Source organism: Ochrobactrum sp. SFR4, from assembly GCF_019730395.1.
Taxonomy (GTDB): Bacteria; Pseudomonadota; Alphaproteobacteria; order Rhizobiales; family Rhizobiaceae; genus Pseudochrobactrum.
Genome location: NZ_JAAPBB010000015.1, coordinates 1 through 57671 on the forward strand (window position 1 = coordinate 1; position 57671 = coordinate 57671).

General features: G+C 51.1%; 55 protein-coding genes and 1 tRNA gene. 21 read left to right on the plus strand and 35 right to left on the minus strand.

Going from position 1 to position 57671, the window contains the following annotated elements:
• The first annotated feature begins 107 nt into the window (after positions 1–107).
• Positions 108–1418: a hypothetical protein gene (locus HBA93_RS14955; protein ID WP_221723782.1), complete on the plus strand. Its 1311-nt coding sequence runs from the start codon at positions 108–110 to the stop codon at positions 1416–1418.
• On the opposite strand, the gene HBA93_RS24230 is transcribed toward HBA93_RS14955, so the two are convergent.
• The 6 genes from HBA93_RS24230 to HBA93_RS14980 form a co-directional block, all read right to left on the minus strand.
• Positions 1412–1546 (minus strand): hypothetical protein, encoded by a 135-nt coding sequence (locus tag HBA93_RS24230; protein ID WP_256377855.1) that lies wholly within the window; start codon positions 1544–1546, stop codon positions 1412–1414. The two genes, HBA93_RS14955 and HBA93_RS24230, sit on opposite strands and share 7 nt — an antisense overlap.
• Before the next feature lie 97 nt (positions 1547–1643).
• Complete coding sequence (locus tag HBA93_RS14960) at positions 1644–2138, minus strand: hypothetical protein (protein ID WP_221723783.1); 495 nt, start codon at positions 2136–2138, stop codon at positions 1644–1646.
• Between the two features lie 142 nt (positions 2139–2280).
• A complete protein-coding gene (locus HBA93_RS14965; protein ID WP_221723784.1) occupies positions 2281–3180 on the minus strand; it encodes an Abi family protein in 900 nt (299 codons plus the stop codon).
• 188 nt (positions 3181–3368) lie between these two features.
• Positions 3369–3887, minus strand: a complete 519-nt coding sequence (locus HBA93_RS14970) for a YfbU family protein (protein ID WP_221723785.1) — start codon at positions 3885–3887, stop codon at positions 3369–3371.
• Between the two features lie 181 nt (positions 3888–4068).
• A complete protein-coding gene (locus tag HBA93_RS14975; RefSeq protein WP_221723786.1) occupies positions 4069–4527 on the minus strand; it encodes a hypothetical protein in 459 nt (152 codons plus the stop codon).
• Positions 4524–4763, minus strand: coding sequence for a helix-turn-helix domain-containing protein (locus HBA93_RS14980; protein WP_353619367.1), 240 nt, complete (start codon positions 4761–4763; stop codon positions 4524–4526). Before HBA93_RS14980 ends, HBA93_RS14975 begins: the two co-directional genes overlap by 4 nt.
• 324 nt (positions 4764–5087) lie before the next feature.
• On the opposite strand from HBA93_RS14980, the gene HBA93_RS14985 reads away from it, so the two are divergent.
• On the plus strand, positions 5088–5381 hold the full coding sequence (locus tag HBA93_RS14985; RefSeq protein ID WP_221723787.1) for a hypothetical protein: 294 nt from the start codon (positions 5088–5090) through the stop codon (positions 5379–5381).
• Between the two features lie 290 nt (positions 5382–5671).
• Positions 5672–5854 carry a hypothetical protein gene (locus HBA93_RS14990; RefSeq protein WP_022711084.1) on the plus strand — a complete coding sequence of 61 codons (183 nt, stop codon included), beginning with the start codon at positions 5672–5674 and terminating at the stop codon, positions 5852–5854.
• Between the two features lie 421 nt (positions 5855–6275).
• Here HBA93_RS14990 and HBA93_RS14995 read toward each other — a convergent pair.
• The 5 genes from HBA93_RS14995 to HBA93_RS15015 form a co-directional block, all read right to left on the minus strand.
• A tRNA-Leu gene (locus HBA93_RS14995) sits at positions 6276–6358 on the minus strand.
• A gap of 133 nt (positions 6359–6491) precedes the next feature.
• Positions 6492–7073 (minus strand): GDYXXLXY domain-containing protein, encoded by a 582-nt coding sequence (locus HBA93_RS15000; protein WP_122093942.1) that lies wholly within the window; start codon positions 7071–7073, stop codon positions 6492–6494.
• On the minus strand, positions 7070–8245 hold the full coding sequence (locus HBA93_RS15005; protein ID WP_221723788.1) for a DUF2157 domain-containing protein: 1176 nt from the start codon (positions 8243–8245) through the stop codon (positions 7070–7072). The genes HBA93_RS15000 and HBA93_RS15005 overlap by 4 nt, the downstream gene beginning before the upstream one ends.
• Before the next feature lie 93 nt (positions 8246–8338).
• A complete protein-coding gene (locus HBA93_RS15010) occupies positions 8339–9277 on the minus strand; it encodes a sterol desaturase family protein (RefSeq protein ID WP_121993406.1) in 939 nt (312 codons plus the stop codon).
• A gap of 16 nt (positions 9278–9293) precedes the next feature.
• The gene (locus tag HBA93_RS15015; RefSeq protein WP_221723789.1) at positions 9294–9710 is read right to left on the minus strand and encodes a hypothetical protein; all 417 of its coding nucleotides are present in this window, start codon (positions 9708–9710) and stop codon (positions 9294–9296) included.
• Between the two features lie 449 nt (positions 9711–10159).
• On the opposite strand from HBA93_RS15015, the gene HBA93_RS15020 reads away from it, so the two are divergent.
• A complete protein-coding gene (locus HBA93_RS15020; RefSeq protein WP_022711474.1) occupies positions 10160–10312 on the plus strand; it encodes a DUF1127 domain-containing protein in 153 nt (50 codons plus the stop codon).
• 395 nt (positions 10313–10707) lie between these two features.
• Positions 10708–12111, plus strand: coding sequence for a methylenetetrahydrofolate--tRNA-(uracil(54)-C(5))-methyltransferase (FADH(2)-oxidizing) TrmFO (trmFO, locus tag HBA93_RS15025; protein WP_122093980.1), 1404 nt, complete (start codon positions 10708–10710; stop codon positions 12109–12111).
• A gap of 136 nt (positions 12112–12247) precedes the next feature.
• Here the strand turns inward: trmFO and HBA93_RS15030 are convergent, their stop codons facing one another.
• The 4 genes from HBA93_RS15030 to yajC all read right to left on the minus strand — a co-directional run bounded on the left by HBA93_RS15030 (position 12248) and on the right by yajC (position 16587).
• A complete protein-coding gene (locus HBA93_RS15030) occupies positions 12248–13123 on the minus strand; it encodes a phytoene/squalene synthase family protein (RefSeq protein WP_353619365.1) in 876 nt (291 codons plus the stop codon).
• Between the two features lie 4 nt (positions 13124–13127).
• A complete protein-coding gene (locus HBA93_RS15035) occupies positions 13128–13517 on the minus strand; it encodes an Mth938-like domain-containing protein (RefSeq protein WP_022711477.1) in 390 nt (129 codons plus the stop codon).
• Between the two features lie 188 nt (positions 13518–13705).
• Positions 13706–15955 carry a protein translocase subunit SecD gene (gene secD, locus HBA93_RS15040; protein WP_121993452.1) on the minus strand — a complete coding sequence of 750 codons (2250 nt, stop codon included), beginning with the start codon at positions 15953–15955 and terminating at the stop codon, positions 13706–13708.
• A 290-nt stretch (positions 15956–16245) separates the two neighbouring features.
• Positions 16246–16587 (minus strand): preprotein translocase subunit YajC, encoded by a 342-nt coding sequence (gene yajC, locus HBA93_RS15045; protein WP_022711479.1) that lies wholly within the window; start codon positions 16585–16587, stop codon positions 16246–16248.
• Positions 16588–17055: 468 nt separating this feature from the next.
• Here yajC and HBA93_RS15050 point away from each other — a divergent pair, with 468 nt between their 5' ends.
• Positions 17056–17922 carry an ATP-binding protein gene (locus HBA93_RS15050; protein WP_121993403.1) on the plus strand — a complete coding sequence of 289 codons (867 nt, stop codon included), beginning with the start codon at positions 17056–17058 and terminating at the stop codon, positions 17920–17922.
• A gap of 33 nt (positions 17923–17955) precedes the next feature.
• On the opposite strand, the gene HBA93_RS15055 is transcribed toward HBA93_RS15050, so the two are convergent.
• The 13 genes from HBA93_RS15055 to HBA93_RS15115 form a co-directional block, all read right to left on the minus strand.
• The gene (locus HBA93_RS15055) at positions 17956–18750 is read right to left on the minus strand and encodes an aminoglycoside adenylyltransferase family protein (RefSeq protein WP_221723790.1); all 795 of its coding nucleotides are present in this window, start codon (positions 18748–18750) and stop codon (positions 17956–17958) included.
• A 139-nt stretch (positions 18751–18889) separates the two neighbouring features.
• Entirely contained in the window at positions 18890–20113 is a 1224-nt protein-coding gene (locus HBA93_RS15060) for a LysM peptidoglycan-binding domain-containing protein (RefSeq protein ID WP_502910124.1), read from the minus strand.
• A 421-nt stretch (positions 20114–20534) separates the two neighbouring features.
• Entirely contained in the window at positions 20535–21212 is a 678-nt protein-coding gene (locus tag HBA93_RS15065) for a protein-L-isoaspartate(D-aspartate) O-methyltransferase (protein ID WP_502910122.1), read from the minus strand.
• 137 nt (positions 21213–21349) lie between these two features.
• Positions 21350–22630, minus strand: coding sequence for a serine--tRNA ligase (gene serS / locus HBA93_RS15070; protein WP_221723792.1), 1281 nt, complete (start codon positions 22628–22630; stop codon positions 21350–21352).
• 155 nt (positions 22631–22785) lie between these two features.
• Entirely contained in the window at positions 22786–23622 is an 837-nt protein-coding gene (gene tatC, locus HBA93_RS15075) for a twin-arginine translocase subunit TatC (RefSeq protein WP_121993398.1), read from the minus strand.
• Entirely contained in the window at positions 23619–24284 is a 666-nt protein-coding gene (tatB, locus tag HBA93_RS15080; protein ID WP_221723793.1) for a Sec-independent protein translocase protein TatB, read from the minus strand. Before tatB ends, tatC begins: the two co-directional genes overlap by 4 nt.
• A gap of 97 nt (positions 24285–24381) precedes the next feature.
• Positions 24382–24603, minus strand: coding sequence for a twin-arginine translocase TatA/TatE family subunit (locus HBA93_RS15085; protein ID WP_121993396.1), 222 nt, complete (start codon positions 24601–24603; stop codon positions 24382–24384).
• A gap of 430 nt (positions 24604–25033) precedes the next feature.
• Complete coding sequence (gene scpB, locus HBA93_RS15090; protein WP_221723817.1) at positions 25034–25744, minus strand: SMC-Scp complex subunit ScpB; 711 nt, start codon at positions 25742–25744, stop codon at positions 25034–25036.
• 35 nt (positions 25745–25779) lie between these two features.
• Positions 25780–26682 carry a segregation and condensation protein A gene (locus HBA93_RS15095; RefSeq protein WP_502910123.1) on the minus strand — a complete coding sequence of 301 codons (903 nt, stop codon included), beginning with the start codon at positions 26680–26682 and terminating at the stop codon, positions 25780–25782.
• A 37-nt stretch (positions 26683–26719) separates the two neighbouring features.
• Positions 26720–27742 carry a beta-N-acetylhexosaminidase gene (gene nagZ, locus HBA93_RS15100; protein ID WP_281348905.1) on the minus strand — a complete coding sequence of 341 codons (1023 nt, stop codon included), beginning with the start codon at positions 27740–27742 and terminating at the stop codon, positions 26720–26722.
• 190 nt (positions 27743–27932) lie between these two features.
• Positions 27933–31529 (minus strand): SPOR domain-containing protein, encoded by a 3597-nt coding sequence (locus HBA93_RS15105; protein ID WP_221723794.1) that lies wholly within the window; start codon positions 31527–31529, stop codon positions 27933–27935.
• Between the two features lie 189 nt (positions 31530–31718).
• A complete protein-coding gene (gene argS / locus HBA93_RS15110) occupies positions 31719–33476 on the minus strand; it encodes an arginine--tRNA ligase (RefSeq protein ID WP_221723795.1) in 1758 nt (585 codons plus the stop codon).
• Positions 33477–33605: 129 nt separating this feature from the next.
• Positions 33606–34805, minus strand: a complete 1200-nt coding sequence (locus HBA93_RS15115; RefSeq protein ID WP_221723796.1) for a deoxyguanosinetriphosphate triphosphohydrolase — start codon at positions 34803–34805, stop codon at positions 33606–33608.
• Between the two features lie 266 nt (positions 34806–35071).
• On the opposite strand from HBA93_RS15115, the gene erpA reads away from it, so the two are divergent.
• Positions 35072–35398 carry an iron-sulfur cluster insertion protein ErpA gene (erpA, locus tag HBA93_RS15120; protein ID WP_075654866.1) on the plus strand — a complete coding sequence of 109 codons (327 nt, stop codon included), beginning with the start codon at positions 35072–35074 and terminating at the stop codon, positions 35396–35398.
• 80 nt (positions 35399–35478) lie between these two features.
• On the plus strand, positions 35479–36258 hold the full coding sequence (xth, locus tag HBA93_RS15125) for an exodeoxyribonuclease III (protein WP_221723797.1): 780 nt from the start codon (positions 35479–35481) through the stop codon (positions 36256–36258).
• 89 nt (positions 36259–36347) lie between these two features.
• Here the strand turns inward: xth and HBA93_RS15130 are convergent, their stop codons facing one another.
• Positions 36348–37106, minus strand: a complete 759-nt coding sequence (locus tag HBA93_RS15130) for a tetratricopeptide repeat protein (RefSeq protein WP_221723818.1) — start codon at positions 37104–37106, stop codon at positions 36348–36350.
• A gap of 878 nt (positions 37107–37984) precedes the next feature.
• Here HBA93_RS15130 and HBA93_RS15135 point away from each other — a divergent pair.
• The 3 genes from HBA93_RS15135 to HBA93_RS15145 all read left to right on the plus strand — a co-directional run bounded on the left by HBA93_RS15135 (position 37985) and on the right by HBA93_RS15145 (position 39816).
• Positions 37985–38554: a thermonuclease family protein gene (locus HBA93_RS15135; RefSeq protein ID WP_221723798.1), complete on the plus strand. Its 570-nt coding sequence runs from the start codon at positions 37985–37987 to the stop codon at positions 38552–38554.
• A 1-nt stretch (position 38555) separates the two neighbouring features.
• Positions 38556–39218, plus strand: a complete 663-nt coding sequence (locus HBA93_RS15140) for a uracil-DNA glycosylase family protein (protein WP_121993390.1) — start codon at positions 38556–38558, stop codon at positions 39216–39218.
• 118 nt (positions 39219–39336) lie between these two features.
• Positions 39337–39816 carry an Lrp/AsnC family transcriptional regulator gene (locus HBA93_RS15145; RefSeq protein WP_121993389.1) on the plus strand — a complete coding sequence of 160 codons (480 nt, stop codon included), beginning with the start codon at positions 39337–39339 and terminating at the stop codon, positions 39814–39816.
• A gap of 429 nt (positions 39817–40245) precedes the next feature.
• Here HBA93_RS15145 and cobT read toward each other — a convergent pair whose 3' ends face one another.
• Positions 40246–41271 carry a nicotinate-nucleotide--dimethylbenzimidazole phosphoribosyltransferase gene (cobT, locus tag HBA93_RS15150; protein WP_221723799.1) on the minus strand — a complete coding sequence of 342 codons (1026 nt, stop codon included), beginning with the start codon at positions 41269–41271 and terminating at the stop codon, positions 40246–40248.
• Positions 41272–41450: 179 nt separating this feature from the next.
• Here cobT and HBA93_RS15155 point away from each other — a divergent pair, with 179 nt between their 5' ends.
• On the plus strand, positions 41451–42155 hold the full coding sequence (locus HBA93_RS15155) for a retropepsin-like aspartic protease family protein (protein ID WP_122093957.1): 705 nt from the start codon (positions 41451–41453) through the stop codon (positions 42153–42155).
• Positions 42156–42242: 87 nt separating this feature from the next.
• Positions 42243–43283 carry a tRNA dihydrouridine(20/20a) synthase DusA gene (gene dusA / locus HBA93_RS15160; protein WP_353619366.1) on the plus strand — a complete coding sequence of 347 codons (1041 nt, stop codon included), beginning with the start codon at positions 42243–42245 and terminating at the stop codon, positions 43281–43283.
• A 194-nt stretch (positions 43284–43477) separates the two neighbouring features.
• Here dusA and HBA93_RS15165 read toward each other — a convergent pair whose 3' ends face one another.
• The 4 genes from HBA93_RS15165 to HBA93_RS15180 form a co-directional block, all read right to left on the minus strand.
• Positions 43478–44638 carry an alpha-D-ribose 1-methylphosphonate 5-triphosphate diphosphatase gene (locus HBA93_RS15165; protein ID WP_221723800.1) on the minus strand — a complete coding sequence of 387 codons (1161 nt, stop codon included), beginning with the start codon at positions 44636–44638 and terminating at the stop codon, positions 43478–43480.
• A gap of 24 nt (positions 44639–44662) precedes the next feature.
• Positions 44663–45412 (minus strand): DUF1045 domain-containing protein, encoded by a 750-nt coding sequence (locus HBA93_RS15170; RefSeq protein WP_221723801.1) that lies wholly within the window; start codon positions 45410–45412, stop codon positions 44663–44665.
• Between the two features lie 343 nt (positions 45413–45755).
• Positions 45756–47213 carry an NAD-dependent succinate-semialdehyde dehydrogenase gene (locus tag HBA93_RS15175; RefSeq protein WP_221723802.1) on the minus strand — a complete coding sequence of 486 codons (1458 nt, stop codon included), beginning with the start codon at positions 47211–47213 and terminating at the stop codon, positions 45756–45758.
• 115 nt (positions 47214–47328) lie between these two features.
• On the minus strand, positions 47329–48285 hold the full coding sequence (locus tag HBA93_RS15180) for an AEC family transporter (RefSeq protein ID WP_221723803.1): 957 nt from the start codon (positions 48283–48285) through the stop codon (positions 47329–47331).
• A gap of 370 nt (positions 48286–48655) precedes the next feature.
• Between HBA93_RS15180 and HBA93_RS15185 the strand changes: the two genes are divergently transcribed.
• From HBA93_RS15185 to purB, 7 genes are all read left to right on the plus strand, one after another.
• Complete coding sequence (locus HBA93_RS15185) at positions 48656–48937, plus strand: acyl carrier protein (protein ID WP_022711508.1); 282 nt, start codon at positions 48656–48658, stop codon at positions 48935–48937.
• Between the two features lie 227 nt (positions 48938–49164).
• Positions 49165–50328, plus strand: a complete 1164-nt coding sequence (locus HBA93_RS15190; RefSeq protein WP_221723804.1) for a beta-ketoacyl-ACP synthase — start codon at positions 49165–49167, stop codon at positions 50326–50328.
• Between the two features lie 12 nt (positions 50329–50340).
• Positions 50341–51615, plus strand: coding sequence for a beta-ketoacyl-ACP synthase (locus HBA93_RS15195; protein WP_221720254.1), 1275 nt, complete (start codon positions 50341–50343; stop codon positions 51613–51615).
• A gap of 56 nt (positions 51616–51671) precedes the next feature.
• On the plus strand, positions 51672–52700 hold the full coding sequence (locus tag HBA93_RS15200; RefSeq protein ID WP_121993381.1) for a zinc-binding dehydrogenase: 1029 nt from the start codon (positions 51672–51674) through the stop codon (positions 52698–52700).
• A gap of 85 nt (positions 52701–52785) precedes the next feature.
• A complete protein-coding gene (locus HBA93_RS15205; RefSeq protein ID WP_221723805.1) occupies positions 52786–53712 on the plus strand; it encodes a lipid A biosynthesis lauroyl acyltransferase in 927 nt (308 codons plus the stop codon).
• Between the two features lie 116 nt (positions 53713–53828).
• Positions 53829–54506: a ribulose-phosphate 3-epimerase gene (rpe, locus tag HBA93_RS15210; protein WP_221723806.1), complete on the plus strand. Its 678-nt coding sequence runs from the start codon at positions 53829–53831 to the stop codon at positions 54504–54506.
• Between the two features lie 95 nt (positions 54507–54601).
• Positions 54602–55912, plus strand: coding sequence for an adenylosuccinate lyase (gene purB, locus HBA93_RS15215; RefSeq protein WP_221723807.1), 1311 nt, complete (start codon positions 54602–54604; stop codon positions 55910–55912).
• A gap of 81 nt (positions 55913–55993) precedes the next feature.
• On the opposite strand, the gene HBA93_RS15220 is transcribed toward purB, so the two are convergent.
• Positions 55994–56848, minus strand: a complete 855-nt coding sequence (locus HBA93_RS15220) for a VOC family protein (RefSeq protein WP_502910125.1) — start codon at positions 56846–56848, stop codon at positions 55994–55996.
• Positions 56849–57120: 272 nt separating this feature from the next.
• Between HBA93_RS15220 and HBA93_RS15225 the strand changes: the two genes are divergently transcribed.
• Entirely contained in the window at positions 57121–57669 is a 549-nt protein-coding gene (locus tag HBA93_RS15225; protein ID WP_121993375.1) for an RBBP9/YdeN family alpha/beta hydrolase, read from the plus strand.
• Positions 57670–57671 lie beyond the last annotated feature (2 nt).

The following is a 57671-nucleotide window of genomic DNA, read 5'->3' on the forward strand; positions in this document are numbered from 1 at the left end:
GGGGGGGGGGGGGGGGGGGGGGGGGGGGGGGGGGGGGGGGGGGGGGGGGGGGGGGGGGGGGGGGGGGGGGGGGCGGGCGGGAGGCGCGGGGTGGCCCGGAGTCGATAATGAGCGCTGCGGACAGGCAGATTGCACAGGCGAATAATATCCCGATTGTGAATGCAGATATCGGCGGCGAAACAACACGCGCTCTTGCCCGCTCTGTTGCCAACCAGTCACCAGAGGCCAGAGCAGTAATCGAGCGGACAGCCAGTGACCGCTTTGCTGGACAAGGCCAAAGAGCGACCGAGTTCATTAAAAAGATTGTTGGCGGCAACGCTGATGATATTGGCTACAGACACGCATTGCAGGAGCAGGCCAGATACCACAATAAAGCCGCCTATGATGCAGCATACAGCGCCCCACATGCTCAGCAGGTCTATACCAAAGGTTTGCAAGACCTTATGCAGTCGCCTTCACTGCGAAAGGCTGTTGCTGATGTACCAACACGCAGCGCAGACAGAGGCGCGGTTCAGGGTTTCAAGGAAATCGGCAATCCGTTCACGATAAATAGCCAAGGGGCTTATGTGCTGTCTCAAAAAGCAGACGGAACGCTCGTTGCGCCCAATTTGCAGTTTTGGGATCATGTTAAGCGCAATCTTGATAGTCAGATTGGCACAGCGCAGAAAGGTGGCGATGCTACGTTTGCGGCTGATCTTACCGCCATTAAAAACAAGCTGACCTCTGAACTGGATACGGCAGTTCCAGCCTATAAACAGGCGCGTCAAGGTGCTTCCGGTTTCTTTGGTGCAGATGATGCGCTCGACGCTGGTCGCAAGTTTGTTAACTCCCCGCGCAGTGTGCCGGAAGTGCGGCAGGCATTTAATGCCTTCAATGGAACTGAAAAACAGGCTTTTGCAACCGGTTATGCTTCTGAACTGATAGACAGGATCAAAGCGACCAATGACCGCTCAAATGTGATTAATCAGGTATTCAAATCTCAGTCAGCACGGGAAAGTATGGGAATGGTGCTTGGCGCTCAGAAGATGAAGCAGATTGAGGCCTATGTCCGTGTTGAGGATTTGGCCGACCGGTTGCGCGGGGCAATGGGCAATTCCACTACAGCCCGCCAATTGGCCGAGCTTGGGATTGGTGCTGGCGCTGGTGCCTATGGTGCTTATACCGGCGATTGGGGTAGCGCGTTAACGGTCGGGGCATTGACCGCAGGTGTAACCCGTGGTGGCCGCTGGCTTAAGAATAGCGCGAATGACAAGGTGTTGCAGCAAATGGCAAACCTGCTGACAAATGAGCACCCACAGGCGCTTATTATCGCAGCACAACAAGCCGCAATTAAGCCGACCTATATGAGAGCCTTGGAGAAGCTATCTGAAATGTTGGCTATACCTGCCCGTAGTGGGGCAGTAATGGCTGGTCAGTAAAAGAAAGAGCGCATCCATGCGGCTAGATCCCCCGCATAATTCGCTTTCAACCACCATCCAAGCGGCAGCAACAGAGCTGCCGCGATGATGTAACCGATAAGGGCGAATGGCTGAGGATTGTTTTGCATGAGCGAACCATAGTACTGGTAGTGAAAATGTCGAGCAAATTCTATCTATAAGCAGCCAGGCAGTCTCTAAGGCGCCGCAAAAGCTTTAGAAGCACGATTAAAAGCCCGTGATATCTTCAGGGCTAAATGGCCCGACAGAGGCCCGAATACATGTAGTTAGCTCTTTGATGGTTTCTGTATGGTGTCTAATCGCCTCTGAGGTTAAGGATATATCTTGTTTCTTGCCGCTCCCAAAATGACGAGGAGTTAAAAACGGATCTCCATCAGCATTAAACCAGTACATGCCATGAGCCACGTAGTTTCTGAATTGTATAGCTTTTTGAGTATCAGCTTTTAGCGCGGATATATTATGCGCTAGTGCGTAATTGTTCTTTTTGGGCTCTGCAATTCCGCACAGGATTTCGAATTTTGGACTTAAGTTTGAAACAGTGGACATGATAACGCGTGCCGCATCTTTATTGCCATCTAGCAATAATGACATTGCAGGAAATATCCAGCAGTCAAGATTTGAGCACGACATAATTAGGTAACCAACTTCTGCGCCAACATCTGGAATTCTGCGAAAGTTATTGAGTTCTATTTCTTCGCTCATGATTCTGCCCCTTACTATTCAAGGACAAATAAATCAGCTTGGATTTGAGGTCGCAATATCCCCGCTTGGAACGGTGGCGCATCAGTGGGGCGCTGCTCTGAAATCCTCACTGCTAACAGTGAAGGAACAGTGAGGGTTGGGCTTACTGCCAGAAAGTTAAAGTGCGCCAGTTATCGGGGAATCCCATCTCCTGCGGGGCGGCTAAAGGGCAGCTATCCACTAAGGCAATTAAATTTTGCCGCCATTCTGAATCAGGAGCAGCGATTTTAATCAAATACCCAAGTGCAACGAGTGAATTGTATAGCCGCCTCTTTTCAGTGGCGTTCATGGCTAATTTAATTGCGGTTGGCGATGCTGGTACAGACATGGTTACGATGAACTGTTTATTCCAAAGTCTGCCATGATGAGCGCAAATGTTGCGGACGTAGGCGATATGATGAACAAGCGACACCATTACTTTTTCATCAAGGCCATAAGTTTTGGCAATGGCCTGTCTATCAGAACGATGTTTAAGGTTCCCATACCATTTAGAAAGCTGGCCGAGTGAAAGGATTTCCGCAATCATCCATATTGGTGGTTGTGGCGGGTCGTCGTATTTCGCTCTATAATGAACGATAAATGTATCTTTTGATTTTCCGATTTCATCAATCAAAGATGCGAAGGCCTTAGCGTAATAGTCTGCGCGCCCATAAATAGCTGCATCAAGATAACCGTGAGAGCCATACTTCATCGCTAGATGATGCGCCCAAGCTCCGCGGAAAGAGACTTCAATACGCTCTATTGCATCCATGATATGAAGACGTAACTGCCTGTCAAAGACGTAGAGCGACAACACATCATTAAATGATGTTCCAGCAATAAAGGCATGGTCGCCATCATTTTCAGCAGGAAACTCAAATGGTAGCCAATATGCCCTAAGACGATAATAACTGACATGTGAAAGATAATGTCGCGCTTTCGGAACATCATTAATTATCATGCCTCGATGCTGGAGGCGGTTTATCTGGTCGTCGATGGAAAGGGAGGGTTTGGAGAATTTCAAATCCAGATTCCTAGCGCAGATAAAAAGAAACCCGCCGGGGTGCGCAGTTCAAAGCCGAAGCTATGTCCGAGGCGTGGCGGGTCTTGTTAGTATCTATATGGCGTATTTGATACGTATTGACAACTAGTGATATGACTTTTGATATAAATTAATTTGGTCTGCTGAATTTCTTCAAGCTGCAAGAGCAGTCATAGTGCAAGTAGCTCATCAGCTTGCGCCTCTGTCATATCGGTTGGCTTGCCCCAACTCGTCCAGACTTCTAGCATTTTGTGATAATTCTTATGAGCCCCATGAGCATTCAGATAATGTTTGTGTTCGTTAAATTTGCCTTCCTCATGGATCAAAAAATTAGCATAGCTCAAATAGCTAGCTTCACTGTTACCATCAAAGCCAGGAAATTTGGGCTCAAAATTTTCAAAGCGCAAGCGACCAGATATATCACGGTCCCCTCCAGAGTTTTCCAGTGCCTCTTTATTCTTTGCCAGCTTCAACAGATAGTATAGCCACAAAATGTCCTGTACGAATTTGGATTCATCTTCGTGCATCGGCTCATGAAGCCCATCAATATAATCGTCGTATTCAAGCTCATAGCCATCGGACAAAACCCGTATGTGATTTTTGTACGCATTTTCATCGCCTTGGATTAGACCCATGATGCGATACTGGTTGATGAGAATAGCACGTTCAGCGGCAGATAGTTTTGACACGAATTTACCTTTACGAATCAATTTCATAGGCTAGTTTGAAACAATCGCATTTCTCCGCATTGGTAGAAAGACATTCGCTGATCTATTAAAAATTAATTCGAACGCGGGCAAGTGTTTTCATTATTCTATTTCTGGCTGTTTCTCATTTCTTCAACCTCACCCCCGCGCCGCTATACTTGCTTCAATGCAGATCTATCACGCTTCCATCCGACATTTCATTGTAAAGCAATGCATTAAGAGGTCTTCCGGCAATCACGCACTGGTCTGCAAAATCATTGATTGCTGCAATCGTCCATTCATCACCACCCCGAAATAACCGCTGCTCATTGTTTTTGGAAGTGGCAGGTTTCCCGTGTAATAGGCCATTGCGCTCTATTACCAATAACTCGAACTGTTCCGCAAAAGGAGCAATCTTGGTGCGAAGTGTTTGGTCTGCAACCCGCGAGAAAAGTATTTTCAGGTCTTTAGCAATTGTTCCAGCCGTCTTTTTCTTTGTTTCGATTGTGCCGATGTAATTGGGTTTAAGCCGCTCACAACACCAAGCTGCGTTCCACTCTAACCGTGCAAATGCGATTGCGGCTAGTCCTACGGCCTGAAAGTATTCAGGGTCTTGCGGTATTAACAAGCGTTCGTCGCTCATTTGTCAGCCCTTATTGCCACACCAGCGCCCGCTGACACTCCCCCATGTTCAAGGAACTGCACGCCTGCATCCTCTAACGCCCTTTTGATGGCGGTGAGGTTATTATGTGTGGGTACGCGGCGACCTTTCTCAAAATCGCGAATAGTAGAAAGCCCTAAGTGCGCGGCTTCTGCAAGCTGCTCTTGTGACCACTCGATTAAGCCTCTAGCGGCTCTTGATTGTGCTGGTGTCATCATGGCTACTTTATAGCGCAACGAATTAATTTCATCAAGAAATAACGAAAACTGTTGACGATTAACCTTAACGAGTGATAACTGTCATTTATTGATGATTTTCGTTGACTTGGAGCAACCAATGCCAAACGCACCCGTTCCGGCAAGCGCCGAAGGTATGCCTGCATATAAGACTGCATGTGAAATTCACGACAGCATATTTCTGGCTCTGGATATTGCTGAGAACCAGTTACCGCCTCGAGAAGAAACCTGCGAGTTGATGCATGAGGCTTGCGAACTAATGCGCGATGCCCTGAGCCAAACGAAACAACTATTGGAGAAGCTATCATGAGTGGATCGGTGCCAGACATAAAACTAACGCCAGCAGGCAAATTGGGCGAGACAGCCACCATGCGACCAGCGCTAAAGTTTACGAAGAAAGATGCGCAGCTACCATTTACAGCTATGGCTTTACTTGATGTTTGCGCTTTGGCGGTGAATGACCTTGATGCAGACGGGAGTGCGGAACACACCAGACGCTATGCTAGCAGTATCTCGACTGTGATTAATCATGCGCTTGATGTGTTCGTAGATTTTCACGAGAAGCTGGATCGGTTAGGCCGCTTGGAGGTATCAGAATGAACGCTTCACACAGTCTACTAGGCGCAAATGATCTGCTGAGCATATCCGGTCATTTGATTGAAGCTATATTCATGGCAGCATGTGACCTGTCCGACAAACGGCAGATAGAAGCTATCCAACAGGTATGCATAGTCGCACAAAAGCATATCAATGATGCCAGTGAGATTATTGAAGCCGTTCGTACGGAGGCAAAGTAATGACGCTCATTCGTGTTTGGATAGCGCTTGCAATTCTCAGAGTGAGCAGAAAGTTTTCATTCTGGTTGCTGCCGGAAGCTAAAGGGATACGCGATGAAGCAGATCAATAGCCCTGTCATTCATAGTTTCCGTAGACGGTTGCTCGAAAAGTGGATTGAGGATGCAATTGCTCTCTTAGATCAATTTGACGGTGATGCAGACTTTGAAGATTGCGATGATGATTATGTGGATGAACGAGAAGAACCGCGCCGTATCATGGGCGGGGCTGGCGCATAGTATTCATGCTGAAAACAGCGCCGTATCAGCGTGAGTTTTGTCACTCCATAAAAAGGTGGGTGAGAGCGTAAAATAGGCTGAAATAGGCAACTTCTTGCATTGTAACGAACATGACGGACGAACTAGGCAGACAAAGTCGGGGAGATTCACCGATTAATCCTACATCATTACGCATGTGGAGTAGGAGTTTTCGGGCGCTCAAAAAACCGCTCAAAATCAGTTTCGTCGGTTATGTCGGTTTTGTCAGGAGGGGGTATAGCAAACTCTGAGGAGAAAACAGAGCAGAAACCAGCGCTACCGTACATAATAGAGACGCTGAAAGCTATAATCCTACCAGCGATTAAAAGGTGGATGCAGGGGTGGATTGAGAAAAATCAATCCCTCACAAGACATTGAAATTGCTTGATATTTTATAAATAAATGGTGCGGATAGAGGGACTCGAACCCCCACGGTCTCCCGCCAGAACCTAAATCTGGTGCGTCTACCAATTTCGCCATATCCGCAACCGAAGCACGTATGCTTTGATGTGCGCCGCTCTATAGCATTCAATTTTCCGGCTTCAAAGGGGAAAAACAGATTATTTTTGATAAGAGACTGTCATACACAGATCTTATCATTTCCCCTTTGTAATCTCACTCAGAACAACGGTTCATCAAAAACCTGTTTGCCGTCAATTCTGAGCGCGCGGATCGCCGCGACACCTTTTTCATTCACTGACAGAACAATATCAACGCTGCTGTCGCGCTGGGCATTTTCAACTGCCAGCCCCTCGCCCTCCGGCACATAATAGCGCTCAATTCCATAAACAACAGGAAGGGTTGAACTATCATCATAGAACTGGAACGGCGCTTCGACTTCTCCGCGCAAAAAGATTTCGCCGTCCTTTAATGCATCCGGAACATCAAATTGCGCCCGCTGTGCCTCCCACAAACCATCGGCCTGTTTCTTCAGCACCACATAAATATAGTTCAGGCCGCTTTTGCGTTGCGGCTGACCGCTAATCATACGAGCAGGCAGGCGGGAAATTTCATAGCTCAGAATAACATAATCGCCGCGCATCAGATCACGCGGATCAACCGGCAAAGTCCGAAGCACCACTTCCGAACCGCTGCGCAAAATACTGATACGCTGCTGAACACCTGCCAGCATCACACCTGACTGCAACAATGCCGCGATAATGGCAGCGACATAAAGCCAGCGCTTTTTAAGAAAACTCATGGCTGCTGCTCCCCATCATGAACGGACACCGCTTTAACAGTTGAGCCATGCAGATATTTTTCCATACGGGTAACCAGATAAGCCAAGCCCATCACCAACAAACCACCGATAAGGAATACACCCGATGTGCCGATCATTGTCCCCACTGTCAGTGTGGCCAGATACAACACATGCAGCGAGAAACCGGCATAGGCAAACCAGCGTAATTGTCCGCTTTTTTCACCGGCAATAATCAGCGCAAAAACACAGATGGCAATCGCTGCCAGCGAATAGACCGCATCGGCACCGGCCTCATAACTATTGAACAGGTCTTTATGCTCAACCTGAAAGATAAACAGCGCGATCAGCAACGAGGCCAGACCATAACCGGCCAGCTGCGAGCCAAATCCGTAGCTGTAACGTTCAAACGCCGGCCAACGCCCCTGACAAATCACCAGCACAGCACCGAGGGCAATCATCAGGATCAAGATCGCCTGATTTTCAATATCAAAATACAAAGTGAGGAAATAAGCCAGTGTCAGCGCTGCCAGCAAATGCATGGCCTTATCCGCTTTTGTGTAGATAATGGCTCCGACACAGGCGAGAATATAAAGCGGCATAACCCAGCGATAAGATGCAACCAGATTGACCTGCCCACCAAGCTCATTCAGCACGGTTGACAGATAAAAGCCACCGATACCCAATGCCGCAGCGGTCAAAATCGGCGCGCGCAGCAGCACTGCAGCAATCAGCACACCAACGCCCCATGCCAGCGCCGCCGTCGTCATATCACCGGACATATGATACATCTGCCCGATCAGCGCGATACCGGCACCATAGGTAATTGCCGAGAGCAGATAGAGCGCCGGTGCAAAAACCGCCGCCAATGTGCTGCCCTGCCCGCTTTCGCTGCGCCTCTGCAACCATGCGCCGCCAAGATAACCGCTCCACATGACAAACAGGATAAGCGCCACGCGCCAGACACGCGGTATGACTTCCCAATTGGCTGCAACAAACAGGATCAGCGCTGCGCCAAGCAATAATGCGCCAAGCACGGCGAGAACACCGCCAATACCAAAGCCGTTCTTGCGGGTTTTAACATCAAGACGCAGCCTGTCTGCGGTTTCCTGATCCAGCAGCCCTTGTGACTGCCACTGGTCGATCTGACTTGCAAGGGAAACAAAAATGGACAAATGGCGATCCTGTTATAATGGTTGCTCCGGCTTGCATGAGAACAAACCTGCCCGATGCAATAGACGAGCGCATAGCTTTACTATCGTGTTAAATTAAGACGAACGCTCAGGCAATCCCGGCTTACCGGCTTCATCAGGGTTCAGGCGCACATAATCCGCTTTCAGATCTTCCGATGTTTTACGGCTGCCGTCATGGCTCCAGCCAGGCGGCGCTGCCATATACATCAGCCTTTGCCGCAGGCTCAGCCCCGGCGCAAACACATCTTTCATCATCCCCGCCCATTCATGAAATGCCACCCGCACCGGATTGAAAGTACCGATATTGCGCACGATCCCGTAGCGCGGCATATCTTCCGGCAGTTCTTCCACAAATGTGCCGAATAATCTGTCCCAGATAATCAAGGTGCCGGCAAAATTCGCATCCAGATATCGCGGATTGGTTGCATGATGCACTCGGTGATGCGACGGCGTATTGAATATGAACTCAATAGGCTTCCACATTTTGCCGATTGCCTCGGTATGAATCCAGAACTGGTAGATCAGATTAAATCCATAGACGAAAGCAATAACTGCCGGATGAAAGCCCAGCAATACCAGCGGCACCTGCAATATAAACATGCCGGTGATCTGCCCTGTCCATGACTGACGCAGCGCTGTGGTCAGATTATAATGCTGGCTGGAATGATGATTGACATGCTCCGCCCAGACCCAGCGCACCCGATGGGCAATGCGGTGATACCAGTAATAGCGCAAATCATCGAAAATAAAGGCAGCGATAAAGACCCACCAATGCAGTCCGAGATCAAAGAAACGGAACTGCCATACCCACAGCAAAGCTGTAACAGACACAAAACCGAGCAACAGCCCTGCCACAACATTACCGGTGCCCATTAGCAGACTGGTCAGCGCATCACGGGTCTCAAATTCGCCCTTGCGGTGCCAATAGCGCACAGCAACCAGCTCAATCATAATCGCAAGGAGATATAAAGGCACTGCCAGCAGTGTTACGTCGAAGAATGCCGGATCATTCATAAAGACAACTCCCCTTTTATTGTTGAGGCCGCGCCAGCCATTCACAGACCTGATCGCGTGTCTTTTTGTCATCGAAAGAAAAAACAGCCACAGGCCATGTAAAATCATGCATCTGCAGAAACAGTCTTGTTTCGTCCTGCTTACGGATTTCCGCAATATCTTGCGCTTTTAAAATGCGTGTCAAAAATTTAGCACCCACCGCATGAACAATGCCGGTTCCCTGCTGCGGCAAGTCAAAAAAAGCAGTGCGCCGGTCTTGAGTATAATAAATGCGGGTGATCAGGCTTTCCGGATAATCCTGCCGGAAACGCTCCAGCACATCCTTATCACTGTTTAAAAACGCCTGCCGGTTACCGCCAAGCAGATGGACAGCCACTGCGCCAGCGATAATACCGGCAACGATCATGCCAATCAGTACAGGCAAACTCAGCACGCGACCTGATCTCCCCCTGTAAACAAGCCGTTCCCCTTCATGAAAGCAAGGTTCCCACGAAAATTCCCCGCATTCAAGTATCCAAAAATCGCACAGGCACTCAACAACCAGCCCGCAATTTTACCAGTCACTAACCTTAATGCCGTGTCGCCTTGCATAGCTCTTGAAATGTCACAATTTCTACACAACCCACAGGCGATATTTTTGTGAGGCTTAATGCGTCATACCGCATTTAAATTGCCCGCAATCATAGTTTAACGAACGAAAATTGCGACCGGCACCAATTTTGTCCAAATAGCGACTAAATAGCGATTTAAATCGTTTAAATGAGGTCTGCAAGGCTCGCAGAGGAGCTATGCAATCTTGTCTCTCCTCATTTCTGATCACCCGGGCTATATACAGGACAACAGATTACACAACACAACTGAACACAATCGAGGGTTTTAAAAATGAACATCATTCGCTCTTTCAACAACTGGCGCCGTTACCGTGACACAGTTTCCGAACTGAACCGTTTGTCCAATCGTGAACTCGGTGACCTCGGTATCTCCCGCTCCGACATTCCTTACATCGCCCGCAAGTCCAACACTGCCGGTATGTAATTTAAGCAAGTCATTGCTAAAACTGTCAGGATCGGGAATTCGCCTGAACTGATAGTATGTATGCCACGAAATATCTGTGCCGGAGTTTTTCAACCACCGGCACAGACGGATAAACATCCTCCCCTTACATGACCGGTATTCCTCCTCCCGTACCGGTCATGTTTTATTGCCTGCTGTTGTCCCTCCCGTTTTTCAGCAGGCATAGCGCTGTCAGGACTATGTCCTCCATTCTGCGCTGACTGATATCCCCCCATATCAGTCCTCCTTAAGATAGCTCTGTCGCCCTCCCTCCTGCGACAGGGCTATTTTTTTATCCATTATTCCTATCCGCAAAAGCTTGTGATCTGGCACAGAGGTGATTGATGCTGCGTTGTAAAAGCGGTATTGGACAAAGCATGTCCAATTTATCATCCTATTCACCTGTTCACATTATCGGCGGCGGCCTCGCAGGCAGCGAAGCGGCATGGCAGATTGCTGAAGCAGGCATTCCCGTCATCATTCATGAAATGCGTCCGGTGCGCGGTACAGATGCGCATAAGACCCACGGACTGGCTGAGCTTGTCTGCTCCAACTCCTTCCGCTCGGATGATGCTGAAACCAATGCCGTTGGCGTACTCCATGCTGAAATGCGTCTGGCCAATTCGCTGATTATGGCCTGCGCCGATGCCAATCAGGTTCCGGCCGGTGGTGCGCTGGCGGTTGACCGTGACGGCTTCTCTGATGCAGTCACTGCAAAGCTTGAAGCGCATCCGCTCATCACTATTCAGCGTGAAGTGGTTGAAGGCCTGCCACCGGAAGACTGGGGCAATACCATCATCGCCACCGGTCCGCTGACCGCCGCAGAACTGGCGGAGGCAATCGCACAGGAAACCGAAGCCGATTCCCTCGCCTTCTTTGATGCGATTGCGCCGATCATCCATTTTGACAGCATCAATATGGATATCTGCTGGTTCCAGTCGCGCTATGACAAAGTTGGTCCGGGCGGCACAGGCAAAGACTATATCAACTGCCCGATGGATAAAGAGCAATATCAGGCTTTCATTCAGGCTTTGATTGATGGTGAAAAGACCGAGTTCAAAGAATGGGAAGGCACACCTTATTTCGACGGCTGTCTGCCGATTGAAGTGATGGCAGAGCGCGGCCCTGAAACATTGCGTCACGGCCCGATGAAACCGATGGGACTGACTAATGCCCATAATCGCGATGTGAAGCCCTATGCAGTTGTGCAGCTTCGTCAGGATAATGCACTCGGCACGCTCTATAATATGGTCGGTTTCCAGACCAAACTGAAATATGGCGAACAGACCCGGATTTTGCGCATGATTCCAGGTCTGGAGAATGCGGAATTTGCCCGTCTCGGCGGTTTACACCGCAATACCTATCTCAATTCGCCGATCCTGCTTGATACCAGTCTGCGCCTAAAATCCCGCCCGCAGATCCGTTTTGCAGGCCAGATTACCGGTTGTGAAGGCTATGTGGAATCTTCAGCAATGGGTTTGCTCGCCGGTCGTTTTGCAGCTGCACAGCAGCGCGGTGAGACTTTGCCGCCACCGCCCGTCACAACAGCTTTTGGCGCTTTGCTCAATCACATTACCGGCGGTCACCTGGTCAGTGATGATGAACCGGGCAAACGTTCTTTCCAGCCAATGAATGTGAATTTCGGACTGTTTCCTGAAGTTACAGTTCCGAAACAGGAAGGCGTACGCCTGCGCGGCAAGGAAAAGACACAGGCCAAAAAACGTGCTCTCAGCGCACGGGCTCTCAATGACTTCAAAGTCTGGTTGCAAGAACAGCAGTAACATTTAAAAAGCCGCCTCAAAGGGCGGCTTTTTTTTGAGCATTTCCAGCAAAAGTGGAAACCGGTTTTGCGTAAGGATAATGCGTAAAACAAAAGGACAGAGCGGTTCTATTGTTTCAATATGAACGGAAACCGCTCTATGATTTGAGTGAGGATTTCAGATATATCCACTGGCGCCGTAATTGTGACAGGTCAATGCCCTGCCCGGCCACCAGATCAGCCTTGCGCTCCGCGCGCTTCAGCACCAACGGAACCAAACGCACCGGCAGATAGGCTGCTTTCAGGCTTGCCGGCATAGGCTGTTTTTCAAAAGCCGCATAATGCTCCTTCGCCAAAGCTGTCACCACAGCCACGACACGCTGCATCGCCGCTTTGTCATCCCCCTTGATAAATTGCTCTGTCGAAACACCCACAGCCTGCAACATATCTTCCGGCACATAGACCTGCCCGCGGCGGCGATGCAAAGGCATAAGTCGCAGTAAACCGCTGACTGCCTGCGCAACACCCGCATGGCCGGAGAGTTCAGCCGAGGATTTCGCCGCACCGGCATCCAATATCATTGCCGCCATCTGCAAAATGGCGCAGGCGGTTTCGCCGCAATAGCCTTCCAGATCATTGCGGCTCGGCATCGGATCATTATAGAGATCAAAAATCCGCGCCTCACAATAGGCATCAAATACGGAACGCGGCAGCTGATATTCACCAATCGCCTTGAGCAGCAAAGCCGCCACCGGATTACCGGTCACTGCACCATGTTCGGTGCCATTGATAAGATCACGCCACCATTGAAGACGCACTTCTCCCGGCAATGCATCATGTACCACATCACGGATACGGGCGATTTCTGCATTGAATGCATAGAGTGCAGCAAGCGCAGGCCGCTTATCTTCCGGCGCATAAAGCACAGCCAGATAGCGGTCAAAATCACTCTGGCGCAGAAATTGCAGGCAATGCTGATAATGTCCGGTCTCGGCCGCTGAAAGTGTCACGGCTTTATTGTCAGTTTCAGCCACGCTCTCACTCCACGGCAATCAGAGCGGCGGCAACGGCACGGTCTTCCGCAAGCAGCACATTATAGGTGCGCACAGCAGCGCCGGTGCTCATCGGATCGGATGAAATGCGGTGCTCACGGAGCACAGCCTTAACATCTTCCGGTATCCGGCGCAGATCCATACCCGTGCCAACCAGCAGAATTTCAATATCGCTTGCCTGTTGCAGGATCATATCCAGATCAGCCACGGTCAGAATTGGTGACTGTTTTGGCTCCCAGCCATGAATGCCGGATGGCAGACACATTAATGAACCGCGATGCGACATTTCCGCAAAACGAAACCCGCCATTTCCATAGGCATCAATCGGTGCCCGTCCCGGAAAATGCGCCTCACGGATTTCAATGCCAGTGTTCATTTCGTCTCTCTTTATCTTGAGCACTATAATCTGCTCAGCCCCGCATGGATGGCAAGCACTGATATGCGCCCCTTCTACAACAATATGGGAGTTTTACCAGTTTATTACAGTGCATTTCAGTCTGATAAAACAGCATTGCCCGCAGGAGCTTCTGCGGGCAATGCTTATTCTTATATTTTGCTGATTGGTCAGCTTGCGGTTTGTGGTTCCGCGTTTTCGCTGACATCTGACGGTCTGATGCCGAGCAGCCAAAGCAACGGCCCCGCAATATAAATCGACGAATAGGTCGCGATAATAATCCCCAGCGACATCATCACTGCAAAGGAACCAATATCCGCGCCGCCAAAGATGTAGAGCGGGATCAGCGCCAGCAGCGTGACCAGTGAGGTCAGAATTGTGCGGGACAACGTCTGATTGATCGCAGCATCCACCAGCATACTGACCCGTGTTTGCGGATAGCGGCGCAAATTATCACGCACGCGGTCATACACGACCACCGTATCGTTAAGCGAATAACCGATAACCGTCAGCAGCGCCGCAAGGCTCCACAAATTATATTCAAAGCGGAACAGCGCAAAAACACCGATCATGATGATAATATCATGCGTCGTTGCCAGTACCGCACCGACAGCAAACTGCCAGCGGAAACGCAGCCACAAATAGGCAAAAACGCCGATCAGTGCCAGTCCGAGTGCTGCATTACCAATACGCGACAAATGATCGGAAACTGTAGGTCCCACCACTTCAACACGCTGGAAATCATAATCCTGCTCGAACTCGTCACGCAATTTCACGACTACGGTCTGCTCGGCATCATCACCGGCATCCTGCGAGCCGATCAGCAGTTCAGCAAGATTTTCATTCTTACCCTGCACCACCCGCGCACCGTCAATATTCAGCTCAGACAGACGCAAACGAATATCATCCAGATCCGCAGGCCCTTCACGCGACTGCAGCTCGACTGAAGAACCGCCGTCGAAATCGATGCCGTAATTCAAACCCAAAGTGAAATAAAACACGAGGGCAGTCACACAGACTGCGGCAGAGATAATCGCCGTAATGCCGCTCAGTTTCATAAAGCCGATTTTGGTATTGGTTGGCACCAGCTTGAGGAAACGTGCCGGAATCACCGTTGGTTTCGACTGGCGAACCCAGAGAGAAATCAAGAGACGGGAGAAGGTGTAGGTCGTGAAAAGTGACGTCGCAACACCGATGGTCACGATGATCGCAAACTCATGCAACGGCCCGCTGCCGAACATCAGCAGGACCAATGCGGCGATCAGCGTTGTCAGATTGGCATCCACAACACAGGCACGCGCGCGGGAAAAACCGGATTCAATCGCCTGTACAACAGAATAACCGTTACGGCGATCTTCACGCATTTTCTCAAACAGCAGAATATTGCTGTCCACCGCCATACCGATTGTCAGCACCAGACCGGCAATGGTTGCCAGCCCGACTGCAACGCCGAAGAATGACACGACGGCAATCATCAGCATAACATTGACGCCAAGCGCAATCACAGAGATCAGGCCAAGCAAACCATAGGACAGCACCATAAACAGGGCGACAACCACAAGCGCACTCAGCGCAGTAATCAGTCCGTAGCTTGTATAATTCTGACCAAGTGCCGATGCGATGCTGCGCTCTTCCAGAACCTGAACCGGAGCAGCAAGCGGCCCCGAACGCAGAACAACTCCAAGATTGCTTAGTGTTTCCAGATCGAAATCACCGGTGATCTGCAGATTGCCGGTCGTAATTGCTTCCTGAATACGTGGAGCCGACACAATCTGATTATCAATCACAACAGCAAGAACAGAGCCGGTATTTTTGGTTGTAAAGTCGGCCAGTCCTTTTTTACCCTCTTCTGTCAGAGAGATGGTAATCACTGAATCCTGTGCGGTATTCACGCCGACTTCCGCATCTGCAATGTCTTTACCGGTAAGAACCGGTGCTTTTTTAACAATATAACCAACCGGCGGATCATCGAACGAATAGATGACTTCCGAATCCTGCGGAACCAGCCCCTCTGCCAGCGGATCCGGCGTAGTCACCGTTTTCGCCTGACGGAAGCTGATGTCCCCTTTAAGACTCAGGAGATCTTTGATGAGCTGTGCATCATAAACATCCGGCACTTCAGCGCGTATCTGGTTTTTGTTCTGCACATTGATACGGGCATTATCATAGCCCAGTTCAGACAGACGGTCGGCCATAACGGCTGCGGTTTTATCCAGATCTTCCGCAGTAATCTTAGGCGATGACAGAACAACACGCGTACCGCCTGTCAGATCAAGACCGGTAATAATCTGCCCTTTCGGGAAACCGCCAGGCAGACCCGACAATTGCTGTGCGGAAAAGAAATTAGGTAACGCGAAGATAAAACCGGCCAGAACGACCAGCCAGATCAGTACCGATTTCCAGCGCGGGAAATAGAGCATCGGCAATCCATCCGTAAAATTGATGCCGCTTTGCAGCAAACCCGCAAAACAGACAGGATCAGACGTAACAGTGATGTTTTGAGAATAACCGCCGAATAGAACACGGCAAATTCTGCTTACACCACCTCATTTTCTGATCTTATACGTGATTCGTACAAATCTCAGCAGGCACACAGGCGGATGGCGCAGATTTTAAGCTGATGATGCGCTATTGCAGCACATCAAATTATATATTCAGACCAATAAAAAAGCCCGCTCAAAGCGGGCTTTAATAACAATAAGCAATAAGCTTACTTGTTCTTGTTGTCGGCAACCGGTTCACCACGGGTGCGCACATCACCGATGGTGGAGCGCAGAACGCGGATCTTGATACCGTCAGCAATTTCAGCTTCCAGTTCATTGTCGTCGATCACTTTGGTAACTTTAGCAATAATGCCGCCACCGGTAATGATTGTGTCATTGCGGCGGATATTGGTCAGCATTTCACCGCGTTTTTTCATCTGATTACGCTGAGGGCGGATAATCAGGAAATACATAACAACGAAAATAAGAATAAACGGCAGAATGCTCATCAGCATATCCGCGCCACCGGCACCACCGGCGGCCTGAGCGTAAGCAGGGGTAACAAACATGAAAGTGACTCCTCGTCAAACTGAAAACTGTCCGATGCTTCTCGGCTGCAGAATTCCTTAAACCGATTGCGGGTTAGGGAATTATGTAACCAAAGCCGTCATATTTCACCGGCATGCATCAAATTCATTCACTGCGCATTACAACGGTTATACGCCGTTATGCAACCATAGATGCAAATTCTTAATCCACTTTACCAGTACGGCCATCATTTTTTTCACTCCGGCCTTGGTTACCGGCATAAATACAATATTTTCACACAACCGTACCCATGGGTACTATTCAAAGACAATAATCTTGCTAAAGTCAGCCTGTTCTTGAAGACAGTCTTTAAGAAGCAAACAGAAACAGTCCGGTAAAGCCGGTAGCTACAGCTCAAGTGCTTTACTTAAAATCCGGGCATTCTTGCATCCCGTCATAAGTCTGAGGACCGGATACAAGAGTGCCGCGGATAGAATACAGGCTTTAAAATGAACACGACTGAGCAATTATTAAGTGCCAAACTGGATCAGCTGCTGGCTGTTCTTGAACGTATGGCACCACCTGCCCCAAAACCGTTACAGGCAGAGAGTGCTGATACTTTTGTCTGGGAGCCTTCCCGCCTTGAACTGGCACCGGTTAAAAAGGTCAACCGCGTTGATCTCGGCCTCATTCATGGTGTTGACCATGTGCGCGATCAGCTGGTGAGCAATACCGAGCGTTTTGCCCGTGGTTTGTCTGCAAATAATGTGCTGCTCTGGGGCGCACGCGGCATGGGTAAATCCTCTTTGGTCAAAGCCGCGCAGGCTTCAGTCAATCAAACCGCTGAAAAACCACTGAAGCTCATTGAAATTCACCGCGAAGATATCAACAGCCTGCCGGTATTGATGAATCTCATCAAGGAGAGTGACTACCGTTTCATTCTGTTTTGTGACGACCTGTCCTTCGACCATGACGATACATCCTACAAGTCACTGAAAGCGGCGCTTGAAGGTGGTGTCGAAGGCCGTCCTGACAATGTGATTTTCTATGCCACATCCAACCGCCGCCATCTGATGCCGCGTGAAATGATTGATAATGAGCGTTCCAGCGCTATCAATCCGTCTGAAGCGACAGAAGAAAAAGTCTCTCTCTCCGATCGTTTCGGTCTGTGGCTTGGCTTCCATAAATGCAATCAGGATGATTATCTGGCGATGGTTGATGGCTATGCCGCGCATTACAATTTCAACTACCCTGTTGAAAAACTGCATGCGGAAGCTCTCGAATGGTCAACCACACGCGGCAACCGTTCAGGCCGTGTTGCCTGGCAATATGTACAAGATCTAGCCGGAAGGCTTGGTATCGCTTTAAGCGCCTGATTAGGTGATTTTCGCTTTATTTGCCGCAAAACCTCACAAGTTTTGCGGTAGATTATCCTCAATATGTTTTTTTAACAGCACAATTGTTCTCTGAACTGCCTGTTGCTGCTGTTGCCAGTCAAACCCGCTATTTGACAAGTAATCCTGTCTCGCATGCTCCAGCAAAGAAGCGGCTTCTTCCGGCAAACGCGGGATTGCCCAGTCAGCAGCGCTATTTTTCGGCAAAAAATCACCGTCAACGACAGTGCGCCACATCCGTGCCAATGTCAGCAACACATTGCGCTCATCGCCTTGCACATCAAGAATAAGCGCTGCTAATGCGTCAGCAATCGCCTGACGAATATTGTCCAGAGAAATATCTGTCATAAAATCCGCAAGCGGCGCACCATAAAGCACCACAGCTTGCTGACGTGCCTGTGCCAATAGCAACGTATATTCAGGATCACTCACCTTTTGCGCTACGCCACCGGCCTCAAACTCATCGCGCAACCACTCACCATAAACCAACTCGCACTTTGCAGGATAAGATAGCGGGGAGAGATCAGCCTGTTGCATTATAACCAGTTCAAGCGGACGTGGCGCTCCTTCCGGTGCAGGGTAACGCCCTGAAACCTCGAGCAATCCAGATGTTAAAACCTGTCGCTCCACTTCCCTTAACGGGCGATTAATTACAGCCAGCACATCCACATCACTATTCGGACGCAAACCACCGGCAACAGCCGAACCATGCAAATAAAAACCAAGCAAAGCACTACCGAGGCAATCACGCACAACAGCAAATGCCTTCTCCGCCTCTGCAGGAGTTTTTATTATTTCAGGTGACATCATTGCTCTGTTCTGCCGGACAAACTTTGTGAAAGCCAATATTAGAGCGCCGCGTGCCAGACTTGGTAAACAAAGGTCGCTCTAAAGCAAAAAACCGCTCCGGCCTGTGACCGAAGCGGTTTTTCTATCTCATTGGAAAATTTTAAGTTTCCAGATATTTCGACGGATTAACCGGCGTTGAATTCTTACGCACTTCAAAATGCAGTTTTGGTGATTTCGCATTGCCGCTCATACCGGAGCGGGCAATTTCCTCACCGCGACGCACTTTCTGACCACGCTGTACATTGATCTTGCTGTTATGACCATAGACAGTCACAAGACCATTTTCGTGGCGCACCAGAACAGTCTGACCAAATTCCTTCAGCCCGTCACCGGCATAGATGACCACACCGTTTTCAGCCGCTTTAACCGGCGTACCTTCCGGCACCATAATATCGATACCGTCATTCACAGTGCCGCCGTCACGCTGACCAAAACTGGTCAGCACCTTGCCACGCACCGGCCAGCGCATCTGCGAGATACCGGTTGCAGAAGGCGCCATGGCGACATCCTGCTCGGCCTCTTCAATCACCTTATTGCTCGCCTGCGGCGGTGTATAAGGTTTCACGCTGCCATCCGGCACCTGTTTTGCAGCAGCAGGCGGGGTTGAAGCTGTTTTAACTGTCGTATCTACCGCAGCCTGAACCGGCTTGGCAACAGCCGCAACCTGCGTTGCAGCAGCAGTTGCGGCAACCGGGATCACGAGAGACTGACCGACGCGGATTGTACCGTCGCTCATACCGTTAGCCTGCTTGAGAGCTGCAGCTGTCACACCATTGCGCTGAGCAATCGCATGCAGTGTATCGCCGCTCTGCACAGTGTAACCACCGGTCGCAGCAGCCACTTTTGCACCCGCATTGGCAACAGCATTATTCACTTTATTCGTTGCGGCCTGCTGGGCATTGGCAACAGCCTGTGTGCCGTTTGACTTCAACTGACCAAGGGTCTGCGTACCGCCATTGGCAGCAGCAACCAGTGCGCCGCCCGCAGCGGCTTTAACGCCCGGAATTGTCAGTGTCTGCCCTGCCCGCAACATATTCGGGTCAGTCATATTATTCGCAGCCATCAGATCACTCGGCGACACATTAAACCGGCGCGCAACGCCGTAAAGTGTTTCACCCGGCTGTACCATTGCACTGTTCACCGAAGCTGCCGCAGCATTGGTCATATTGCTGCCAGCCATTGCAACCTGCTGTGTCGCCTGATCGCGTACTGACTGAACATTATTCTGCACAACCTGCGCAGCCCCCATCGGTGCGGCAGTCCCTACCGGCGGCAACTCATTACGCTGCACATTACCGGAAGCTACGCGCTGCGCAGCCGGCATAGACGGATAATTATCCGCGCCGCTATTCTGCTGTGAGGACTGATTCTGTGACTGCATAATCGCGCGCTGATTATTCGTCGATCCAGTCGTAAGGCCATCCGTAAAGCGTGTCATATCCCCGCTACAGCCAGCAACCACACCTGCAAGCAGGATGACCGCGCTATGACGCAAAAGACGCTCGGACGCATGATGCAAAACATTTCTACGCATATTCAACCCGTCCATACCCGAAACTCTAAGTAGACTTATTAAAGCGCGTTAATGTTACCTGCTGGTTAAAATTGCTGCAAAAAAATTAAAAGATTCATCAAACGGATACCATAATCGCTAAATCAGGCAAATTTGATACACGACAAGCTACTCCGAAGCCTGTCAGACCACTGTACCAACCATAAAACAGGGAAATAAATCAGTCGCAGCCTCAGAGAAACGCAGCAGAGCCTTCGATAAACGGCTGATAGCGCACCATCATCAGGTCTTCGCGCTCAAAGCGGCTGCCGACTTTAGCCATGCGGCACATGACCTGCTGCCCGTCAGCCTGCCCGACCGGCGCAATCATCACGCCATGCGTTGCCAGTAAATCCAGATATTGCCTTGGTATTGCATCCGATGCCAGCCAGACAATAATACGATCGTAAGGACCGCCGGCTACACCATGGCGGCCATCTGCATGTTTGCAAACAACATTTTCGATCTGATGCGCCTGAAACTGATTACGCGCTGCTTCTGCCAAAGTTTTATAACGCTCAATCGTCGTCACACGCGCGGCAAGGCGCGCCATAACAGCGGCAGTGAAGCCCGACCCTGTGCCGATTTCCAGCACGCGATGTCCGGATTCAAGCGACAAAGCCGAGAGAAAACGCGCCTGATCGTCCAGCCCTTCAATTGATTCGCCGCAAGCCAGTGGCAAAACACGATTGCTATAGGCAAAATCCTGATAGGCAGAATTAATGAAATGCTGACGCGGCGTCGCTTCAATAGCTGCAAACAAACGCGGATCATGCAAACCCCGACTGCGCATACGCAATACAAAAGAGGCAAAACCTTCTTTGCCGCTCATGCGATATTTACCCGTACTTGCCCGCATATGAATATTCATGAACCCTGCCCGAAGTCAGATTTATAGCTAATCAGGCAGCATCATCCTTCAAAATTGTAAATTCAGAGATAATGCAGAAAAATAAAAATGCCGGAGACATTTCCGCCTCCGGCATTTCTTAAATGCACACCTAAATATCAGGCTTTTTCGATACGGGTCATGCCGCCCATATAAGGCACCAGAGCCTCAGGAATGGTGATGCTGCCATCTTCTTCCTGATAATTTTCCATCACAGCGATCAGCGCACGGCCAACAGCAACACCGGAACCGTTCAGCGTGTGAACGAAACGGGTCGCTTTTTCACCGGCGGCACGGTAGCGCGCATTCATGCGGCGTCCCTGAAAATCGCCGCAAACAGAACAGCTTGAGATTTCGCGGAATGTGTTCTGACCCGGCAACCATACTTCGATATCGTAGGTTTTCTGAGCGCCGAAGCCCATATCACCGGTGCAAAGTGTAACGGTACGGAATGGCAGACCAAGACGCTTCAGAACTTCTTCAGCGCAACTGGTCATACGTTCCAGTTCGGCTTCCGAGCTTTCCGCATCGGTGACCGATACCATTTCCACTTTCCAGAACTGGTGCTGGCGCAGCATGCCGCGTGTATCGCGACCGGCAGAGCCGGCTTCCGAGCGGAAGCAAGGTGTCAGCGCAGTCACACGCATCGGCAATTCAGCGCCATCCACAATCTCGCCATTGACCAGATTGGTCAGCGGCACTTCAGCAGTCGGGATCAGCCAGCGGCCGTCAGTGGTGCGGAACAGGTCTTCCGAGAATTTCGGCAGCTGGCCTGTGCCATAAACCGCATCATCACGCACCATCAGCGGCACCATGGTTTCAGAATAACCATGTTCCGTGGTGTGCAGATCAAGCATAAACTGACCAAGCGCACGTTCCAGACGCGCAAGTGCACCTTTCAGCACGGTAAAACGTGAGCCGGACATGCGTGTTGCACGCTCGAAATCCATCAGACCGAGGGCTTCGCCCAGTTCAAAATGCTCTTTAGGCTCAAAACCGTAATTACGGATATTGCCGACACGACGTGTCTCGACATTATCATTCTCATCCTTACCGACAGGAACACTGTCATAAGGCACATTCGGCAGGCTCGAGAGAACATCATTGAGCGCTTTGTCGAGACGGCGCTCTTCTTCTTCAGCCTCTGTGAGGAAGGTTTTCAGTTCGGCAACTTCCGCCTTCAGGCGGTCAGCGGTTGCCATATCTTTTTCGCCCATCGCTTTGCCGATCTCTTTCGAGGCGGCATTGCGGCGCTCCTGCGCTTCCTGCACCTTGGCGATATGCTGACGGCGGGCTTCATCCAGCGCCAACACATCGGAGGATACAGCAGAGGCTCCGCGCTTACTAAGGGCAGCATCAAGAGCTTCAGGGTTTTCGCGTATCCATTTAATGTCCAGCATTGGAAGTACCGTTATTTTTAGGTTCAGGTTCACCGTAATCACAACAAGCGGTTACGGCAGGCTCTTATATCGCAACACGATCATAACTGATCCGCTGCAATGCATGAAAAGGCAGCATAAATGCTGCCTTCAATTTTTATCACATAATACGAAAATCAGGACGATTTTTGCTCATTATCATCTGCAGGCGTAAGATTATTGAGAATCTCGGCCTGAGTACGCTTTTTCTCAATCATCTGTGCCAGCCAGATCGAGATTTCGTAGAGCAGGATTGCCGGTATAGCAAGACCGATCTGACTTGCCGGATCCGGCGGTGTCAGCACGGCAGCCACCACAAAAGCAATCACAATCGCATATTTGCGCTTATCCCGCAGCCCCTGTGCAGTCACCAGTCCGACCTTGGCCATCAGCGATGTGATAACCGGTAGCTGGAATACCAGACCGAAGGCGAAAATCAGCGTCATAATCAGGCTGAGATATTCCGACACTTTCGGCAGTAGCGAAATCTGCACTTCACCGCCCACACCGGATTGCTGCATAGCAAGGAAAAACCACATCACCATCGGTGTGAAGAAGAAATAAACCAGTGCACCGCCCAGCAGGAACAGCAAAGGCGAGGCAACCAGAAACGGCAGAAATGCCATGCGCTCATGCTTGTAAAGGCCGGGTGCAACAAACTTGTAGATCTGCGAAGCAATCATCGGAAAGGCAAGAACCAGACCGCCGAACATCGCTACTTTCACCTGCGTGAAAAAGAATTCCTGCGGTGCGGTATAGATCAATGCGGCTTTGCTGCGATCCATACCTGCCCAGTCCAGCGCCCATTGATAAGGCAGAACCAGCATATTGAAGAGATGCTTGGCAAAAGCAAAACAGAGTATAAAGGCCAGAAAAAAAGCTACAATCGACCAGATCAGGCGGCGGCGCAACTCGATGAGATGCTCAAGCAATGGCGCAGAGCTCTGGTCTATTTCATCCTGATCACTGCTCACTGCTCAGTTCCTGTCTTTTTCGTTGTTTTTACTGCAGCTTTTGCACGGGGTGCGGCAGCTTTTTTCGCTGCGGCTTGTTTTACCGGTGCAGTTTTCACAGCAGAATTGCTTTTTGCTGGTGCTTTCTTTGCAACAGGCCTACCCGCCGTGTCAGCCGCAGCTTTTGAAGCTCTTGGCTTCGTGATTTTTTTCACCGGCTCTGCGGCAACAGGTTCCGCACCAGCAGCTGAAGTTTTGGCAACCGAAGGCTTTGCAACAACGGGCTGTGCAGCAGGCGTTGTCGCTTTCGCCTCTTCCTCTTTGATTTCAGAGAGATCCAACGGCGAGTCCATAGGCACAGCCGGTGTTTCCTCCGGCTTCGGTGATGCATTATTCAGGCTGGCACGCAAATCATCACCGGCGCTGCGCACCGGTTCAAAAATATCCGTCACCGTTTTACGCGGGTCATATTGCTTCACGCCGTCAATCGTTTTCTTGACTTCGTCCAGCTCTGCCTCGCGCATAGCTTCATCAAAATGCGTCCGGAACTCGTTCGCCGTGGCGCGCAGCTTTCCTGTTGCCTTGCCAAAGGCGCGCAACATTTTCGGAAGATCCTTCGGGCCGACAACAACGATCATAACAACCGCAATTACCAGAAGCTCCGACCAGCCTATATCTAACATCGGCGTTCCATTTCATCATCTGCGTCTTTGGCCGGCAACCGGCCAAAGATAATTGGCAACACATTCGTATTACACGCGCAGCATGATCAGTAATGACTTATTTTGTCGTTTTCTTCGTCGGTTTGACCTGTTCACCGGTCTCATTGTCGATGGTCTTGGAAGAAGCAACATCGGTTTCTTCAGGCTCGTTCATGCCCTGCTTGAAGTTTTTGATGCCCTTGGCAACATCGCCCATCAGTTCAGGAATTTTGCCGCGGCCAAACAACAGCAGCACAACCGCCAGAACGATAAGCCAGTGCCAGATCGAAAAACTACCCATCTCATATCCCCTAAATGCTCTCGCGGCATATTCATACCGGAGCAGGATTATCCAAACTCAGTCTCTATTTAAGCGCAATCACAGCATTGTTCAAACAGAACCGGTGAAATTTCTCTTTGTTCTACAGCATAGTTACAAAAATAAAAAACATTTATCCGGCAGAACTCTGATGAAGCTCTTATCCGGTAATGTGCCGCTGTTTGAAATGGCTGCAACCCCGCCGCTGCTTAAAAGTTAACAAGCACAGAATTATGACAATTTTAACAGTAACAGCAGCGAAAAGGGGCTAGAGCATTTCTATTCCGCCATGAATCACATGAAATGCTCTATCTTTTGTTTTTACGCGCATCTTATCCGATCGAAGCGGGATCAGAAATCAGTCCAGTGAACTGATTTCCCCGCGTAGGCGTTTCACACTTTTCGGGACACGCTATTTATCTTGATCATCCTCGACCTTCGGCATGAAGAGGCCAAGTTCCTCAATATCACCGGCAGTTAGCGGATCCTCATCCGCCAGCAACTCATCCGGCCGCACACTTGGCACCGGCACAGAGAAATTCGACGGCAGTCGTGCGGAGAGCAACCCTGCCCCGCGTAACTCATCCATACCCGGCAGATCGCGAATCTCTGCCAGACCGAAATGATCCAGAAAACTGTCTGTCGTGCCATAGGTCACCGGACGCCCCGGCGTGCGTCTGCGACCACGAAGCTTCACCCAGCCGGTTTCCATCAGCACATCCAATGTACCTTTTGAGGTTTCCACGCCGCGAATATCTTCCATCTCCGCACGGGTTACCGGCTGATGATAAGCAATAATCGCCAGCACTTCGAGCGCCGCACGCGACAGCTTCTTCTGCTTGACCAGATCGCGGCTCATCAGAAAGCTTAAGTCCGATGCTGTGCGGAATGCCCAGCCGTCACCGGCTTTGACCAGATTGACACCACGCAGACGATATTCACTTTGCAGCACTTTCAGCACCGTCAACAGATCCACATCCAGCGGCAGTCGCTCCGACAGCATTTTCTCCGTCACCGGCTCGGAAGACGCAAAAATAATCGCCTCAACCATACGCACCACATCACCCAGCGCCTCGCGTGACGGCACGGACGGATTTGCATCATCTGAAGATATGATCGGCATTTCAGCCTCAGCAGCTGTCAAAATTTCAGTCTCGCTCACGCTTCATCCTTATCTTCGCGATCCGTCTTCAGATCATCAGGCACACTGCTTACCGGTTTGCGTTCGGCAGCGCGTACAAAAATCGGTTCGAAAGCTGCATTCTGGCGTAATTCCATCCGCCCTTCACGCACCAGCTCAAGACTGGCGGCAAAGGAACTGGCAATCGCACTCGCACGGTCTTCCGGCCGCGCAATATAATCCAGCAGAAATGCATCCAGCGCCACCCAGTCCTGCAATTCACCAACCATACGCACCAGCAAAACCCGTGCCTCTTTCAGCGACCAGACTGTGCGCTTGGCAATCTGCACATGGGAAACCGCCTGCCTCTGGCGCTGTGAAGCATAGGCCGTGAGCAGATCATAAAGCGAAGCGCTGTAAAGGCTGGTCTTTTCCACCAGCACCGTTTCCGGCATACCACGGGCAAATACATCGCGCCCCAGCCGGTCACGATTGACCAGCTTGCCTGCCGCATCACGCATAGCTTCAAGCCGTTTCAACCGGAATTGCAAAACAGAAGCCAGCTGTTCACCGGTCTCGCCATCCTCATCTTTGACCTTGGGGATCAGCAAACGCGATTTGAGATAGGCAAGCCATGCCGCCATCACCAGATAATCAGCAGCCAGTTCCAGCTTACGGTCGCGTGCCAGCTCAATGAATTTCAGATATTGCTCGGCAAGCGCCAGCACAGAAATCTGTGTCAGATCAACCTTCTGATTGCGTGCCAGATGCAGCAGCAAATCCATCGGCCCTTCAAAACCCTGCACATCCACATGCAGGGTCAGATCCTCGGCACTGTCCGGCGGAATGATAAGCGCCGTCTCCGACTGCCACAGATCATCCATCGGCACATCGGCCTTTGGTGTCTGGAGATTATCCGTCTTTGCGGTTTCGGTACTCATCATCCGGCCTGTTATTTATTGAAGTTCTGCCCGACTATCAGGCAACAGCGACCTCTGGGAATAAAGCGTTAAATTCCGCACGGATCGCTGCTTCATTGCTCAAATCCGCTTCACCTGCAAAGACTTCAGCCAGCTCCGCACGGCGCAGGCTCTCATCTTTCAGATCCGGAATAGCAGCGGCAACGGCAATGGTTTCTTCCAAAACACCGCTGCAATGCAACACCACATCACAACCGGCAGCGATAATCTCACGGGCAATATCATCCAGATTACCGGACAGCGCCTTCATGGAAATATCGTCGCTCATCAGCAAGCCGTCATAATCCAGCATATCACGGATCACGCAATTGATAACCACCGGTGACAGCGTTGCAGGGCGTTCTGGATCAAGCGCTTTGTAAACAATATGCGCAGTCATAGCGGCCGGCAGATCATCCAGCTGGCAGAATGGTACAAAATCACGGGCGCAGAGTTCGCTCAAAGGCGCATCAACGCTCGGCAGTTCCTTATGACTGTCGGCAAATGCACGGCCATGCCCCGGCATATGTTTCATTACCGGCAGCACACCACCGGCCATCAGCCCTTCAGCAACCGCATTACCCAGTACCGCAACAGTTTCCGGATCATAGGAATACGCGCGCGAACCGATCACCTCATGAGAGCCCTCAACCGGCACATCCAGCACCGGCAGACAATTGGCATTGATGCCAACGCCCATCAGATCAAAAGCATGAAGACGGCCAAGCAGCCAGGCGGCGCGCATACCTTTTTCTTCATCCTGTTCATAAAGCGCACCGATCTGCGAAGCTGACGGATAATTAGGCACCAGCGGCGGGCGCAGACGCTGCACACGTCCGCCTTCCTGATCGATAAAGATCAGTGTCTCATCCCGTCCGGTCACATCGCGGATTTGCGCGGTCAATGCGCGCAACTGCTCCAGACTTTCCACATTGCGGGCAAACAGAATAAAGCCCCACGGACGCACACGACGGAATAATTCCTGCTCAGCTTCGGTCAGCATTGTACCTTCGAAACCGGTAATCATGGCTTTAAATGTCATTGCGGCAATGCTCCTCGCCTATTGGAATATGACAAATCAGACAAGCATTTCGCAGATAAATGGCTTCATTTAACGTCCGCGATAATGCGACAAATCAGATAATGCTCTCTGCATAACCCATAAAGAGAAAATGCGCTGCGTATTTTAAAGATACACAGCGCATTTCATGTTTGTTTTACATATTTTCGGATCAGAGTGTCGGGAAGCAGCTGCCACCGGCAGATTTCAGGCGCTCGCAGAGCGCTGCGGCTTCAGCCTTGGTACCACCCGGAATACGGACACGGTAATAAGTACCCTTACCGGCAATATCCGCCCTTTTGATATCAACACCACGACCACCGATAACATTACCGTAACGCGAGCTCATATTGGCATAGCTCTTCTGTGCCAGTTCTGCACTCGGCTGCGAGGCAATCTGAATGAACCATGTACCCGCAGGAACATTGGCCGAAACATTGGCTGCAGGCGCAGTGGCGCTGGCAACCTGCTGCGGCGCGGTATTTTGCGCAGGACGCTCCACATTACCCACAACATTAACCGGCTGTTCGGCAGGACGAGACGGCACAACCGGAGCTGTTGTCACTTCACGCGGTTTGACCTGTTCACCGGAAGCGGTGAAAGTCTGCGTCTGTACAACGCGCGGTGCTGCTGCACTCTGTGCAGAAGGTGCCGGTGTATCAGTACCCAGACGTTCAGGAACAGCGCTCTGGCTGATCAGACGGGATGCCTCATCAAGACCATTATCGGTTGCTGCTGCATTATTATTTGCAGGCGCAGTGGCCGCCGGTGCTTCACTCGGTACGATTGTACCGTCAGCGCGCACGACCATGGTTTTCACTGTGCGTGGTGTTACCAGCTCACGCTCAGCCTCTTGTGCCGGATTATTGGCAGCAGGAGGCGTTGCAGGATTAGTGCTTTCCGGTTCATTCGACAACAAACGGTCTTCTTCCGCATCCGCCCCCTGCAACAGACCAACATCAACCGGTTCTTCTTCCGTATTGATAAGGGTTTTCTGTTCAGGCGCAGCAGGCTTAGTACCGGAAACCTGATCGTAAACAGCCTTGTCCTGATTTGGAACAACCATACCGCCCGGATTTTCCGGCTGGACTTTGACCGGCTGGCTGTCAGCCCGCAGAACTGCAGGTTCGCCGCCGACAACACCACCGGATTTGAGCATATAGTAACCGCCGCCCAGAACGATCAGAGCCGCAGCAGCGACGGATGCCCAGAGGATAGGTTTACGCAACGGGTTCTCTTCACGCGGACGGGCTTCCGTATAGTCATCCTCATCGCGGGCAAAATTCTCGGACAGATTATAGGTATCGAAATCATTATTCTGTGCACCCTGTGCCGCCCAGTGATTGTAATAATCATCCTGCGTGGCATTGCCTGTCTGGCCTGCACCGCTCTGCGCGGCAGAACCACGCAATGCTGCACCCGCAACGGCTGCACCGGCAAGACCAGCAGCAGCGCCGGCAATAGTGCCGAAACCTGCACCATTTGAACCGGTTTCTTCCGGCTCGGCTTTGACGCTCGTATGATAGTCTGCAAAATTATCCTGCAGAATATTTTCGAAAGCCTTGTCCGCTTCACTGGTTGTATCCGGTGCGGCAGCTTCATTCACACTGATCGTGCTGAAAATTTCTGCGAATTCTGATTCGAGGCTGTTCAGCCCCGTTTCTTTAACATCATCACCATAGCTGACCTCAGGCAGATCAAGCGCCTGTGTTTGCTCAACCTTGTTTTCCGACACAACAACGGATTCAATTTCCGGTGCCGGTACAAACGGCTTGGAGGCTGCACTCTGAGCAGGCTGATAGGCCAAAATCTCCGGTTCATCATTCAGATCAAGATCAAGCGGCAGTTCTTCCGATGCTTCTGCAACGGCGAAATCATCGGCAGGCTGCAGGTCTTCATCGAATGAAAAATCAAAATCATCATTGCTGAAGAAATTATCCCCCGCGACCGGTTCTTCATAAGCCGGTTCTTCGTAGGAAGCTGCAGCAGGAGCAGTGTCACGCACAGGCTGCGAAGCATAGGAAGACGGAACAGCTGCAATCGTATCCGCAAAGCTGCTGACAGTGCGTTCTGTTGTACCTGCAGCAGCTGCGGTTGCAGTTGCTGCAGCCGGAGTCGCCGCACCGAATGTGTAGGAAGAATAACCGCGCACTGCATTATGGGCCAACGGAGCTACCGGCTCATTATATGCCAACGGAGCTTCCGGCTCATTATAAGTCAATGGAGCCTCCGGCTCCGGTACATAAGGCTGCTCTATGGCCGGTTCTGCAACTGACGCATTTTCTTCCGCTTCGTAGAAATCATCTCCGAAATTGAAATTTTCAGTTTGCTGCTCTTCTTCAAAAGCGACAGCCTGTTCCGGCTCATAGGTTTCTGTTGTTTCTTCCGCGTAATCAGACTGTGATCTGGCTCCGAACAGATCCGCAAAGGAACTGGCTGCCGGAGCTTCAGCTGCATCAGCAGCGTTGTCTTCTTCCCAATTGGTCTGGGCGCTGACTGTGCGGTTAGGCAAACGGCTCAGATCAGGAGCAGCAAAGAACTCATCATCAATCTGGTCGTAATTCTGTACAGGCGCAGCCTGTGTATAATCATCCTCAGCCTGCAAATCTGCATGGGCATGATGATCCGCAACCGGCTCCTGACCGTCAAAATCGGCTACAGCAGGCGCAACCTCAAGGGATGGTGCATCAAACAGTGGTTCGATATCGGTTTGCGGAACAACTTCATCATCATAAGCCGCAACCGGATCAGCATAGGACAATGCTTCAGGTGTTGCTTCAAACGGCGCTTCATAAGCGTAATTATCTGTCTGAGCAGACGCCGCGACAGGTGCTTCATCCTGCAGCAGAAATGCAAGCTCATCTTCAAAGCTGGCATCAGGCTGCTGTGCTGCATTCACGGAGCGATACACCTCGTTTTCCGCAAATACATTATCATAGCTCTGAGCAACAAATTCCTGTTGCGGTTCACGGCCGATATCAGAAAGATCGAAATCATCTGTATTCAGTTCAGGCAGATCAAAATCCTGTGCGGCCTGCTCTTGTGAAACATTGGCGGCAACTTCCGAATATTCAGGCGCATGAGAACCATAACCCGCCTGATAAGGCTGAGCATACTGGTTCTCCGGCGCTTCATAATATGGCTCGGCAGCCGCATGAGAAGCGGCTTCCGGTTCAAAATTCTGGCTTAGCTCACTTTCCAGCGAAGAGAAATAATCTTCATTTACAGCCTGCACAGGCTCTGAAAATGCTGCATCCTGAGGCAGATCGGAATAGGCCTCATAATAAGCATTCTGCGGTGCAGCAGCTGTATAATCCTGCTCTTCTGCATAATATTGCGGAATGTCCTGCTGGAAGGTCGGCTGGGGCTGCTCCGGTGCTTTTTCTTCTGCATAAGCACGCTGTAACGGTGCATAGCCGGTAAAGCGCGGCTCAACAGCCTGCTGGTAAGAGCGGCTCTCGGCAGCAGTCTGCTGAACAGGGCTGAAAACTTCATCCTGTGCTGTCTGGAAATTGCTGACTGGCTGAGCCGGTTCTGCAGCGAAGTCCGCCGCGAATTCAGCATCGAAATCTGCCATCAGTTCCCGCTCAAGGCTCATCTCGGAAGACATTTCCGGTTCAGCCTGCGAATTCTGCATATTTTTTTGTTCTGCCGGTTCATCAAAGCCAAAAATGCGCGACAATTCAAACAGCGGATCATTATCCCGCGCCGATTCGTCGCGAATATCACTGTGATTCTGATTGCGGCCCGTCACGCTACTGTCAGTCATGGCGTTTTCCTAATTTCAACTGGAGCGCCCGCCGACGTCTCCCTAATCATTGCTAATATAGCAAGGCAATGTGGGCAAAACTTGACAGTAGTTTCCTGCAAAAACGGCACGAAAACGCAGCAAATGCGCCATTCGTGCCGGTCTTTACCTGAATATCAGGGGCGATAACTTAAACCGCCCTCATTCTATTCAGCGCATTTCTGTCGGAGCATCCGCACCGATAATCGACAATCCGGATACCAAGACATCAGAAACAACCTGCACCAGCCCTAACCTGGCAAGTGACAAGTTTGTATCGTTAACCTTAATAAAACGTAAGTCCGCGTTGTCCGAGCCACGATTCCACTGAGAATGGAACGCACTTGCAAGGTCATAGAGGTAAAATGCGAGCCTGTGCGGCTCCTGATGGATAGCCGCGGTTTCGATCAGACGCGGATATTCCGCAAGTTTACGCACCAGCGCCACTTCGCTCTCATCAGTGAGCAGAGACAGGTGTTTTGCCGCCTCTTCACGCTCGATTTTTTCCAGACCAAGCTGCTCTTTCGCCTGACGGAAAACCGAGTTCGCACGTGCAGACGCATATTGCACGTAGAATACCGGATTGTCTTTGGACTGCTCGGTGACTTTGGCAAAGTCAAAGTCCAGCGACGCATCATTTTTGCGGTAAAGCATCATGAAACGCACAGCATCGGAACCAACTTCATCCACCACATCACGCAGCGTAATGAACTGGCCTGAACGCTTGGACATACGTACCGGCTCGCCATCACGGAACAGCTTGACCATCTGGCAGATCAGCACTGTCAGCTCAGCCTTGCCTTCAGCAACAGCCTTGGCCACTGCTTCCAGACGCTTGATATAGCCGCCATGATCCGCGCCGAGGACATAGATCATTTCCTCAAAGCCGCGATCGAACTTGTTTTTGAAGTAAGCAACGTCCGCAGCGAAATAAGTGAAGCTGCCGTCAGACTTAACCAGCGCACGATCCATATCATCGCCGACTTCAGTTGAACGCAGCAAAGTCTGCTCACGATCTTCCCAATCATCCGGCAGCTGGCCTTTTGGCGGCGGCAACTTGCCTTTATAGACATGGCCTTTGAGCGTCAGATCGTTGATCGCGGTGCGGATCAGCTTGGCATGGTCGGCATGCAGGCTGCGCTCGGAGAAGAACAGGTCATGATGCACATTGAGGGAGGCCAGATCATCACGGATCAGCGCCATCATGGCATCAATCGAACGGTCTTTAATCAGCGGCAGAACTTCTTCTTCCGGCTTTTCCAGCAGCGACGAGCCAAATTCTTTGGCCAATGCCTGACCAAGCGGCACCAGATAATCGCCCGGATAGAGACCGGCAGGAATCTCGCCGATATCTTCGCCCAGCGCTTCACGGTAACGCAGCATCACGGATTTGGCGACAACATCAATCTGCGCACCGGCATCATTGATGTAATATTCTTTGGTTACGTCATAACCGGCAAATTTCAGCAGGTTGGCCAGCACATCGCCGACAACCGCGCCACGGCAATGGCCGACATGCATAGGACCGGTCGGGTTAGCAGAAACATATTCCACATTAACCTTACGCATACCGCCCATTTTTGAACGACCGTAATCAGTACCTTCTGCCAGCATAACGCCCAGCTGACGCTGCCAGTAATCATCATTCAGACGCAGATTGATAAAGCCCGGACCCGCCACATCAACGGTTGCAACATCCGCATCGCCTTTCAGCGCTTCAGCAATTTTGGCTGCCAGTTCACGCGGATTGCTGCCAACCGCCTTGGAGAGCACCATGGCCGCATTGGTAGAAATATCACCATGTGTTGCATCGCGCGGCGGTTCAACACCAACACGGGAAACATCCAGTTCACCACCGTCTTTGTCTTTCAAACCAAGATCTTGCAGTGTTTTTTTAATTTTAACGTCGAAATCAGCAAAGATATTCATAATCTGTCCTGTCGGAACATAAATGCGGAGCAAGGCCGCGATTCACATTCAATCAATTGAACGTCATGCAATGGGGAAGCTCAGCGCCTCGCAAATCACACAGTCAGAAATGGCAGTTTTGCAGCCCGTTTAAGCCAAGTCGGGCGTATGGTCAAACAATCGTCGGTGTTCACGCACGGCATAATTATCAGTCATACCTGCAAGGAAATCCGCAATCTGACGCGCAAAGGCCGAAGTCTCGTTACCGGCAATCCCTGCCCGCCAGTCGGCAGGCATCGCATCCGGTGCCGTCATATAAGCATCGAAAAGGTCTTTCACGACCTGATCGGCATTTTTGCGGATAGGCACGACGTGCGCATTGAAATAGAGATTCTGGTAGAGAAACTTCTTCAAGGTTTTCTCGGCAATCGCCATATCCGGCGAAAAACCGACCATCATCTCACTGGCCGCACGCACATCATCCACACTCTGCGGATTGAATTTTTTGATCTGCTCTTGGGCATGCGCAATCACATCCTCAACCATGCGCGTGATCTGCCTGCGCATCAGTTCATGGCCACGACGCACCGGATCAAGCTTCGGATAAAGGCGTTGCACTTCCTGCAAAATATCCCGTGTCAGCGGCACTTCTTCCAGCTGTTCCAGCGTAAGCAGGCCGGAGCGCAGACCATCATCAATATCATGGGCATTATAGGCAATGTCATCGGCAATTGCCGCGCATTGCGCTTCAAGACTTGCAAAGCCTGAAAGCTCCAGATCAAAACACTCATTATATTTGAGGATCGACCCCGGAACCGGCTCACCATCCGAATAAGGACCGGTCAGCGGGCCGTTATGCTTCACCAAGCCTTCCAGCGTTTCCCATGACAGGTTGAGACCGTCAAATTCCGCATAGCGCTTTTCCAGCAATGTCACGATGCGCAGCGACTGCGCATTATGATCAAAGCCACCATAATCCGCCATTTTCTCATTCAGGGCATCTTCACCCGTATGACCAAACGGCGTATGGCCGAAATCATGTACCAGCGCCACGGCTTCTGCCAGATCTTCATCCAGCCGCAATGCGCGTGCCAAAGCACGGGCGATCTGCGCCACTTCAATCGTATGGGTCAGCCTTGTGCGGTAATGGTCGCCTTCATGGGCGATAAACACCTGTGTCTTGTGCTTTAATCGTCGGAAAGCCGTCGAATGGATAATACGGTCGCGGTCACGCTGATAAGGCGTGCGTGTTCGGCTCTCGGTCTCATGCACCAAGCGTCCGCGCGTTTGCGCAGGGTCGCATGCATAAGGAGCACGTTCACGATAGCCGAAACCAATACTGTCCATCATTCTTCCTGTTATGATTTGTGTTTCATCAACCAAAAATCTGTAACATTGCGCAAGGCACATCAGGCCCTTCGCAACAATTGCACTCTGCTGCATTATCATGATTGCAGTACAAAATAACAGGTTTGATATGCAGTGCAGTATAAAACTTTAGGGCAAATGACTTGTGACAGGAGATTGCGCCCTCTGCCCTGCTGACCTATATTATAGTCCTATCAACATATATCCTGTGCGGAACTTGAACCGCCCATGATTTTAAGGTGACTATTATGACGGACATTTCCGTATCGGATGCGGCAGCCAAACGCATTGTCAAAATTCTGCAAAAACAAGCCGACAAATCAGCTCTGCGTATTTCCGTTGAGGGCGGCGGCTGTTCAGGCTTTTCCTATAAATTCGATCTCGTCAGCGATACCAATGATGATGATCTGATTATTGAAAAAGACGGTGCCAAAGTGCTGATCGACAGCATTTCCGTACCTTATATTGACGGTTCGGTTATTGATTTTATTGATGATCTGATGGGACAGTCCTTCCAGATCAACAATCCGAATGTCACGTCATCCTGCGGCTGCGGTGTCAGTTTCGCGATCTGACCGGTTTCTGCCATGAATAGCTGCCGCATAATCTGAAATGCGGCAGATTTTTTTATAAAACTCAATACGGGGATACGTCTTTGAAAATTGCCACATGGAACATTAACGGTGTCAAAGCACGTATCGAAAATCTGCTGCACTGGTTGCAGGAATGCCAGCCTGATGTGGCTTGTCTTCAGGAAATCAAATCCGTAGACGATCTGTTCCCGCGACTGGAAATTGAAGCCCTCGGCTATCACGTAGAAACTCACGGCCAGAAAGGCTTTAACGGCGTTGCCATTCTCTCGAAGGTCTCACCAGTTGAGGTTAATCGCGGGTTACCGGGGGACGACAGCGATGAGCAGGCACGTTTTATCGAAGCCGTATTCACCACCGATAAAGGCGTGATCCGTGTCGTCTCGCTCTATCTGCCAAACGGCAATCCGGTTGATACGGAAAAATACCCTTACAAGCTCGGCTGGATGCAGCGTCTGGAAGACTGGGCGAAAGAGCGACTGGAACTGGAAGAACCGCTGGTGCTCGCCGGTGACTATAATATCATCCCGCAGCCGATTGATGCCAAACATCCGGAAAACTGGGTGAATGACGCCCTGTTCCTGCCACAGAGCAAACAGGCATTCCGTCGTCTGGAAAATCTCGGTTTTTACGATGCTGTCCGCAATGTCAGCGATGAGCAGATGTTCTCATTCTGGGATTATCAGGCCGGCGCATGGCAGAAGAATAACGGCATCCGCATTGATCATCTGATGCTGTCGCCGGAAGCAGCCAATCTGCTGGATGGTGCGGAAATCGAGAAACACACACGCGCATGGGACAAACCGTCTGACCATGTGCCGGTTGTTATTCAGCTTGCCTGCTGAAAAATTATTCAATGATTTTAAGATTATAGCGCCGCAAACTGAATCAGTTTGCTAAGTTGCAGCGCCTGCACAACTGTTTTTACCCAGCATTAGTGCTGGCCGACGAGTGCAATCGCATTACGGCGGTCAGCCTCACCGGCAACCGAAAACGCCTGTTCCTGCATAGCACGGATCCATTCGCAATCCTGATCCGAACAACGCTCAAAAGCTGCCGTCAGCATCGCAAGGCCACGAACAGTCTTACCGGCCTGAAACAGCATATTACCAAGCATAGCCTGCGCATTGGCGTTGCCTTTTCTGGCAGCCAGCTGGAACCATCGTGCAGCCTGCGTTTTGTTCTTCTCTACCCCGTCACCTTTGAGCAGCATAGCGCCAAGCTCATATTGTGCTGTCGAGTCGCCAAAATTGGATGCGGCCTGCACATAGAGATCACGGGCCATATCAGGATTGGAATTTACAGGCGTGCCGGGAATGCCGCGCTTGAGATAGCGTGCCATCTGCACCAGTGCACCGGCCACATAAGATTCGTTCTGCGAACCTGGCTCTGCGCCCTCATGGACGATTTTTTCGAAAATTTTATAAGCTTCGTAATCATTTTCCGGAACACCGTCGCCCTGAGCATACATGCTTGCCAGTTTCCAGTTAGCGCCCGGATGTCCCTGATCTGCCGCATAGCGCAGAGCTTTCAGCGCTTCGTCCTTATGGCCGTTCTTAAAAGCGGATACCCCGAATTTGAAAACCTCGAACGGATTGCTCTTCTTTTCCGCATTGTCCGGAATATCAAAAGCAAACGCACTGCTGCACACCAGATAGAGTGCAACACCGGCTCCACAAACAAAATACGCGATTTTCTTAAACGACCCGATCACGACAGCATTCTTTCATTATCGTTTGCCAAAATAAATTTGGTAAAGGACAAGTTAACAAGATGAGAAAAACTAGCCATTTTTTCAGGCAAGATTGCGACCTGTGAATAAAGTCGGCCAAACAGATTTCCTTCAGCAGAGCCCGCAGCTGAAGTCACCATGCATGACTGCACGCTAACCTGCGGATTTTTTTGAAAAAAACTATAATTCTGCAATTACCGACCTCAATGAAGAGCAAAGATTGTTTCACATTTTGTCAGGACTAAACTTAGCCCGCCTCCTATCGGTGCTCCGTATTTATGGCGGGAAATAGGCCAAGTTCATCTCCGTGAACCTTAGCGCGGCTGAAAGGTAAATACTGTTACCAAAACAACACAAATTTACACTGATATATAAAATTGCCCCCTCAAAATCACGAAACAATCCGGTTTCAGGGCGTCATAGTTGTCATCCGGTTGCGAAATATAGTTAAGCAAGTGATTATAAATCTTGGTTTTATAGAGAAGCAGGATTTTCAGGAGAATCGCTGTTCAGAATCGATTCCCTGTGTGCCAGAGCGCCGTGCGCCTCATTGGGCGCACAAAGGTCGCTCTAACACTTTAAAATGAGAGCATAATTTTAACTTAAACTGTTTCAAGTTTAAGAAATTATGCTCTAGCAGCAATTCAGGGTAATGCAGGTATGATTTCAGCCATCCTTGCGATAATCCTCTTTTCTTCAGGCAAGAGCGCCTTATAGTCCGCCTCATGAAACCATCTGCTTCGGGGCGCAGACCTCAACCTTACAGACGACAGCCGCAGCGCCGCAGCAATCGCAGGCACTATCGCAAACCCTATTCCTTCCTTCGCCGGTCTGGGATTGTGACTGCGCTGCTGTTACTCGGTATATATGCGTTGATGCAGACCTTTATGCCGCAATGGGCAGAAACTGTCTCCGGCAGCAATCAGCCACGCCAGCCTGTTCGTGCAGACAAGAATAAAACCTTACCTGCCCAATTGAGTGGTCGCGGCAGCAGCCTGCATATTTACGATGGTGATACAATTGCCCTACAAGGGCAGCGCATACGTCTGAAAGGCATGGATACACCGGAAACCCAACAGAATTGTAAAATTGACGGTAAAGACTATAGCTGCGGCCGCAATGCGACTGCGGAGTTACGTCGCCTGATCGGCAATCAGACTGTTAGTTGCACAGCGGACGGACGCGATCAGTATGACCGCATTCTCGCCTTCTGCATGGCCGGAGAGACTGATCTCAATCGCACCATGGTCGAGCAAGGCTGGGCAGTCTCCTATGGCCTCTATCAGCGTGAGGAAGCACAGGCACGCAAGAATAAACGCGGATTGTGGGCGGGAGAGTTTGAACGCCCCGGCAAATGGCGGCGGGAAAATCAGTCGCGCTCCAATGAGCGCAACCGGAGCAATCAGTAATATGGCAACGGCATTGCAGACACTGCAACATCAGATAAATGATTGCAGAATTTGTCGTGATCAACCGCTTGGTTCACGCCCGCTGGATCATGAGCCAAGGCCGGTATGTATCTCCTCCCCGACAGCCAGAATTGCCATTTGCGGTCAGGCACCGGGTATCCGTGTACATAATACCGGCATTCCGTTTAACGACCCTTCCGGTGTACGGCTGCGCCAATGGCTCGATGTGACACCGGAAGAGTTTTATGACGCAGAGCGCTTTGCGATCATCCCCATGGGTTTCTGCTTTCCGGGCTATGACAAGCATGGCGGTGACCTGCCCCCGCGCCGCGAATGTCGCCTGACATGGCATGACCGGCTGTTTGATCTCATGCCGCAAGTTGAACTGATTATTGCCATCGGCAGTCATGCACAGACATATCATCTGGGGCGTAATCCGACCTATCGCGAATATCTGCAAGCACAGCAAAAGCCGCTCAATATGACCGAGACCGTGAAAAACTGGCGACGCTATATTGAGAGCAATCAGAATGACGGCCCTGCTGTTCTGCCGCTGCCGCATCCGTCATGGCGTAACAGCGGTTGGCTGAAGCGTAATCCGTGGTTTGAAAACGAACTTTTGCCGGTGCTTCGTCAAAAAATCCGACCTTTATTGTCGAGATAAAAATAATTTCTAACTTAATGCAATTTGATAGTATTATATTCTTCGCGTTTAATCGCGCGCTCATTCATAAGGTATATAGTTTCAAAATTATACAATTTGGTGCTTAATGTGAGGCAAAATGGACAGACTTGACAGAAAAATTCTCCGTCTGTTGCAGGAAGATGCAACGCTGGCAGTAGCAGATATTGCTAAAAAAGTTGGCCTGTCCACCACCCCGTGCTGGCGCCGTATTCAGAAACTGGAAGAAGACGGCATTATCAAACGCCGCGTGGCTGTGCTTGATCCGGTAAAAATTAATGCCCGTGTCACAGTCTTCGTTTCAGTACGAACCAGCTCTCACAGTCATGAATGGCTTAAGCGCTTTGCCGAAGTGGTGCAGGAATTTCCGGAAGTGGTGGAATTCTATCGCATGAGCGGTGATGTCGATTATCTGCTGCGCGTTGTGGTGCCGGATATTGCTGCCTATGATGCTTTCTATAAGCGTCTGATCAGCAAAATCGAAATCCGCAATGTTTCTTCATCTTTTGCGATGGAGCAGATCAAATACACAACAGAACTGCCGTTGGATTATATGGTGCTTGATAAAGACGGCAACTAAACCCATCCCCAAACGGTGAAGCAAAATATAAACAGACAGAGCATTTCCCTATTACAATTCAAACCGGAAATGCCCGATCTCAAAAATAAAATGGCACTATCCCACGGCAAGGATAGTGCCACTTATGCTACAGGCGACATGAAACACCGGCCAATATAAATTGTAAAAAACGCAGCGGATATACCAGCGTAAATACATCCTTCGGCTGACTTCTCAGCAAATATTACTTTGAGTAAAATTGCCGCCCGTCCTTAAAAACGCTCATGCTCTAATATGTATATGCTTAAAAAAGCGACAGGCTGCGCACAACCGCAATTAGTTGCAGTATTGGCAACTTTTTCCCTTGCAGCTTATAATTATTATGCAGATACAAAAAAATCCGGCACGCTCTCGCGGCCGGATTTTTTATTTTCAAGCCTGCAGTTCAAATTAAGAAATGCTGCGACCGTCCATACCGGCATCTTCAGCAGTTGCCATGGAGACATGACATTGGGCAGCAGTTTTCACCAGACCGGCAGCAAGAGCAGCACCTGTACCGGAACCAAGGCTGATATTCAGATCGAGTAACGGTGCCTTGCCCATTTTCTCCAGCAACAGGCGATGTCCCGGCTCGGAAGACACATGAGAGAACAGGCAATGATCCAGCGCATCACCATTCATCGCCAGCAAAATGGCTGCGGCGGCACTGGCCACATAACCATCAATCAGCACCGGAATTTTCTCGGCACGAGCGGCCAGAATTGCACCGGTAATTGCCGCAAGTTCACGGCCACCCAGACGACGCAACACTTCCAGCGGATCGCGTAAATTTCCCTCATTCAGCGCAACGGCTTTTTTCACCGCAGCGATTTTTGCAGGCAATATACTTGCATCTTCACCGGCACCAAGACTTACCCAGTCCTCAGCCTGACCGCCAAACAGCGCCAGAGAAATCGCAGCCGCAATGGTTGTATTGCCAACGCCCATTTCGCCGATGCACAGCAAATCCGTACCACCGGCAATTGCTTCCATGCCAAAAGCCATGGTTGCCGCACAAGTGCGCTCATCCATCGCCGCTGTCACGGTAATATCCTCAGTCGGATGCTCCAGCGCCAGATCAAAGACCTTCAACCCCAGATCATTGGCAATGCAAATCTGGTTGATGGCAGCGCCGCCCGCAGCAAAATTATTGACCATATCCATAGTCAGAGATTGCGGCTGCGAGCTTACACCCTGCGCCAGCACACCATGATTGCCGGCAAAAATTGCCACCAAAGGGCGCATGATCTGCGGCTTGGCTTTACCGCTCCATGCAGCCAGCCACTCCGCAATCTCTTCCAGACGCCCGAGTGAGCCGACAGGTTTGCTCAAACGCGCTTCACGTTCACGCACCGCTTCGCTAGCGAATTCACTCGCTTCCGGAAGCTGGCTGATAAGTTCACGAAAATCATCAAATGGCAGTCCGCTGGTACTCACGTTATCAAATCCGTCTTTTAGCCGTAGAGGGGGAAATTCATCTGCGCCTGCTATACGCCCTGCTCACAGTTTTTCAAAGTGCAGAAAAATGAAATTATTGTGCCCGCAGGCTAAAGCCTCCATATAAAGACATGCCTGCTTCGGCAGGATCATCCGACAGTCTCAGGAACAATGACCTCATGAACCGTTTATTCTGGCTGGTTATCGCAGCAATTGCCATTCTCCTGCTCGTTCTGATCGTCAATGACGAGAGCGGCACAACACTCGGCCTTGCCAATGATGATTTTGCCGATGCGGCCTATATGAGCATTTTTGGCGTTGTCGTGGCTGCCGGTTTACTTGGCTCAGGTATTCCGCTCAATCATATGATGCGCAATATTGCAATCTGGGCAGTGATTATTCTCGGCCTCGTCACCGGCTATCAATATCAGTATGAGCTGACCAATATCGCCAATCGCGTAACCGCAGGGCTGATACCAGGCAATGCAGTCAGCGGAAATAGTGTTGACGGTGCCGAGACGGTCAGCATCGGTCAGTCGGCCAACGGTCATTTTGAAGTCAATGCACTGGTGAACGACCAGCGCGTGCGCTTCATGGTCGATACCGGTGCTTCCACAATCGTGCTGACACAGGCAGATGCTGAAAAAGCCGGTATTGATGTCAGCAGCCTCAGCTATACGAATCCTGTCAGCACAGCCAATGGCCGCACCATGGCTGCATCAGTACGATTGCAGGAAATCCGCATCGGCAATATCACCCGTCAGAACCTGCGCGCACTGGTTTCACAGGAAGGCCAGCTCAGCGGCAGCCTGCTGGGTATGAACTTCATGAACAGCCTGAGTGCCTATACTGTGCAGCGCGATCAGCTGATCCTGACTGACTGAAAAAGCCGTCAAGCTGGACAGGCCGGTCTTTAACCATTATGTCCGCGCAGAAACATCCGCAGAGAAGACGCCGTAAAGAAGATAATTGTGACCAGACCAGAAAAACTCTATGCCGCCAAAACCTTTTCCATCGCGCCTATGCTCGACTGGACGGACAGGCATTGCCGTTTTATGCATCGTCTGCTCACCCGCCATACTTTGCTCTATACGGAAATGGTGGTCGCCGATGCTGCCATCCATGGCAAGCGTGACCGCCTGCTCGGCTTTTCAGAACAGGAACATCCTGTCGCTCTGCAACTTGGCGGCTCTGATCCGCTGAAACTTGCCGAGGCCGCTAAAATCGGCGAATCCTTCGGCTATGACGAGATCAATCTCAATGTCGGTTGCCCGTCAGACCGCGTGCAGTCGGGTGCCTTCGGTGCCTGTCTGATGCTGACACCGCGACTGGTGGCAGACTGCGTTGCCGCCATGAAACAGGCAGTGAAAATTCCGGTAACGGTGAAATGCCGTATCGGCGTGGATGATCAGGATCAGGAAGCCGCACTCTCAGAGCTCAGCCGCATGGTGATTGCGGAAGGCGCAGATGCACTGTGGGTACATGCGCGTAAAGCATGGCTGCAGGGACTATCGCCGAAAGAAAACCGTGATATCCCGCCGCTGGATTATGACCGCGTTTACCGGCTGAAACAGGATTATCCGCAGCATTTTGTCGGCATTAACGGCGGAATTACCAGCCTTGATGAAACAGCCACCCATTTGCAGCATACAGACGGCGTGATGATTGGTCGAACAGCTTATCACACACCAATGGTGCTGCGTGATGTGGATCGCCTTGTTTATGGTGATGGAACCACACCTCTTTCGATGGAAGATGTGCTGGATGTGATGTGCGATTATGCTGACCGGCATATTGCGGATGGCGGCCGCCTTGCTCATATCAGCCGCCATATGGTCGGGCTGTTTCAGGGTCAGGCGGGTTCACGCCGCTGGCGGCAAATTCTCTCGACAGATGCCACACGCAATGATGCGGACAGCAAGATCATCCGCAAAGCCTATCAGGTGATGTGCGAGACTGCTGCCGAGGTAGAAGAAAACAACGCCACCCGTGCGGGACAGGCAGCGGAATAATTTTGGCTTTCCTATAGCCTATATAAGTCACCATTCGTTCTAGAATGATCGAAGATTGCTGCAGAGCAGCTTGAGATTTGGGTTATGACTTGGCGAAAATGGTGGTTCTTGAGAACCGGAGCGGAATGTACATTTAGTACATGAGCACCGGAAGCGCAAAGAAACACCATTTGCAGACCGTCAGAGCCCTGATATCAACTGACTCTGGTGCCGGAGCGCCAGACCGATCGCACCACCGGCACATCGTCAATGGCGTGAACGCGCACGAGATCGGCACGCAGACCTTCTGCGATTGAACCGCGATCTGTCATACCGACAGCTTTTGCCGGATTGGCGCTGACCATGCGGATAGCCTGCGGCAGATCAATATGCTCCACCACATGCGCAAGGTTGAAAGCCCCCTGCAACATGCTGAAAGGGATATAATCCGACGAGATAATATCCAGATAGCCTTTTTCGGCCAGCTCCAGAGCAGAGACATTGCCGGAATGCGAACCGCCACGCACGACATTCGGCCCGCCCATCATCACGCCGATGCCGTTGGAGTGCGATGCTGCAGCGGCTTCAATCGTTGTCGGGAACTCGGCAACAGCCACACCATGAGCCACGGATTCATCGACATGGGCTTGCGTCGCATCATCATGACTTGCCAGCATAATGCCGTTGGCATGGCAATAATCAGCAATCAGCGCACGGTTTTTCGCGGAATTGCGCTGTGATTCACCGACACGGCGGTCACAATAGACCTGATAATCGTCTTCGCTGACTTTGTTCTTGCGCATGAAATAGATGCGGTAAGATTCCATATCCGGAAACTGCCGCTGCCCCGGTGCGTGATCCATCAGGGAAGCAAGACGCACTCCCGATGCGCCCCGCAGTTGCTCAAATGCACTGATACAATCATTGGACGAAACTTCGCAGCGCAGATGCAGATAATGTTCTGCGCGCAAACGGCCTTTGCTTTGGGCTGCCTGCAACGCATCTGCCAGCAATAGCATGTCATCAATCACAACTTCGCATTCGCCGTCATGGCCGACGCGCAGTGCATCAAAAACTGTGGTGATACCAGAGGCAGCAATCTGCGCATCATGCGCCTGTATCGCGGCCAGCGGGTTCCAGCGCACTTTCGGACGCGGTGCATAATGGCCTTCGAGATGATCCGTATGCAACTCAACCAGACCGGGGATCAGATAATCCCCGTGCATATCCTTACCCGATGCCGAGATTGTATGATCAATCGCAGCAATCTTTCCGTCACGCATGACAACGGTGCCGCTGATGATTTCATCAGGCAGCACAATCCGTGCATTGGTCAGAATTGTTTCGGCAGATTTATTTTGGTTTGGAGCGGACATATCTTCTCTTAAAGTTTTATACGACTATTCAGCCGCGGTTTTTTCCAGCTGTAATTCCGCTGAGACCGTATTCTGCGCAGCAACCGGCTTACCCGTCAGCGGGTGAAGCGAGTGCACTTCAAATGGTACACCTGATTCTGCCTCGGTAAACAGAGCCAGATTGGTGATTTTGACCGGTTCATTCAGCACCGGCGCGAAAAACTCTTCCAGCACATTACGCACATGCACCTGTTTTTCCTCAGGCACTGCGCCGGTCAGGGTCATATGAAAGCGGAACTGCTCGAACACATAAGGATAGCCCCACTGGTCGAGATTGGCACGGTGTATAGCATCCATCTTCTCGGGCTTGCGCTTAGCCAGTTCCTGCGCATTCAGCGGCGCACGAAAGCGCTCAAAATGCACCACCACATCATTGGCCAGCTGCTGAAGTTCCGCACAAGGCTCGGATACGACCAGCGCAAAGAAAGGTCCGATCTGCGAAACTTTGAGCTTAGGCAACTGCACAGCCTGATAGCTGGAGGCAAAATGCATCATCGCAGAGAGAAGCTGGTGTTCTTCATAATCATCATGCAAACGAAACGGTGCCTTCAGCGTCGCATGAAAACCGTAGCGGCGCGGCTCTTCAGTCAGAGCACTGACCTCATCAGGGCTGACGGAACCAATCACCGGCGTGCGCACAACCATACCGTTAAAAGCATTGCGGCCGAGCCAGTTTGCAGCCACCCGCAGCAACGGATCATGAGCAGAGGGTGTGAAATATATTCCGTATCGCATAAAAATCCCTTTTTCACAGGTTTACGAACCGGCATGTCAGACGGTGTCATACCATGCTTTGCCATAAGTGGCCTGATGATGCGGGCTCTATACCCTCACAGTCCGCACCTATTATGACAAGATGCTGAAAAAACGCCTCAATACCCAAAAAACTGAAAAACAACGGACAGATTTTTACAAAAAGACGTTTTGAATCAACAGAGTTAAACGTCTTTTGGCCAATCCGGCAATCACCTTGGTAAAATAGGTCAGAAAAGATTTCCGATAACTGCCAAAAATCTCAGCCTGAAACGGATGGCATTGATATCCATATGCCATCCGGTGATTTAAAATATGCTCAGGCTTACAGACCTAATCCGCCGATGCAGACATATTTGGTATCGAGATAGTCTTCGATTCCCTGATGTCCGCCTTCTTTGCCAAGACCGGACTCTTTCAGTCCACCAAACGGTGCCTCAACGGTTGAGATCAGTCCTTCATTGACGCCGACGAGACCATATTTCAGCCCTTCCATCACACGGAAAGCGCGGCCGAGATCCTGCGTATAGAAATAGCAGGCAAGGCCGTATTCGGTATTATTGGCCTGTTCGATTACATCTTCTTCGGATTTGAATTTATAGACCGGTGCAACAGGGCCAAAAATTTCTTCTTTGGTGAAGCGCATACGCGGTTTGGCATCGGCAATTACAGTCGGTTCGAAATAGCTGCCGCCCAGTGCGTGGCGCTTACCGCCGGTGACAATGCGGCCGCCTTTTTTGGTCGCATCAGCAATAAATTCTTCAACTTTTTCGACTGCATTCATATCAATCAACGGCCCCTGCTGGGTACCGGAATCCATACCATCGCCGACTTTAAGCTGCTCCACAGCTTCTGTGAATTTTTCAACAAAGCGGCTGTAGATTTTGGACTGTACGAAGAACCGGTTGGTACAAACACAGGTTTGGCCGGAATTGCGGAACTTGGCCGCAATCGCACCGGCAACAGCGCGATCCAGATCAGCATCATCGAAAACGATAAACGGCGCATTGCCACCCAGTTCCATCGAGACTTTTTTGACAGTGCCTGCTGTCTGCTTCATCAGGAGCTTGCCGATTTCAGTCGAGCCGGTGAAGGTCAGTTTGGCAACCTGCGGATTACGGGTCAGTTCGCCCCCGATTTCGCTGGCAGAACCGGTGAGAATATTAACCACACCTGCCGGAATCCCTGCTTCTTCACACAGCACGCCCCATGCCAGACCGGAATAAGGTGTTTGCGTTGCCGGTTTCACCACGACTGTACAGCCCGTTGCCAAAGCAGGACCGATCTTGCGTGCCAACATGGAAGACGGAAAATTCCACGGTGTAATCGCCGCGACAACGCCCACCGGCTCTTTGGTCACCATAATACGGCGATCTGCCCAAGGGGACGGCACCACATCACCATAAACGCGCCGCGCCTCTTCCGCATACCACAGAATATAAGCGGCAGAGCTTGCTACCTCACCTTTGGCTTCCGTGAACGACTTGCCCTGCTCCATAGTCAGAATTTCAGCCAGCGCATCCTGATTGGCCAAAATCAGATCATGCAATTTGCGCATTTTCTGCGAGCGCTCATTGGCTGTGGTTTTGCGCCAGGTTTTAAAAGCTTGCGCTGCAGCTTCAATCGCGCGCGCAGTCTCTGCCTTACCGGATTTTGGTATGGTGCCGATCGCCTTACCGGTCGCCGGATTCATAACATCGATCGTTGCACCGCTATCTGCAGCCACCCACTGACCGCCAATCAGATTAGCCTGTTTGATAAACCGGCTGATATTCGCATTCATAACTTCTCTCCTCACGACAATACATGCAATTACCCTCAAAATTGCATGCTTGTTTCCCGATCAGATCAAGGGCTTTGACAGGGATAATGTCAAGGGATGTGCGCGAAAAAGCACCTCAGCCCCAAACCGCTTGCGCCAGACCAATCCACATTGCCAGCGTAACAGCAGATGCAGCTGTCGCCAGCACCATCGAGGTCGAAGACAGCCCCTGTCCGACGCCGAATCGCGTGGCAATCAGATAAGAATTAACGCCCGACGGCAGCGCCGCAGCTGTAATTGCCACCTTGGCAGTCAAAGGCGGCAGCCCGATCAGCCATGCCATAGCGAAAACCACAGCAGGCATCAGCATCAGTTTGAAAGACGCATTCACACCGGCGGCAATCACATTGCCGGAAATACCGAATTTCTTCAGTCCCATCCCCATGGCAAACAGCGCCAAAGGTCCCGATACATCAGCCAGCATTGAAATCAGTTGCATCGGCAATTGCGGAACCGACAGGCCGGAAAGACGCATCAGCCATCCGGCGAGAATGCCGATAACCAGCGGATTACGCAGCAGAGACGTGATAAATTTAACCGCCGTGTCATAACGGCTGGTTTCACCGCTGATGATCCCGTCTTTGCGCAAAGCCCATTCATTCAGCATCAGCGATGCGGCCATCATCAGAGGCATATGAATGCTGATAATCAGCGAAATAATCACCAGTCCCGCCTCACCGTAAACGCCAAGCATCAACGGCATACCAAGAAAAACCAGATTGGAAAAAGCGCCGGTCACACCGGCAACCACACCTGCCCGCCGGTCACGGCCAAACATGAATCGGATTCCGCAATGCGCAGCAGTCCATGCAACAACGACACCGGTAAAATAGACCAGCCACAATTCCCAAGGATTACTCGACTGAAAATCGGCGGTCATCATTGTACGGAAAAGCAACAACGGCGTAGAGACCACAAATACGAAATCAGCGAGACCGTCTCCGGTCGTATCGCTCAATATCTTCAGCCTCGCAAATATGTAGCCAAGCATAATAATGCTGAAGATAATTGTAATTGTGGCCGCGAGACCCATATTTCACCATACTTATCTGCAAAGCCGCGAAGAAATTATGCTTTAAAGCATTCTTGATTCCTGCGCAGATTTACAAATTTATTGTAAATCGCCAAACTCTTGCTGATTTCTTCATAAATTTGCGCAATATGAAAGATCAGTCAGGGCATATTCTGGAAATTGCACAGCGGTTTTCAGAATATAATATGTGTAAATTGATCCCCGCTTATCAGACAAGCTGTTGCAAAATGGCACAAGCGGAAGATCTTCATATTCTCAGGGTCTTACCCGAAGGGGGAATATATCTTTCCCTTTTGAGCGAAAAACGCTAGACACGCCCTGATTAAACAACGATGCCTGCTGGTTCGGGCCTGATACAAGGATTTTCAAATTGTCCTCAACATTTGACAAAGTAGCTGATATTATTGCTGAAACCAGCGAAATTGACCGCGCTTCCATTACGCCTGAAAGCCATACAATCGACGATCTGGGCATCGACAGCCTCGATTTCCTCGACATCGTTTTCGCAATTGATAAAGCTTTCGGCATCAAGATTCCTCTGGAACAGTGGACTCAGGAAGTGAACGAAGGCAAAGCAGATACTGAAGAATATTTCGTTCTGAAGAATCTCTGCGCAAAAATCGACGAACTCGTCGCTGCCAAACAGGCCTAATTTAAGTTAAATTGACGCGCAGTGTGGAAAACAAACCATACCGCGCGTCTTTTTACAGGCAGTGGCTTATATAATTGTGATTACAATCACAAAACATTGATCGCCGCTTGATGCGGCTTTTGTCATTGATAAGTATGTTTCAGAGATAAATCTGTCCCTGTCATAATTATACCACTGTCAAATCCTGCCTTCGGGTAAGTTACGACCGGAAATCAAGCGAGCAGCTCATGCACAGCAAAAAAGTTCTCATCACCGGCATCGGCCTCATCACCTCTCTGGGTGAAGGCGTGGAAGCCCATTGGTCTGCCCTCACATCAGCAGGGACGCAGCCGAAGCTCGATACAGAGAATTTCGCTCCTTACACAGTTCACCCGTTGGGCGAAGTTGACTGGTCTCAGCAAATTCCGAAGCGCTCCGACCAGCGTCAGATGGAAACATGGCAGCGTCTCGGCACCTATGCGGCAGGTCTTGCCCTGCAGGATGCCGGCATCAAAGAGAATGAGGCGCTTTGCTCCACAATGGATATGATCGTGAGCGCCGGTGGCGGCGAACGCGATATCAGCGTCGACACACAAATTCTCGATGCAGGCCGCGGCAACAATCAACCGGGTCTGATGCTTAACGAAAAGCTTTCCACTGAACTGCGTCCGACGCTGTTTCTGGCGCAGCTTTCCAATCTGCTTGCCGGTAATATTTCGATTGTTCATAAAGTTACCGGATCATCACGCACATTCATGGGTGAAGAAGGCTCCGGCATTTCCGCAGTGGAAACTGCAGCAGCCCGCATCCGTACCGGCCAGAGCACCCATGCGCTCGTGGGCGGTTCTTACAATGCGGAACATTTCGACATGTTGCTCGGCCATGAGCTCGGCGGTTTCCTGAAGTCTGACGGCTGGGCTCCGGTCTGGGCACGTGAAGGCTCGCAGGGCGGCGGTATGATCACCGGTTCCGGCGGCATCTTCCTCGTTCTCGAAGAAGCAGAACATGCTAAAGCCCGTGGTGCCCGCGCCTATGGTGAGATTGCATCTATCTCCAGCGGTCAGATCCGCCGCGGCAAAGAAGACCTTACCGCAGCTGTTTCAGCACTGATTGAAGACAACAGTTTTGTTGTGTCCGGTGCATCCGGTGCCCATCAGTCGACAGCTGCAGAAAAGGCAGCTTTGAGCGCCAAGGGTGCCAGCTATCGCGGCGTATCCGGCCTGTTCGGCCATATGCGTGAAGCACAATTCCCGCTGGCACTTGCACTCGCCGCGCTCAGCGTCTGGAAAGGCGAAGCTTTTGCTCCGCTTTCCGGTGATGAAACCGCACGCAGCGGTGCACTTGACCGCGCCACAGCATTGACCGTCGGAGCCACCCGCTCCGAGGGTGCAGCCATTATTGTAAAAGCCTGATCGGAGGTCTCCATGTCAAAATTTACCGATCATCTCGGCCGTCCTCTCGTTGCCATTACCGGTGCCGGCGTTGTTTCCCCGCTGGGAACCGGCAAGGAAGATAACTGGAATGCCCTGACCGGTGGTCAGTCCGGCATTCACGAAATCAACCGTTTCCCGACTGAAAATCTCAAGACCCGCATCGCCGGTACAGTAGATTTCCTGCCGGAAAGCACAATCGGCGCATCAGCGCTGTCTGAAAAACTGGCACGTCTCGCCGGTGAAGAAGCGATTGCGCAGTCCGGCCTGTCGGTCACAGATTTCGGCGGCCCGCTGTTTCTGGCAGCGCCACCGGTTGAATTAGACTGGAAAAGCCGCTTTGCATTGGACGCACTGGTGAAAAATCAGGGTGAACCAAGCTATCAGCTGCTGCTGGAAGCCTGCCGCAACAATCCGCGCATGGATGAATTCAATACCACTCAGTTCGGCTATATTGCCGAGCGTCTGGCAGATATCTTCGGTACACGCGGCCTGCCGGTGACGATGTCCACCGCTTGCGCATCGGGTGCGACCGCTATTCAGTCCGGCGTTGAAGCCATTCGCCGTGGTGAAAGCGACCGCGTTCTTGCCATCGGCACAGATGGTTCTGTTTCCGCTGAAGCACTGATCCGCTTCTCGCTGCTTTCCGCTCTGTCCACGCAGAATGACCAGCCGCACAAGGCTTCCAAGCCATTCAGCAAAGACCGTGACGGTTTTGCTATGGCTGAAGGTTCCGGCGCTCTGGTGATGGAATCGCTGGAAAGCGCTATTGCCCGTGGTGCAAAAATTCTCGGTATTCTCAAAGGCTGCGGCGAAAAGGCGGATGATTTCCACCGCACCCGTTCCAGCCCCGACGCTTCACCGGCTATCGCCACTGTGCGTGCGGCCTTGGATGATGCAGGCCTGACCATCGACGATATCAGCTATGTCAACGCACATGGCACATCGACACCGGAAAACGACAAGATGGAGTATCACACTCTGTCCTCCGTCTTCGGTGAACGCATCAGCTCAATTCCGGTCTCGTCCAACAAGTCGATGATCGGTCATACGCTGACGGCTGCCGGTGCGATTGAAGCCGTGTTCTCGCTGCTGACCATTCAGACAGGCACACTGCCGCCGACCATCAATTACGACAATCCTGATCCGGCAATCGCGCTTGACGTGGTGCCAAATGTAAAACGGGATGCCAATGTCACTGCCATTCTGTCGAACTCTTTCGGCTTTGGCGGTCAGAATGCCAGCCTCGTGGTTGCAGCGCCGCATTAAGCGGTTTTGCGCTCCCCGATCAGGCACTCAAAATTTAATAAGGATAGAACTCAAACATGCGCGCATTACAGCTCCTCGATGACCGCCGCTTGGAAATCACCGACATTCCGGCTCCTGAAAAGCCGGGCTTTGGTGAAGTTACCGTCAATATCAAAGCGGTTGCCCTCAACCATATCGACGTATGGGGCTGGCGGGGCATGGCTTTTGCCAAGCGCAAAATGCCGCTGGTCATCGGTGCAGAAGCATCGGGCGTTGTCACCGCAATCGGCGAAGGCGTATCCAATGTACTGCCGGGTCAGCTGGTGTCGATCTACGGCGCCCGCACCTGTGGCCTGTGTAAAGCCTGTCGCGAAGGCCGCGACAATCTTTGCGAACATGTTTCCGGCGTTCACGGTTTCCACCTTGACGGTTTCGCCTGTGAAGCTGTTAATCTGCCTGCGCGTCTGCTGGTCGCAGCACCTCCGGGTGTTGATGCAATCGGTGCCGCTGTTGCTCCGGTGACATTCGGTACGGTTGAACACATGCTGTTCGACAATGCCAAGCTGCAGCCGGGTGAAAGCATCCTCATTCAGGCTGGTGGTTCCGGCATTGGTACCGCTGCGATTCAGCTGGCCAAGAGAATGGGTTGCACCGTTTACACCACGGTCGGTTCCAATGATAAAATCGAAAAAGCCAAAGCACTTGGTGCAGATCATGTGATCAACTACCGTGAAGACCGCTTTGAAGGCGTGATGCGCAAGCTCACCAAGAAAAAAGGCGTCGACGTGGTATTCGAACATGTTGGTGCCGATACATGGGCTGGCTCCATGCTGTCGCTGAAGCGCGGCGGCCGTCTGGTCACTTGCGGCTCCACATCCGGTGTTTCAACAAGCATGAACCTGATGATGCTGTTCCAGCAGCAGCTCAAACTGCTCGGCTCCTTCGGTTGCCGCATGGAAAACATGGCCGATGCTATGCAGAAAATGGCACAGGGTCAGGTCTCTCCGGTGATTGATACTGTGGTTGGTTTTGATCAGATCGACACTGTTTTGAAGCGCATGGAAAGCCGTGACGTCTTCGGCAAAATCATTCTGACAATTGACTGATCCTCAATTTATCAATGTAGATTATCTTGCAGCGCCCTGTGTTTTGATGCACAGGACGCTGTAACTTTTTAAAGCGAAAGCTCTCTTGATGTTCAAACTGAAACTCCTTGCGTTCAAATATTGGCAGAAGCTGAAAGTTGCCAATTACTGGCTGTGGGCGCAGGCAGTCTTCATTTTGCTGGCTCTGCTTCGTTTGCTGCCTGCCAAAGCCGCCATCCGGTTTTCCGCTTGGGTTGCACGCAAAATCGGCCCGCTGTCGTCGCGTCATAAAGTGGCAACGCGCAATCTCGCCAATGCCTATCCGGAAAAATCTCCTCAGGAGATTGAAGAAATCGCGCTGGAAATGTGGGACAGCATGGCGCGTCTGCTGGCCGAATATGTATTTCTCGATGCGATCTTCGATTTTGATCCGGACGCCAAAGAAAAAGGCCTGATTGAAGTCGAGGGTGAAGAAATTTTCCGCCGCCTGCTCGATGAGAAAAAGCCGCATATTTTCTTCACCGCCCATACCGGCAATTTTGAACTGCTGCCGATTTGCGCCGCAACTTTTGGCCTCAATGTTACCGCGCTGTTCCGTCCGCCGAATAATCCGTTTATCGCACGCAAAGTTCTGAAAGCACGCCGTACCAATATGGGGCATCTGGTACCATCCAAAGCCGGTGCTGCATGGTCGCTGGCTGCCGTGCTGGGGCAAGATGACAATGTGGGCATGCTGGTTGATCAGAAATTCGCCCGTGGCGTGCCAAGCACATTCTTTAATCAGCCGGTTAAGACCAATCCGCTTTTGGCCAAACTCGCCCGTCAATATGATTGCGATGTGTATCCGGCACGTTGTATCCGCCTGCCCGGTGGCCGCTATCGTCTGGAATTGTCAGAACGCATGGAACTACCGCGTGATGCAAATGGTCAGGTTGATATTGCCGCCACAGCTCAGTTACTCAATGATACGGTTGAGGGCTGGGTGCGCGAATATCCGGGGCAATGGATGTGGTTCCACAAACGCTGGGGCTAATCTGTACTGTTTTAACAGGCGCGGCTTCACGTAAACTTGTATGCTGACGCCGGACATGCTAACCGCCTGCAAACGGAACAGAGCCTCGCTCAAGGCTTAGAAATAAGGATCTCCTCATGTCCCGCCCGATTATCATTGCACCTTCCATTCTCGCTTCTGACTTTTCCAAGCTTGGTCAGGAAATCAAAGATGTTGTGACTGCCGGTGCAGACTGGATTCATATCGACGTGATGGACGGCCATTTCGTACCGAACATCACTTTTGGTCCGGATGTGGTAAAGGCAATCCGCCCGCATACAGACGCAGTGTTTGACACCCATCTGATGATTGCACCTTGTGATCCTTATCTCGAAGCTTTTGCCAAGGCCGGTTCGGATATCATCACCATTCACGCAGAATCTGGCCCTCACCTGCACCGCTCGCTGCAGGCAATCCGCAACCTCGGCAAAAAAGCCGGTGTTGCCATCAATCCGGGCACGCCTGCTTCGGTGCTGGAAAATGTGATTGATGACGTTGATCTCATTCTGGCAATGACCGTCAATCCGGGCTTTGGCGGTCAGAAATTCATCACCTCCATGCTGCCGAAAATTGCGCAGCTCAATGCGCTGATCGGCAACCGCCCGATTGATTTGCAGATTGACGGTGGTGTCACGGCAGAGAATGCCGGTGCTGCGGCCAAAGCCGGTGCCAATTCTCTGGTGGCCGGTTCCTCCATTTATAAAGCCGGTAATCTTGAAGGTTACCGCACCAATGTCGAGGCTATCCGCAAGGCTGCGGAACAAGGCCGCGCATGAGATTGCCATTAACAGGCGGATAGCAGTATCCGCCTGATGTTTTTTAAACAGCCGGATAACCGGCTCTCCCGTCTAATACACTTTAGGAAACGCACATGATCCCGCGCTATTCCCGCCCTGAAATGGTTGCCATCTGGTCGCCGGAAACCAAGTTCCGCATCTGGTTTGAGATTGAAGCTCACGCTTGTGATGCGCTGGCTGAAATCGGCGTTATCCCGAAAGAATCCGCAAAAACCATTTGGGAAAAAGGCGGTGCGGCCAAGTTTGATGTTGCCCGTATTGATGAGATCGAAGCAGTCACCAAACATGACGTGATCGCATTCCTCACCCATCTCGCTGAATTTGTCGGTCCTGACAGCCGCTTCATCCATCAGGGCATGACTTCGTCGGACGTTCTCGACACCTGCTTCAACGTACAGCTGATGCGCGCAAGCGACCTGCTGCTCGCTGATCTCGACAAGCTGCTGGCAGCGCTGAAAACCCGCGCTTACGAGCACAAAGACACCATCACCATCGGCCGCAGCCATGGTATCCACGCTGAACCGATCACTTTCGGCGTTAAAATGGCACTGGCTTATGCTGAATTCGAACGCTGCCGCGCCCGTCTGGTTGCAGCCCGTGAAGAAATCGCGACCTGCGCTATCTCCGGTGCGGTCGGCACATTCGCCAATATCGACCCGCGCGTTGAAGAACATGTTGCTAAATCGCTCGGCATGAAAGCCGAGCCGGTTTCCACACAGGTTATCCCACGTGACCGTCATGCGATGTATTTCTCGGTTCTGGCGGTTATCGCTTCTTCTGTTGAGCGTCTGGCTGTTGAAATCCGTCATCTGCAGCGTACAGAAGTGCTGGAAGCGGAAGAGTATTTCTCACCGGGTCAGAAGGGCTCGTCGGCAATGCCGCATAAGCGCAACCCTGTACTGACAGAAAATCTGACCGGTCTTGCCCGCATGGTTCGCTCCATGGCGCTGCCTGCAATGGAAAACGTGGCTCTGTGGCATGAGCGCGATATTTCGCACTCCTCCGTTGAGCGTATGATCGGCCCGGATGCGACTGTAACTCTGGACTTCGCCCTCGCCCGTCTGACCAGCGTGATTGAAAAGCTGCTTGTTTATCCTGAAAACATGATGAACAACCTGAACAAGTTCCGCGGTCTGGTGCATTCACAGCGCGTATTGCTGGCTCTCACTCAGGCTGGCGTATCCCGTGAAGATTCCTACCGCCTCGTTCAGCGCAATGCGATGAAGGTATGGGAACAGGGCAAAGACTTCCTCGAAGAACTGCTGGCCGATGCGGAAGTCCGCGCAGCACTCTCCGAAGAGCAGATCCGCGAGAAATTCGACCTCGGCTATCATACCAAACACGTTGATACGATTTTCAACCGCGTGTTTAACACGCAAAAGTAAGAATGCGTGTTTAAATAATCGAGCTTATATTCAAGCAATTAAAAGCCCCGCCTGAGATTTTCAGGCGGGGCTTTTTTACTTTTATACTTTGTTGACGCGGATCTCATTCCCCCACGGATCATCAATAACACGGGTTTTTACGTCCCGCGTATCATTGATCTGCACAAAAGACAGACCGCTGCGGTCAAGATCACGTTTACCGGCGCCAGCACTCTGCCAGATATTATTGGCAATGTGGTGATGATAACCGCCGGAAGACAAAAATACCGCCTTTGAGCCGTATTTTGCGACTGTATCGAATGCCAGTTCATCATGCCACCAGTCATCCGCAGGCTGAATTTGCCCGACACGCAAATGCACATGGCCGACAACAGTGCCTTCCGGCGCTTTCGTCCATTCAGACGGTGCATTGTTCAACTCCTGCAAAAGACCATTCACGTCCATTGCATCGGTCACCATATGCACCTGATCGCCGTTCCACTGCCATGTATCCGGTGCGCGATCGGTGTAAATCTCAATACCATTCCCATCGGGGTCGGTCAGATATACCGCTTCACTCACCGCATGGTCGGATGCACCGGCAACCGGCAGCTGTTTATCAATCGCGCGTCTGATCCAGCGCGCCAGATCAGCGCGTTCAGGCAACAGAAAGGCGGTGTGAAACAGACCGGCACTGCGCGGATCTTCCGGTTTCAAAGCCGAAGACTGTTCGATTTCCAGCAATTCCCGTCCGCCTGCGCCAAGAACAATCGAAGAGCCGCGACGTGCCATTTCACGCAAGCCGACAATTTCCTCATAGTATTGCGCCAGCGTTTCAGCATCGCGTGATTTCAGACCGACGCGTTCAACATAGGCAGGACGTGTAACTGCAAACGGTAATTTGCTCATAATTCTTATTCCTATTCCTGTAGCCGCCTGGAAATAATTGCCAGCAATAACAGGGTAGCGGTTACTTTCAGATAACCTATAAATCGCTCGCCGCCGGATAAGTTGCAATACACAGAGCTGCAAACACGCTGTTCATATTTTAAGATACAATGGCCGGATTAAACACAAAACTGTCCACTGAGATTAAACAGTCTGCACATGGTCTTTAAATCAGCCCCCTGAAGAATAATATAAAAGACAACAAAAATTGCGCTTTATCTAAAGCTGAGATGCGCAGAACCAATATTGAATAAACGCTTCAGGCAGAGTAAATCAGGCATATGAAAGTTAAAGACGCAGACATCCTCATTATCCCCGGTTACACCAATTCCGGCCCTGACCACTGGCAGACACGCTGGGAGAATAAACTCTCCACCGCCCGACGCGTGCAGCAGGCCGAATGGTCAAAGCCTGTTCGCGAAGACTGGGTTGCCTCTCTCATCAAACATGTTGAGGAAGCCACCAAACCGGTCGTACTCGTCGCCCACTCTCTTGGTGTGCCAACAGCTGTGCATGCTATTCCGCACATCAAAGACAAGGTTGCCGGTGGCTTTTTCGTTGCGCCACCGGATGTGCTGGATGAAACGATTCGTCCTAAACATCTGATGACTTTCGGCCCCTATCCGCGCGAACGTCTGCCATTTCCGGCCATCACCATTGCCAGCCGCAATGATCCGTTCTCAAAATTTGAGTCGGCGGAAGATATTGCGAATGCATGGGGCTCGCTGCTGATTGATGCCGGTGAAGCCGGTCACATCAACACAGAATCCGGACATGGCCCATGGCCTGAAGGTACCATGGTCTTCACCCAGTTTCTGTCCAAGCTCTGAAA

What these genes read in the sequence shown, in the direction of transcription:
- HBA93_RS14955 (WP_221723782.1), top strand. Translation starts at nt 108, where the DNA reads ATGAGCGCTGCGGACAGGCAGATTGCACAGGCGAATAATATCCCGATT.
- HBA93_RS24230 (WP_256377855.1), bottom strand. Translation starts at nt 1,546, where the DNA reads ATGCAAAACAATCCTCAGCCATTCGCCCTTATCGGTTACATCATCGCG.
- HBA93_RS14960 (WP_221723783.1), bottom strand. Translation starts at nt 2,138, where the DNA reads ATGAGCGAAGAAATAGAACTCAATAACTTTCGCAGAATTCCAGATGTT.
- HBA93_RS14975 (WP_221723786.1), bottom strand. Translation starts at nt 4,527, where the DNA reads ATGAGCGACGAACGCTTGTTAATACCGCAAGACCCTGAATACTTTCAG.
- HBA93_RS14980 (WP_353619367.1), bottom strand. Translation starts at nt 4,763, where the DNA reads ATGATGACACCAGCACAATCAAGAGCCGCTAGAGGCTTAATCGAGTGG.
- HBA93_RS14985 (WP_221723787.1), top strand. Translation starts at nt 5,088, where the DNA reads ATGAGTGGATCGGTGCCAGACATAAAACTAACGCCAGCAGGCAAATTG.
- HBA93_RS14990 (WP_022711084.1), top strand. Translation starts at nt 5,672, where the DNA reads ATGAAGCAGATCAATAGCCCTGTCATTCATAGTTTCCGTAGACGGTTG.
- HBA93_RS15000 (WP_122093942.1), bottom strand. Translation starts at nt 7,073, where the DNA reads ATGAGTTTTCTTAAAAAGCGCTGGCTTTATGTCGCTGCCATTATCGCG.
- HBA93_RS15010 (WP_121993406.1), bottom strand. Translation starts at nt 9,277, where the DNA reads ATGAATGATCCGGCATTCTTCGACGTAACACTGCTGGCAGTGCCTTTA.
- HBA93_RS15020 (WP_022711474.1), top strand. Translation starts at nt 10,160, where the DNA reads ATGAACATCATTCGCTCTTTCAACAACTGGCGCCGTTACCGTGACACA.
- trmFO (WP_122093980.1), top strand. Translation starts at nt 10,708, where the DNA reads ATGTCCAATTTATCATCCTATTCACCTGTTCACATTATCGGCGGCGGC.
- HBA93_RS15035 (WP_022711477.1), bottom strand. Translation starts at nt 13,517, where the DNA reads ATGAACACTGGCATTGAAATCCGTGAGGCGCATTTTCCGGGACGGGCA.
- secD (WP_121993452.1), bottom strand. Translation starts at nt 15,955, where the DNA reads ATGCTCTATTTCCCGCGCTGGAAATCGGTACTGATCTGGCTGGTCGTT.
- yajC (WP_022711479.1), bottom strand. Translation starts at nt 16,587, where the DNA reads ATGTTTGTTACCCCTGCTTACGCTCAGGCCGCCGGTGGTGCCGGTGGC.
- HBA93_RS15050 (WP_121993403.1), top strand. Translation starts at nt 17,056, where the DNA reads ATGAACACGACTGAGCAATTATTAAGTGCCAAACTGGATCAGCTGCTG.
- HBA93_RS15055 (WP_221723790.1), bottom strand. Translation starts at nt 18,750, where the DNA reads ATGATGTCACCTGAAATAATAAAAACTCCTGCAGAGGCGGAGAAGGCA.
- HBA93_RS15060 (WP_502910124.1), bottom strand. Translation starts at nt 20,113, where the DNA reads ATGCCGGCTGCGCAGCGCGTAGCTTCCGGTAATGTGCAGCGTAATGAG.
- HBA93_RS15065 (WP_502910122.1), bottom strand. Translation starts at nt 21,212, where the DNA reads ATGAATATTCATATGCGGGCAAGTACGGGTAAATATCGCATGAGCGGC.
- serS (WP_221723792.1), bottom strand. Translation starts at nt 22,630, where the DNA reads ATGCTGGACATTAAATGGATACGCGAAAACCCTGAAGCTCTTGATGCT.
- tatB (WP_221723793.1), bottom strand. Translation starts at nt 24,284, where the DNA reads ATGTTAGATATAGGCTGGTCGGAGCTTCTGGTAATTGCGGTTGTTATG.
- HBA93_RS15085 (WP_121993396.1), bottom strand. Translation starts at nt 24,603, where the DNA reads ATGGGTAGTTTTTCGATCTGGCACTGGCTTATCGTTCTGGCGGTTGTG.
- scpB (WP_221723817.1), bottom strand. Translation starts at nt 25,744, where the DNA reads ATGCCGATCATATCTTCAGATGATGCAAATCCGTCCGTGCCGTCACGC.
- HBA93_RS15095 (WP_502910123.1), bottom strand. Translation starts at nt 26,682, where the DNA reads ATGAGTACCGAAACCGCAAAGACGGATAATCTCCAGACACCAAAGGCC.
- nagZ (WP_281348905.1), bottom strand. Translation starts at nt 27,742, where the DNA reads ATGACATTTAAAGCCATGATTACCGGTTTCGAAGGTACAATGCTGACC.
- HBA93_RS15105 (WP_221723794.1), bottom strand. Translation starts at nt 31,529, where the DNA reads ATGACTGACAGTAGCGTGACGGGCCGCAATCAGAATCACAGTGATATT.
- argS (WP_221723795.1), bottom strand. Translation starts at nt 33,476, where the DNA reads ATGAATATCTTTGCTGATTTCGACGTTAAAATTAAAAAAACACTGCAA.
- HBA93_RS15115 (WP_221723796.1), bottom strand. Translation starts at nt 34,805, where the DNA reads ATGATGGACAGTATTGGTTTCGGCTATCGTGAACGTGCTCCTTATGCA.
- erpA (WP_075654866.1), top strand. Translation starts at nt 35,072, where the DNA reads ATGACGGACATTTCCGTATCGGATGCGGCAGCCAAACGCATTGTCAAA.
- HBA93_RS15140 (WP_121993390.1), top strand. Translation starts at nt 38,556, where the DNA reads ATGGCAACGGCATTGCAGACACTGCAACATCAGATAAATGATTGCAGA.
- HBA93_RS15145 (WP_121993389.1), top strand. Translation starts at nt 39,337, where the DNA reads ATGGACAGACTTGACAGAAAAATTCTCCGTCTGTTGCAGGAAGATGCA.
- HBA93_RS15155 (WP_122093957.1), top strand. Translation starts at nt 41,451, where the DNA reads ATGAACCGTTTATTCTGGCTGGTTATCGCAGCAATTGCCATTCTCCTG.
- HBA93_RS15165 (WP_221723800.1), bottom strand. Translation starts at nt 44,638, where the DNA reads ATGTCCGCTCCAAACCAAAATAAATCTGCCGAAACAATTCTGACCAAT.
- HBA93_RS15170 (WP_221723801.1), bottom strand. Translation starts at nt 45,412, where the DNA reads ATGCGATACGGAATATATTTCACACCCTCTGCTCATGATCCGTTGCTG.
- HBA93_RS15175 (WP_221723802.1), bottom strand. Translation starts at nt 47,213, where the DNA reads ATGAATGCGAATATCAGCCGGTTTATCAAACAGGCTAATCTGATTGGC.
- HBA93_RS15180 (WP_221723803.1), bottom strand. Translation starts at nt 48,285, where the DNA reads ATGGGTCTCGCGGCCACAATTACAATTATCTTCAGCATTATTATGCTT.
- HBA93_RS15190 (WP_221723804.1), top strand. Translation starts at nt 49,165, where the DNA reads ATGCACAGCAAAAAAGTTCTCATCACCGGCATCGGCCTCATCACCTCT.
- HBA93_RS15195 (WP_221720254.1), top strand. Translation starts at nt 50,341, where the DNA reads ATGTCAAAATTTACCGATCATCTCGGCCGTCCTCTCGTTGCCATTACC.
- HBA93_RS15200 (WP_121993381.1), top strand. Translation starts at nt 51,672, where the DNA reads ATGCGCGCATTACAGCTCCTCGATGACCGCCGCTTGGAAATCACCGAC.
- rpe (WP_221723806.1), top strand. Translation starts at nt 53,829, where the DNA reads ATGTCCCGCCCGATTATCATTGCACCTTCCATTCTCGCTTCTGACTTT.
- purB (WP_221723807.1), top strand. Translation starts at nt 54,602, where the DNA reads ATGATCCCGCGCTATTCCCGCCCTGAAATGGTTGCCATCTGGTCGCCG.
- HBA93_RS15225 (WP_121993375.1), top strand. Translation starts at nt 57,121, where the DNA reads ATGAAAGTTAAAGACGCAGACATCCTCATTATCCCCGGTTACACCAAT.